52 protein-coding genes and 1 pseudogene (1 of these 53 running past the window's edge) are annotated in these 56,300 nt (G+C 72.5%); 26 read left to right on the top strand and 27 right to left on the bottom strand.

Annotated features, from left to right (window positions below; all coding sequences use genetic code 11):
* From ABZW10_RS25935 to ABZW10_RS25925, 3 genes are all read right to left on the bottom strand, one after another.
* Positions 1-245, bottom strand: partial view of a DUF4190 domain-containing protein gene (locus tag ABZW10_RS25935; protein ID WP_355369976.1) — the 5' portion only. The gene continues 1,243 nt to the left of window position 1, outside the view; 245 of the gene's 1,488 nt are visible here — the first part of the coding sequence; the start codon lies at positions 243-245; its stop codon lies beyond the left edge, outside the window.
* 189 nt (positions 246-434) lie between these two features.
* A complete protein-coding gene (locus ABZW10_RS25930; RefSeq protein ID WP_355369974.1) occupies positions 435-1,250 on the bottom strand; it encodes a methyltransferase domain-containing protein in 816 nt (271 codons plus the stop codon).
* A gap of 171 nt (positions 1,251-1,421) precedes the next feature.
* Complete coding sequence (locus tag ABZW10_RS25925) at positions 1,422-2,750, bottom strand: hypothetical protein (protein WP_355370032.1); 1,329 nt, start codon at positions 2,748-2,750, stop codon at positions 1,422-1,424.
* A 225-nt stretch (positions 2,751-2,975) separates the two neighbouring features.
* On the opposite strand from ABZW10_RS25925, the pseudogene ABZW10_RS25920 reads away from it, so the two are divergent.
* Positions 2,976-4,117, top strand: a pseudogene (locus ABZW10_RS25920) (dihydrofolate reductase family protein).
* Between the two features lie 99 nt (positions 4,118-4,216).
* Entirely contained in the window at positions 4,217-4,873 is a 657-nt protein-coding gene (locus ABZW10_RS25915) for an HAD-IA family hydrolase (RefSeq protein ID WP_355369972.1), read from the top strand.
* Positions 4,874-5,013: 140 nt separating this feature from the next.
* On the opposite strand, the gene ABZW10_RS25910 is transcribed toward ABZW10_RS25915, so the two are convergent.
* The 3 genes from ABZW10_RS25910 to ychF form a co-directional block, all read right to left on the bottom strand.
* Positions 5,014-5,268 (bottom strand): Txe/YoeB family addiction module toxin, encoded by a 255-nt coding sequence (locus ABZW10_RS25910; protein WP_355369970.1) that lies wholly within the window; start codon positions 5,266-5,268, stop codon positions 5,014-5,016.
* Complete coding sequence (locus ABZW10_RS25905) at positions 5,265-5,546, bottom strand: type II toxin-antitoxin system prevent-host-death family antitoxin (RefSeq protein ID WP_344325967.1); 282 nt, start codon at positions 5,544-5,546, stop codon at positions 5,265-5,267. Before ABZW10_RS25905 ends, ABZW10_RS25910 begins: the two co-directional genes overlap by 4 nt.
* Positions 5,547-5,723: 177 nt before the next feature.
* Positions 5,724-6,797 (bottom strand): redox-regulated ATPase YchF, encoded by a 1,074-nt coding sequence (gene ychF / locus ABZW10_RS25900; RefSeq protein ID WP_355369968.1) that lies wholly within the window; start codon positions 6,795-6,797, stop codon positions 5,724-5,726.
* A gap of 443 nt (positions 6,798-7,240) precedes the next feature.
* On the opposite strand from ychF, the gene ABZW10_RS25895 reads away from it, so the two are divergent.
* A complete protein-coding gene (locus ABZW10_RS25895; RefSeq protein WP_355369966.1) occupies positions 7,241-7,681 on the top strand; it encodes a DUF6542 domain-containing protein in 441 nt (146 codons plus the stop codon).
* A 51-nt stretch (positions 7,682-7,732) separates the two neighbouring features.
* Here ABZW10_RS25895 and ppgK read toward each other — a convergent pair whose 3' ends face one another.
* Positions 7,733-8,479: a polyphosphate--glucose phosphotransferase gene (ppgK, locus tag ABZW10_RS25890; protein ID WP_355369964.1), complete on the bottom strand. Its 747-nt coding sequence runs from the start codon at positions 8,477-8,479 to the stop codon at positions 7,733-7,735.
* Positions 8,480-8,630: 151 nt separating this feature from the next.
* Entirely contained in the window at positions 8,631-9,608 is a 978-nt protein-coding gene (locus ABZW10_RS25885; protein WP_355369962.1) for a 4-hydroxy-3-methylbut-2-enyl diphosphate reductase, read from the bottom strand.
* Positions 9,609-9,695: 87 nt separating this feature from the next.
* Between ABZW10_RS25885 and ABZW10_RS25880 the strand changes: the two genes are divergently transcribed.
* From ABZW10_RS25880 to ABZW10_RS25865, 4 genes are all read left to right on the top strand, one after another.
* Positions 9,696-11,066 carry an APC family permease gene (locus tag ABZW10_RS25880; protein ID WP_355369960.1) on the top strand — a complete coding sequence of 457 codons (1,371 nt, stop codon included), beginning with the start codon at positions 9,696-9,698 and terminating at the stop codon, positions 11,064-11,066.
* A 10-nt stretch (positions 11,067-11,076) separates the two neighbouring features.
* On the top strand, positions 11,077-12,288 hold the full coding sequence (xseA, locus tag ABZW10_RS25875) for an exodeoxyribonuclease VII large subunit (RefSeq protein WP_355369958.1): 1,212 nt from the start codon (positions 11,077-11,079) through the stop codon (positions 12,286-12,288).
* Between the two features lie 57 nt (positions 12,289-12,345).
* A complete protein-coding gene (locus tag ABZW10_RS25870) occupies positions 12,346-12,609 on the top strand; it encodes an exodeoxyribonuclease VII small subunit (RefSeq protein ID WP_355369956.1) in 264 nt (87 codons plus the stop codon).
* Between the two features lie 136 nt (positions 12,610-12,745).
* Positions 12,746-13,345, top strand: a complete 600-nt coding sequence (locus ABZW10_RS25865; protein WP_355369954.1) for a malonic semialdehyde reductase — start codon at positions 12,746-12,748, stop codon at positions 13,343-13,345.
* A 69-nt stretch (positions 13,346-13,414) separates the two neighbouring features.
* Here ABZW10_RS25865 and ABZW10_RS25860 read toward each other — a convergent pair whose 3' ends face one another.
* Positions 13,415-13,951 carry a DUF4245 domain-containing protein gene (locus ABZW10_RS25860; protein ID WP_355369952.1) on the bottom strand — a complete coding sequence of 179 codons (537 nt, stop codon included), beginning with the start codon at positions 13,949-13,951 and terminating at the stop codon, positions 13,415-13,417.
* Positions 13,952-14,165: 214 nt separating this feature from the next.
* Between ABZW10_RS25860 and glpX the strand changes: the two genes are divergently transcribed.
* Complete coding sequence (gene glpX / locus ABZW10_RS25855) at positions 14,166-15,206, top strand: class II fructose-bisphosphatase (RefSeq protein WP_355369950.1); 1,041 nt, start codon at positions 14,166-14,168, stop codon at positions 15,204-15,206.
* Positions 15,207-15,314: 108 nt separating this feature from the next.
* On the opposite strand, the gene ABZW10_RS25850 is transcribed toward glpX, so the two are convergent.
* Together ABZW10_RS25850 and ABZW10_RS25845 are read right to left on the bottom strand one after the other, a co-directional pair.
* Positions 15,315-15,671 (bottom strand): WhiB family transcriptional regulator, encoded by a 357-nt coding sequence (locus ABZW10_RS25850; protein ID WP_355370030.1) that lies wholly within the window; start codon positions 15,669-15,671, stop codon positions 15,315-15,317.
* Between the two features lie 363 nt (positions 15,672-16,034).
* Complete coding sequence (locus ABZW10_RS25845; protein WP_355370028.1) at positions 16,035-16,736, bottom strand: DUF1707 domain-containing protein; 702 nt, start codon at positions 16,734-16,736, stop codon at positions 16,035-16,037.
* Positions 16,737-16,978: 242 nt separating this feature from the next.
* Here ABZW10_RS25845 and ABZW10_RS25840 point away from each other — a divergent pair, with 242 nt between their 5' ends.
* The gene (locus ABZW10_RS25840) at positions 16,979-18,670 is read left to right on the top strand and encodes a fumarate hydratase (RefSeq protein ID WP_355369948.1); all 1,692 of its coding nucleotides are present in this window, start codon (positions 16,979-16,981) and stop codon (positions 18,668-18,670) included.
* Between the two features lie 152 nt (positions 18,671-18,822).
* Here the strand turns inward: ABZW10_RS25840 and ABZW10_RS25835 are convergent, their stop codons facing one another.
* Positions 18,823-19,584: a GntR family transcriptional regulator gene (locus tag ABZW10_RS25835; RefSeq protein WP_355369946.1), complete on the bottom strand. Its 762-nt coding sequence runs from the start codon at positions 19,582-19,584 to the stop codon at positions 18,823-18,825.
* 218 nt (positions 19,585-19,802) lie between these two features.
* Here ABZW10_RS25835 and ABZW10_RS25830 point away from each other — a divergent pair, with 218 nt between their 5' ends.
* Positions 19,803-20,087, top strand: a complete 285-nt coding sequence (locus tag ABZW10_RS25830; protein ID WP_355369944.1) for a hypothetical protein — start codon at positions 19,803-19,805, stop codon at positions 20,085-20,087.
* A 567-nt stretch (positions 20,088-20,654) separates the two neighbouring features.
* Here the strand turns inward: ABZW10_RS25830 and ABZW10_RS25825 are convergent.
* The gene (locus ABZW10_RS25825) at positions 20,655-20,897 is read right to left on the bottom strand and encodes a hypothetical protein (protein ID WP_355369943.1); all 243 of its coding nucleotides are present in this window, start codon (positions 20,895-20,897) and stop codon (positions 20,655-20,657) included.
* A 233-nt stretch (positions 20,898-21,130) separates the two neighbouring features.
* Here ABZW10_RS25825 and ABZW10_RS25820 point away from each other — a divergent pair, with 233 nt between their 5' ends.
* From ABZW10_RS25820 to ABZW10_RS25810, 3 genes are all read left to right on the top strand, one after another.
* Positions 21,131-24,094, top strand: coding sequence for a BTAD domain-containing putative transcriptional regulator (locus ABZW10_RS25820; protein ID WP_355369941.1), 2,964 nt, complete (start codon positions 21,131-21,133; stop codon positions 24,092-24,094).
* Positions 24,095-24,781: 687 nt separating this feature from the next.
* Entirely contained in the window at positions 24,782-25,477 is a 696-nt protein-coding gene (locus ABZW10_RS25815; RefSeq protein ID WP_355370026.1) for a class I SAM-dependent methyltransferase, read from the top strand.
* A 100-nt stretch (positions 25,478-25,577) separates the two neighbouring features.
* Positions 25,578-27,389, top strand: a complete 1,812-nt coding sequence (locus ABZW10_RS25810; RefSeq protein WP_355369939.1) for a SpoIIE family protein phosphatase — start codon at positions 25,578-25,580, stop codon at positions 27,387-27,389.
* Between the two features lie 54 nt (positions 27,390-27,443).
* Here the strand turns inward: ABZW10_RS25810 and ABZW10_RS25805 are convergent, their stop codons facing one another.
* Complete coding sequence (locus ABZW10_RS25805) at positions 27,444-29,642, bottom strand: MMPL family transporter (RefSeq protein WP_355369937.1); 2,199 nt, start codon at positions 29,640-29,642, stop codon at positions 27,444-27,446.
* Positions 29,643-29,793: 151 nt separating this feature from the next.
* Here ABZW10_RS25805 and ABZW10_RS25800 point away from each other — a divergent pair, with 151 nt between their 5' ends.
* The gene (locus ABZW10_RS25800; RefSeq protein ID WP_355369935.1) at positions 29,794-30,417 is read left to right on the top strand and encodes a TetR family transcriptional regulator; all 624 of its coding nucleotides are present in this window, start codon (positions 29,794-29,796) and stop codon (positions 30,415-30,417) included.
* 9 nt (positions 30,418-30,426) lie between these two features.
* Here ABZW10_RS25800 and ABZW10_RS25795 read toward each other — a convergent pair whose 3' ends face one another.
* A complete protein-coding gene (locus ABZW10_RS25795) occupies positions 30,427-31,380 on the bottom strand; it encodes a LysR substrate-binding domain-containing protein (protein ID WP_355369933.1) in 954 nt (317 codons plus the stop codon).
* Positions 31,381-31,568: 188 nt separating this feature from the next.
* On the opposite strand from ABZW10_RS25795, the gene ABZW10_RS25790 reads away from it, so the two are divergent.
* The 3 genes from ABZW10_RS25790 (at position 31,569) to ABZW10_RS25780 (ending at position 33,343) form a co-directional block, all read left to right on the top strand.
* Positions 31,569-32,120, top strand: coding sequence for a peroxiredoxin (locus tag ABZW10_RS25790; protein WP_355369931.1), 552 nt, complete (start codon positions 31,569-31,571; stop codon positions 32,118-32,120).
* Positions 32,121-32,123: 3 nt separating this feature from the next.
* Positions 32,124-32,666 carry an alkyl hydroperoxide reductase gene (locus ABZW10_RS25785; protein WP_355369929.1) on the top strand — a complete coding sequence of 181 codons (543 nt, stop codon included), beginning with the start codon at positions 32,124-32,126 and terminating at the stop codon, positions 32,664-32,666.
* Positions 32,667-33,055: 389 nt separating this feature from the next.
* Positions 33,056-33,343 (top strand): hypothetical protein, encoded by a 288-nt coding sequence (locus ABZW10_RS25780; RefSeq protein WP_355369927.1) that lies wholly within the window; start codon positions 33,056-33,058, stop codon positions 33,341-33,343.
* A gap of 46 nt (positions 33,344-33,389) precedes the next feature.
* On the opposite strand, the gene ABZW10_RS25775 is transcribed toward ABZW10_RS25780, so the two are convergent.
* The 4 genes from ABZW10_RS25775 to ABZW10_RS25760 all read right to left on the bottom strand — a co-directional run bounded on the left by ABZW10_RS25775 (position 33,390) and on the right by ABZW10_RS25760 (position 38,855).
* Positions 33,390-34,793 carry an AI-2E family transporter gene (locus ABZW10_RS25775; protein ID WP_355369925.1) on the bottom strand — a complete coding sequence of 468 codons (1,404 nt, stop codon included), beginning with the start codon at positions 34,791-34,793 and terminating at the stop codon, positions 33,390-33,392.
* A 456-nt stretch (positions 34,794-35,249) separates the two neighbouring features.
* Complete coding sequence (locus ABZW10_RS25770) at positions 35,250-36,023, bottom strand: lytic transglycosylase domain-containing protein (protein ID WP_355369923.1); 774 nt, start codon at positions 36,021-36,023, stop codon at positions 35,250-35,252.
* A gap of 455 nt (positions 36,024-36,478) precedes the next feature.
* Positions 36,479-37,813, bottom strand: coding sequence for a PhoH family protein (locus tag ABZW10_RS25765; RefSeq protein WP_355369921.1), 1,335 nt, complete (start codon positions 37,811-37,813; stop codon positions 36,479-36,481).
* A 247-nt stretch (positions 37,814-38,060) separates the two neighbouring features.
* Positions 38,061-38,855, bottom strand: coding sequence for an isoprenyl transferase (locus tag ABZW10_RS25760; protein WP_355369919.1), 795 nt, complete (start codon positions 38,853-38,855; stop codon positions 38,061-38,063).
* Positions 38,856-39,278: 423 nt separating this feature from the next.
* Here ABZW10_RS25760 and ABZW10_RS25755 point away from each other — a divergent pair, with 423 nt between their 5' ends.
* On the top strand, positions 39,279-40,898 hold the full coding sequence (locus ABZW10_RS25755) for a glycosyl hydrolase family 18 protein (protein ID WP_355369917.1): 1,620 nt from the start codon (positions 39,279-39,281) through the stop codon (positions 40,896-40,898).
* 123 nt (positions 40,899-41,021) lie between these two features.
* Here the strand turns inward: ABZW10_RS25755 and ABZW10_RS25750 are convergent, their stop codons facing one another.
* Entirely contained in the window at positions 41,022-41,738 is a 717-nt protein-coding gene (locus tag ABZW10_RS25750; RefSeq protein ID WP_355369915.1) for a prepilin peptidase, read from the bottom strand.
* Between the two features lie 156 nt (positions 41,739-41,894).
* Between ABZW10_RS25750 and ABZW10_RS25745 the strand changes: the two genes are divergently transcribed.
* Both ABZW10_RS25745 and ABZW10_RS25740 read left to right on the top strand, forming a co-directional pair.
* Complete coding sequence (locus ABZW10_RS25745; protein ID WP_355369913.1) at positions 41,895-42,671, top strand: hypothetical protein; 777 nt, start codon at positions 41,895-41,897, stop codon at positions 42,669-42,671.
* Between the two features lie 111 nt (positions 42,672-42,782).
* Complete coding sequence (locus ABZW10_RS25740) at positions 42,783-43,997, top strand: pyridoxal phosphate-dependent aminotransferase (protein WP_355369911.1); 1,215 nt, start codon at positions 42,783-42,785, stop codon at positions 43,995-43,997.
* A gap of 154 nt (positions 43,998-44,151) precedes the next feature.
* On the opposite strand, the gene ABZW10_RS25735 is transcribed toward ABZW10_RS25740, so the two are convergent.
* Positions 44,152-45,993, bottom strand: coding sequence for a phosphoenolpyruvate carboxykinase (GTP) (locus tag ABZW10_RS25735; RefSeq protein WP_355369909.1), 1,842 nt, complete (start codon positions 45,991-45,993; stop codon positions 44,152-44,154).
* 275 nt (positions 45,994-46,268) lie between these two features.
* On the opposite strand from ABZW10_RS25735, the gene ABZW10_RS25730 reads away from it, so the two are divergent.
* Positions 46,269-46,952 carry a hemolysin III family protein gene (locus tag ABZW10_RS25730; protein WP_355369907.1) on the top strand — a complete coding sequence of 228 codons (684 nt, stop codon included), beginning with the start codon at positions 46,269-46,271 and terminating at the stop codon, positions 46,950-46,952.
* Here ABZW10_RS25730 and ABZW10_RS25725 read toward each other — a convergent pair.
* Complete coding sequence (locus tag ABZW10_RS25725; protein WP_355369905.1) at positions 46,923-47,450, bottom strand: hypothetical protein; 528 nt, start codon at positions 47,448-47,450, stop codon at positions 46,923-46,925. The genes ABZW10_RS25730 and ABZW10_RS25725 overlap by 30 nt on opposite strands.
* Before the next feature lie 308 nt (positions 47,451-47,758).
* Between ABZW10_RS25725 and ABZW10_RS25720 the strand changes: the two genes are divergently transcribed.
* Together ABZW10_RS25720 and ABZW10_RS25715 are read left to right on the top strand one after the other, a co-directional pair.
* Positions 47,759-49,360, top strand: a complete 1,602-nt coding sequence (locus ABZW10_RS25720) for an MFS transporter (RefSeq protein ID WP_355369903.1) — start codon at positions 47,759-47,761, stop codon at positions 49,358-49,360.
* A gap of 8 nt (positions 49,361-49,368) precedes the next feature.
* Entirely contained in the window at positions 49,369-50,025 is a 657-nt protein-coding gene (locus tag ABZW10_RS25715; protein ID WP_355369901.1) for a TetR family transcriptional regulator, read from the top strand.
* A gap of 91 nt (positions 50,026-50,116) precedes the next feature.
* Here ABZW10_RS25715 and ABZW10_RS25710 read toward each other — a convergent pair whose 3' ends face one another.
* The 3 genes from ABZW10_RS25710 to ABZW10_RS25700 form a co-directional block, all read right to left on the bottom strand.
* Complete coding sequence (locus ABZW10_RS25710; protein WP_355369899.1) at positions 50,117-50,986, bottom strand: hypothetical protein; 870 nt, start codon at positions 50,984-50,986, stop codon at positions 50,117-50,119.
* Positions 50,987-51,455: 469 nt separating this feature from the next.
* Complete coding sequence (locus tag ABZW10_RS25705) at positions 51,456-51,665, bottom strand: DUF397 domain-containing protein (protein ID WP_355369897.1); 210 nt, start codon at positions 51,663-51,665, stop codon at positions 51,456-51,458.
* Positions 51,662-52,486, bottom strand: coding sequence for a helix-turn-helix transcriptional regulator (locus tag ABZW10_RS25700; RefSeq protein ID WP_355369895.1), 825 nt, complete (start codon positions 52,484-52,486; stop codon positions 51,662-51,664). Before ABZW10_RS25700 ends, ABZW10_RS25705 begins: the two co-directional genes overlap by 4 nt.
* A gap of 108 nt (positions 52,487-52,594) precedes the next feature.
* Here ABZW10_RS25700 and ABZW10_RS25695 point away from each other — a divergent pair, with 108 nt between their 5' ends.
* From ABZW10_RS25695 to ABZW10_RS25685, 3 genes are all read left to right on the top strand, one after another.
* The gene (locus tag ABZW10_RS25695) at positions 52,595-52,828 is read left to right on the top strand and encodes a hypothetical protein (protein WP_355369893.1); all 234 of its coding nucleotides are present in this window, start codon (positions 52,595-52,597) and stop codon (positions 52,826-52,828) included.
* 385 nt (positions 52,829-53,213) lie between these two features.
* On the top strand, positions 53,214-53,729 hold the full coding sequence (locus tag ABZW10_RS25690; RefSeq protein ID WP_355369891.1) for an NUDIX hydrolase: 516 nt from the start codon (positions 53,214-53,216) through the stop codon (positions 53,727-53,729).
* A 224-nt stretch (positions 53,730-53,953) separates the two neighbouring features.
* Positions 53,954-54,877 (top strand): TauD/TfdA family dioxygenase, encoded by a 924-nt coding sequence (locus ABZW10_RS25685; RefSeq protein ID WP_355369889.1) that lies wholly within the window; start codon positions 53,954-53,956, stop codon positions 54,875-54,877.
* A gap of 18 nt (positions 54,878-54,895) precedes the next feature.
* On the opposite strand, the gene ABZW10_RS25680 is transcribed toward ABZW10_RS25685, so the two are convergent.
* A complete protein-coding gene (locus ABZW10_RS25680) occupies positions 54,896-55,669 on the bottom strand; it encodes a glycosyltransferase family 2 protein (RefSeq protein WP_355369887.1) in 774 nt (257 codons plus the stop codon).
* A 215-nt stretch (positions 55,670-55,884) separates the two neighbouring features.
* Positions 55,885-56,151: a winged helix-turn-helix domain-containing protein gene (locus tag ABZW10_RS25675; protein ID WP_355369885.1), complete on the bottom strand. Its 267-nt coding sequence runs from the start codon at positions 56,149-56,151 to the stop codon at positions 55,885-55,887.
* Positions 56,152-56,300: the final 149 nt, after the last annotated feature.

Raw genomic sequence — 56,300 nt, 5'->3', positions numbered from 1 at the left:
GGCGCGGGGGCGACGGGGGCGGCGTCGGCGGGCGCGGGCGACGCGGCCTCAGGAGTGGCCTCAGGAGTGGCCTCGGGGGCGGGCCGGGGCGCGGCCTCGGGGGCGGGCGGCGCGGTGGGCTCCGCGGTGGGCTCCGCGGGGGCGGCCTCCGCGACGGCCTCGGGTTCGGCCGCCGGCTTGGTCAGCTCGACCCGCTCGACCGGCTCGGGCGCGGAGGCGGCGGCGTCGGACTCGGGCTTGGACACGTACGATCTCCCCCGGCCCGCGGGAGGCGGGCGACAGCTCGGCAGGACGACCCGCGGAGCCCGCGGGCGGATCGCGGCGGGCCGTCGGGCATGGGAACAGGCGCGCGACTCTACCGGATCTTGTGAAACATCCGCGCACCTTTTCCCCGCCGCACGAACCATCCCCTCACCGCACGGCCACGCCCGTGTTCAGCGGCGCGCCAGCACCTCCCCGTGCACCATCGCGAACCACCCGTCCCCGGCCGCCGCCCACTCCCGCCAGCCGGCCGCGATCCGGGCCAGTTCGGCCTCGTCGGCGTCCCCCCGCGCCACCGCCGTCCGCGCGATGGCGGAGCCCGTGATCCGGTCCGCCCACAGCCCGCCCCACCACGCGCGCTGATCGGGCGTCGCGTACGTCCAGGTGCTCGACGTGGCGGTGATGTCGGTGAAGCCGGCCGCCCGGGCCCAGGACAGCAGCCGCCGCCCGGCGTCCGGCTCGCCGCCGTTGCACCGGGCGATCCGCCGGTACAGCTCCAGCCAGCGGTCCAGTTCGGGCACCTCGGGGTACCAGGCCATGGTCGCGTGGTCGACGTCCCGGACGGCCACCACGCCGCCCTCGGCGGTGACCCGGCGCAGTTCGCGCAGCGCGCCGACCGGGTCGGCCACGTGCTGCAGCACCTGGTGGGCGTGCACCACGTCGAACTCCCCGTCCGCGTACGGCAGCCGGTGCACATCGGCGACCTCGAACGCGACGTTGGACAGGCCGCGCCCGGCGACGTGCGCGGCGGCCTCCTCCAGCACCTCCGCCGAGGCGTCGGCGGCCACCACCCGGCCCGTGGGCCCGACCAGTTCGGCCAGGTCGGCGGTGATCGTGCCCGGCCCGCAGCCGATGTCCAGCACGGCCTGCCCGGGCCGCAGCCGGTCGCGCAGGTACGCGGCGGAGTTCTCGACGGTCCGGGAGCGGTGCGAGCGCAGCACGGACTCCTGGTGGCCATGGGTGTAGACGGCGGGCTTCGCTGCGGTCATGGTGACGTCCCCCTCGGGATCGGCCGGTTCCTCGACGCCTCCGACGCTACTCGCCGTCCCGCATTTCAAGAAGATTCGTCTCACATACCGACCGCATTACCGCCGGGAGCGCAGCGGCCCCCACCCGGACGGCGAAGGTCCGGACGGGGGCCGACCGCCCTGCGGCAGTGCCTAGTTGAGGGTGAACCAGGTGGTCCGCGACTTCTTGAACTCCGGCTGGGTGAGGTCCTTCGCCGCGACGCCGTCGTTGTAGAGCACGGCCGAGCCGTCGTCGGTGATCAGCTGCACCCGGGCGCCGGGGGCGGTGAGGTCCGGGATGTCCGCCACGGCCTCCCAGCCGCCCGCGTCGGAGGTCGGCAGGTCGAGCACCTTCACCGGCTGCGAACCGGGCTGGCCGTCCCAGCGGTAGAGCGCGTACGGGTCGGAGTTGTCGTCCGCCGCCCAGGAGCCGGCCACGATCAGGTACTGGCCGAGCGCGTTGCGGCGCAGGTCGCGCACCGAGAGGCCGCCCAGGTTCAGCTCGATCGGCTCGCCGAAGGTGGCGTGCGAACCGCCGAGCAGCGACGGGAAGTTGGTGACCGGCACGATCAGCGCCCGGCCGCCGGTGACCGCCGGGGTGAGCGGCGCGCGGAAGCCCACGTACGCGGTGGTGGTGCTGCCCGGCGCGAACTCCAGGCCCTCCACGTTGAAGCCGTCGATCTGCTTGGGCGCCTGCCCGTCCGCCGCGCCGGCCGCGAAGCCGTAACGGTTGCCGTGCGCGCGGTCCCAGGCGATCAGGTCGTCACGCAGCCCCCGGTACGAACCGGACAGCGACAGCTGGGTGGTGGCGCCCGAGCCGGTGACGGTGGTGGCGAACACGGTCTGCCGGTCCGGCTTGACCACGCCGTCCTTGTTGTTGCCCAGCGAGCCGGTCCAGTAGATCGTATTGCCGACCCGGGTGGCGGCCTCGATGTCGATCTCCTTGGAGACGCCGAGCGCGGCGGAGAAGTCCCAGGTGCGGACGGGCGCGCCGGAGGCGTTGCGGTCGTACAGCCGCAGCACGTTGGACTCGTCGTCGGCCACCACGATGTACCCGTTGCCCGCGTCCACCGCCGCCGAGGCGTCGCTGGAGCCGGTCAGGTAGCGGCTGTCCGCCGAGAACTGCACCGCCGGCGAGGCCGCGTAGTGCAGCGTCTTCGACGCCGTCCGGCCGCCGAGCCCGGTGACCTTGACGGTGAGGTCGGTGTAGCCGACGCCCTGCGCGGCGACCGCCAGGGTGCGCGCGGAGCCGGTGCCGGCGACGGTGACGTCGGTGGTCCGGGCCACGGCGGTGCGGGTGCTGGCGGTGGCGGCCACGGCGAGGTCGGAGGCCGCCGCGCCGCTCTGCGCCACCGTGACGGTGACCGTCGGGTCGCCGGTGGCCCCGACGGCCCCGGACAGGTAGGCGGCGGAGAACGTGATCGTCGGGGTGCCGTAGGTCACGGCGGCGGCGGGACCGACCGGCAGCGCCAGCAGCGGCAGGGCGGCGGTGGCGACGGCCAGCGGCAGCAGGCGGCGGGAGGGACGGGACACGGTGACAGCCCTTCGACGTGGGGGCGGTGCGAGGTCCGGACCAGGGTGGGGCCCGTCGGCGAACGCCACCCCGACGGCAGCGGGCCGTCCGGCGAACACCGGCCCTCGCGCGGACTGCGCATCCGCCGGCGCCGTACCGTGGACGGGCAGCCGCCTCACAGAACGGTCCCCGCCATGCCCGCGCCGCGCCCCTTCGTCCTGCTGAGCGCCGCCATGTCGCTCGACGGGCACCTCGACGACGCCTCCCCCGAGCGGCTGCTGCTCTCCGGCCCGGTCGACTTCGACCGGGTGGACGCCGAGCGGGCGGCGAGCGACGCGATCCTGGTCGGCGGCAACACCCTGCGCGCGGACAACCCCCGGCTGCTGGTCAACGACCCGGCCCGGCGGGCCGCCCGGCGCGCGGCGGGCCGGCCGGAGTACCCGCTGAAGGTGACGCTCAGCGCGAGCGGCCGGCTGGACCGCTCGCTGCGGTTCTGGCACACCGGCGGCGAGCGGCTCGCCTACACCACGGACGGCGGGGCCGCCGTGCTGCGCCCGGAACTGGACGGGCTGGCCGAGGTGGTGGCGCTGGGACCGACGGTGGAGCTGGGCGCGGTGCTGGACGACCTCGGCGCGCGCGGGGTACGGCGGCTGATGGTCGAGGGCGGCAGCGGGGTGCACACCCAGTTCCTGGCCCAGGGCCTGGCGGACGAGCTCCAACTGGTGGTGGCCCCGCTGCTGGTCGGACAGGCGCGGGCGCCGCGGTTCGTCGGCCCGGCGGACTTCCCCGGCGGCCCTGCCCGGCGGATGCGGCTGCTGGAGGCCCGTACGGTGGGCGATGTCGTCCTGCTCAGGTACGCCCCGAAGGAGCCCGCCCCGTGACCGACCCGCACCCCGCCGACCTGGCCCTCCTCCGCCGGGCCGTCGAGCTCTCCCGCCGCTGCCCGCCCTCGGAGACCGCCTTCTCGGTCGGCGCCGTGGTCGTCGCCGCCGACGGCACGGTGCTGGCCGAGGGGTACAGCCGCGAGACGGACGGCCACGACCACGCCGAGGAGGCGGCGCTCGGCAAGCTCCCGGCCGGCGACCCGCGGCTGCGCGGCGCGACGGTCTACAGCTCGCTGGAACCCTGCGGGCAGCGCGCCTCCCGTCCGGTGCCGTGCGCCGAACTGCTGATCGCGGCCGGCGTCCCCCGGGTGGTGGTGGCCTGGCGCGAACCGTCCACCTTCGTCGCCGAGACCAGCGGCGCCGCACGGCTGGAGGCGGCCGGCGTCGAACTGGTGGAACTGCCCGAGCTGGCCGAGGAGGCCCGCGCGGTCAACGCGCACCTGCTGGGGTGACACCGCTCGAAGCGCGGGGCATCTTTTGTATCCTTATTGAACAATCCACTTCACCGCATGCGGCACGCCCGCTCGCCCCGCGCCCCCTGGAGCCGCCCGATGCCCGCGACGACCTTCACCCCCCGCGCCCTCCTGCTCGACATGGACGGCACCCTGGTCAACTCCGATGCCGTGGTCGAACGCTGCTGGCGCCGCTGGGCCGAGGAGCACGGCCTCGACCCGGCCGAGGTGCTGCGCGTCGCCCACGGCCGCCAGGGCCACACCACCATGGCCGTCCTGCTCCCCGACCGCCCGACCGAGGTCAACCTCGCCGAGAACCGGCAGATGCTCGCCACCGAGAAAGCCGACACCGACGGCGTCGTCCCGGTCCCCGGCGCCCCCGCCTTCCTCGCCGCCCTGGCCGGCCTCCCGCACGCCCTGGTCACCTCCGCCGACGCACCGCTCGCCCGGGTCCGGATGGCCGCCGCCGGCCTCCCCCTGCCGCCGGTCCTGGTCACCGCCGAATCCGTCGGCGCCGGCAAGCCCGACCCCGAGGGCTTCCTCAAGGGCGCCGCCGCCCTCGGCTTCGCCCCCGCCGACTGCCTCGCCTTCGAGGACTCCGAGGCCGGCATCGCCGCCGCCCACGCCGCCGGCGTCCCGGTCATCGGCGTCGGCCCCCGCGCCGCCGCCCACCACCCCACCGCCCACGCCCCCACCCTCGAATCCCTCGCCATCACCCGGGGCCCCGCCCCCACCTTCACCGTCACCCTCGCCTGACCCCCGACGACAACGCCCCGCCACCGGCGAGCGAGCCGGGCGGCGGGGCGCAGCGGGCGACAGCGCGAGCGGGCCGGACTCCGGAGAGTCCGGCCCGCTCGGCACGCGGTGGTGGCCGGGTCGGACGAACTCGCCGGCCATCAGTAGTGGTAACGGGCGGCCAGAACGATGATCTCCCGGTCCGTCACCAAGTAGACGAGGCGGTGCTCATCGTCGATCCGCCGGGACCAGGCCCCGGGCAAGTGGTACTTCAGCGGCTCGGGCTTGCCGATGCCGGTGAACGGGTCGCGCAACACGTCCTCGACGAGCCTGTTGATCCGGGCGAGCATCTTGCGGTCGCTCTTGAGCCAGGAGGTGTAGTCCTCCCAGCCGGTCTCCTCGAAGACGAGCCTCACGCGGCACCCTTCTCGCCATCCGCCGCGTCAGGGTCGATGAGCTCCCGCTCGGAAAGCCCTATGCCACCAAGGGCGTTCTCGTACGCCTTGAGCAAGCGGCGGGCGTTCACCGGCGAGCGCAACAGGTAGGAGCCTTCACGCAGGGCGGCGTAGTCCTCGGCCGAGACGAGTACGGCGTTCCCGTGCTTGGAGACGATCTCAATGGCCTCGTGATCGTCGTTGACCTTCTTGATCAACGGGAAGAGAGCCTTGCGCGCCTCGCTGGCAGTGATCGACATCGACTGAACTCCCTCCACGGCTGGTACCACATAACGTACCACTCAAGTGGATGCGACGAGCCGAAGAAGTCAGCACCAAGTCAGCACGGAAAAGAGATCGGGGCCCGCCTCATGGGAGGCGAGCCCCGTCCGACCTGCGCATTCGACAGATCGATCTACCTCAAAGTCATGAAGCGATCACACGTTGAAGCGGAACTCCACGACGTCGCCGTCCTGCATGATGTACTCCTTGCCCTCGATGCGGGCCTTGCCCTTGGCGCGGGCCTCGGGGAGGGAGCCGGTCTCGACGAGGTCGGCGAAGGAGATGACCTCGGCCTTGATGAAGCCCTTCTGGAAGTCGGTGTGGATCACACCGGCGGCCTCGGGGGCGGTGGCGCCCTTCTTGATGGTCCAGGCGCGGGCTTCCTTGGGACCGGCGGTGAGGTAGGTCTGCAGGCCGAGGGTGTCGAAGCCGACGCGGGCGAGGGTGGCGAGGCCGGGCTCGTCCTGGCCCATCGACTGGAGGAGCTCCAGGGCCTCGGCGTCGTCCAGCTCGATCAGCTCGGACTCGATCTTGGCGTTGAGGAAGATCGCCTCGGCGGGGGCGACCAGCGCGCGCTGGGCCTGCTTGAAGTCCTCGTCGGACAGCTCGTCCTCGTCGACGTTGAAGACGTAGAGGAAGGGCTTGGCGGTCAGCAGGTGCAGCTCGCGGATCGGGGCGGTGTCGAAGCCGGCCTCGAAGAGGGTCTTGCCGGTCTCCAGGATCGCCTGGGCGGCCTCGGCGGCGGCCAGGACGGGGGCGGTGTCCTTCTTGAGGCGCGCCTCCTTCTGGAGCCGGGGCAGCACCTTCTCGATGGTCTGGAGGTCGGCCAGGATCAGCTCGGTGTGGATGGTCTCGATGTCGTCCTTGGGCGACACCTTGCCGTCCACGTGGACCACGTCGGGGTCGGTGAAGGCGCGCACGACCTGGCAGATGGCGTCCGACTCGCGGATGTTGGCGAGGAACTTGTTGCCCAGGCCCTCGCCCTCGCTGGCGCCGCGGACGATGCCCGCGATGTCGACGAAGTCGACGGTGGCCGGGAGGATGCGCTGCGAGCCGAAGATCTCGGCGAGCTTGTTCAGCCGCTCGTCCGGGACGCCGACGACGCCGACGTTGGGCTCGATGGTGGCGAACGGGTAGTTGGCCGCCAGCACGTCGTTCTTGGTCAGGGCGTTGAACAGGGTCGACTTGCCGACGTTCGGCAGGCCGACGATTCCGATCGTGAGCGACATGAAGCGCAGTCCCGTGGGCTTGGAGGAGTTGGGCCGGCCCGGACGCCGGACCGATCCCCCAGTCTACGGGCAGCGGGTCCGCCGTCGGCCGCCCCGGCGGCGGCGGTGCAGTTGAGCGGCGGTCACACCAATACGCCGTCCGGGGACACGGACCAAGCCCCGACAGCCCATTACACAGTGTGGCGATGATCGGACCGTACGTTGGGTGGGTGGAGCAGAGCATCCGTACCCAGCCGCCAGGGCCCAGACGCCGACCGCCGAACGGCGCGGCCGGGGCCGCCGTCCCCGGGCCGGGCCGGGCCCGCGAGAGTGCGGGGGAATCGGCCGTTCCCGCCCTCAGGGCCAGGGGGAGAACCCCCGGGAAGGCCGCGGGCAACCCCCCCGGCAAGGCCTCGGCCAAGACCGCCGCACGGGGCGGCGGCTCCGGGTCCCGGCTGCGCGCCGTGTCCGGCCCCCCTGAGCGGCCCCGGATCACCGGGCGGCTCTACGGGCGGCGGCGCAGCGGCCGGCCGGCCCGGCTGACCGCGGTCGGCACCGGGGTGGTCGCGCTGACCGCGACGGTGGCGGTGGCCGGCCTGGACCGGCTGGCCTTCGGCGGGCTCGGGGTCCTGTTCGGCATCGGCTACCTGCTGATCTGCTTCCAGCTGGCGGTCCGGGTCCGGTACGCCGACCTGCTGGCCGCGCCGATCAGCGGGCCGATCGCCTTCGCCGTGGCGCTGCTGGCGTTCGGGCCGGTCACCTCCACCGGGATGACGGCGCAGGTGGTGGCGCTGGCGACCAACCTGGCCGGCCGGGCCGGCTGGCTGTTCTCCGGCACCGGCCTGGCCGCCGTGATCGTGCTGGCCCGGTTCGTGGCCCAGCGCCGGATCCACCGCGCGCGCTGAGGACGCGCTCGGGGAGCCGGCCAAGGGACCGACGGCAGGCCCCCGGGGGGTTCAGGCGGTGGCGCGGGCCGCCGCCATGGCCGCGCCGACGATGCCGGCGTCGTTGCGCAGCTCCGCCGGGACGAGCCGCGCCCGGCGCTCGCGCAGCAGCGGCAGGAACTTCTCGTGCTTGCGGCTCACCCCGCCGCCGATCACCACCAGTTGCGGCGAGAACAGCATCTCCACCAGGTCCAGGTACTCGTCCACCCGCTCGGCCCACTGCGCCCAGCTCAGCCCGTGCCGCTCCTTGGCCGCCGAGGAGGCCCGCCGTTCAGCGTCCTTGCCGCGCAGCTCCAGGTGGCCGAGCTCGGTGTTGGGCACCAGCACGCCGTCCACGAACAGGGCGCTGCCGATGCCGGTGCCGAAGGTGAGGACCAGGACCACCCCCGCCTGCCCGCGGCCGGCGCCGTGCGCGGTCTCGGCGAGGCCGGCCGCGTCGGCGTCGTTGAGCACCACCGCCGGCAGGTCGAGCGCCTCGCGGAACAGGCCGGCCGCGTCCAGACCGACCCAGCCCTTGTCGACGTTGGCGGCGGTCCTGGTCTGCCCGTCGACGACCACGCCGGGGAAGGTCAGTCCGACCGGGCCCCGGTGGCCGAAGTGGCGGACCACCTCGCAGACGGCGTCGACCACGGCCCGGGGGTCGGAGGGCTGCGGGGTGAGGACCTTGTGCCGCTCCTGCGCGAGCGCGCCCCGGGTGAGGTCGACGGGGGCTCCCTTGATGCCCGACCCGCCGATGTCCACACCGAATACCGCCGTCATGACGACCGCCCTCCGCCGAAGGTTCTCCACAGGCCTGTGCACGACCACGGGCCCTGTGCACAGAACCTACGAGAACCCGCCTGCCCCCGCACAGCGGAGGACCCGGCACCCGAACGGGCCACCGGGTCCTCCGCCGGAACGCGGGACGGTCCTACAGCTTGCCGGCGGCCTCGGCGCGCAGGTCGCGGCGGAGCTCCTTGGGCAGCGAGAAGATCAGGTGCTCCTCGGCCGTCTTCACGATCGAGACCTCGCCGTAGCCGCGCGCGGCCAGCCACTCCAGCACGCCCTCGACCAGGACCTCCGGCACCGAGGCGCCGCTGGTCAGGCCGACCGTGCTGACGCCCTCCAGCCACTCCTCCCGGATCTCCTCGGCGAAGTCGACCAGGTGGGCGGCCTTGGCGCCGTACTCCAGGCCGACCTCGACGAGCCGCACCGAGTTGGAGGAGTTCTTCGAGCCGACCACGATCAGCAGGTCGGCCTCCGGGGCCAGCTGCTTGACGGCGACCTGGCGGTTCTGGGTGGCGTAGCAGATGTCGTCGCTGGGGGGGCTGACCAGCAGCGGGAAGCGCTTCTTCAGCTCGCCGACGGTGGCCATCGTCTCGTCCACCGAGAGCGTGGTCTGGGACAGCCAGACGACCTTGGACTCGTCGCGCACCTGCACCCCGGCGACGTCCTCGGCACCGTCCACCAGGTGGATCCGGTCCGGGGCCTCGCCCATCGTGCCGATGACCTCCTCGTGGCCCTCGTGGCCGACCAGCAGGATGTCGTAGCCCTCGTCGGCGAAGCGCACGGCCTCCTTGTGCACCTTGGTCACCAGCGGGCAGGTGGCGTCGACGGTGGCGAGCTTGCCGATCCGGGCCTCGTCGTGCACCGAGGGCGCGACACCGTGGGCCGAGAAGACCACGATCGAGCCCTCGGGCACCTCCTCCGTCTCGTCGACGAAGATCGCGCCCTTCTTCTCCAGGGTCTGCACCACGTACTTGTTGTGGACGATCTGCTTGCGCACGTAGATGGGGGCCCCATACTGCTCCAGGGCCTTCTCCACGGCGATCACGGCGCGGTCGACGCCCGCGCAGTAGCCCCGGGGGGCGGCGAGCAGGACACGGCGCTGCGCGGTGTTGGAGGACATGGCTCCATCGTACGGGCGGAGCGCAGCCGCGCCGACGCGAGCGGCGTTCCCGTCGGAACCGGTCACGGGTGCTCAAATGTGGAAGCTATGAGCGAGCGAGTCGAGCGGGACGAGCCGGGCGGCCGGGACGGACGGGGCGGGCTGCGGCGCAGCCTGGGCGTGCGCGATCTGGTGGTGTACGGACTGCTGTTCATCGCCCCGATGGCCCCGGTGGGCGTGTTCGGGGTGCTCGACGCCAAGAGCCACGGGGCGGTCGCCGCGGTCTACCTGGTGGCCACCGTGGCGATGGGGTTCACCGCCGTCTCGTACGCCCGGATGGTGCGGGCGGTGCCGCAGACCGGTTCGGTGTACGCCTACGCGCGGGCCGGGCTGGGCGACGCGGCCGGGTTCATCGCCGGCTGGATGGCGATGCTCGACTACCTGCTGATCCCGGCGGTCGCCTACCTGTTCTCCGGCATCGCGCTCAACTCGCTGGTGCCGGACGTCTCCCGGTGGGTGTGGACGGCGCTCGCCGTGCTGCTGACCACCGGGCTCAACCTGGCCGGGGTGCGGACGGCGGCGGCGGTGGGCCTCGCGGTGCTGGCGATGGAGCTGGTGGTGCTGGCGGTGTTCGTGGTCGCGGCCGTGGTGGTGCTGGCCAGGGACGGCGCGCAGCGCGACTGGGCGAGCCCGTTCACGGCGGTCGGCGGCTTCTCGACGGCCGCCGTGCTCTCGGCGGTCTCCGTGGCCGTGCTGTCCTACCTGGGCTTCGACGCCATCGCGACCTTCGTGGAGGAGGCGGTCGGCGCCTCGGCGGCGGTGGCCAGGGCGGTGCTCTGGTGCCTGGTGCTGTCCGGCGCGCTGTTCGTGGCGCAGACCTATCTGGCGGCGCTGCTGGAGCCGCTCGCCCCGCAGCAGCTGGCGGCGGACCCGGCGGCGCAGGGATCGGCGTTCTACGACACGGTGGAGGGCGCGGTCGGGCACTGGCTGCACGTGCTGGTCGCGGCGAGCAAGGCGATCGGCGCGGCCTTCGCGGCGCTGGCCGGGCAGGCGGCGGCCGGGCGGCTGCTGTTCGCGATGGGCCGGGACGGACGGCTGCCGCGCTTCCTGGGCGCGGTCGACCCGGGCTCGGCGGTGCCGCGCCGGGCGCTGCTGGTGTCGGCGGCGATCACCATGGCGGCGGCGGTCTGGGCGGCCAACCGGGACGACGGGCTGGACCGGCTGACCTCGGTGGTGAACATCGGCGCGCTCACCGCCTTCACCCTGCTGCACGCCTCGGTGGTGGGCTGGTACGCGGTGAAGCACCGGTCCCGCAGTCCGCTGACGGACGTGGTGGTGCCGGTGCTGGGCGTGGCGGTGATCGGCGCGGTGGTGGCCGAGGCCTCGGGCACCGCGCAGGTGGTGGGGTTGGTCTGGCTGGCCGTCGGGCTGCTGGTGCTCCTCGGCCGGCGGGCTTCCGCTGTCGGCGGACGCCGATAGCCTCGTAGGCATGGCCAACCCCAGTTCCCCCGAAGCGCCGCTCCCGGTCGGCAAGGTCTCCGCGCTGATCGGGGGCTGGGTCGACCGGCTCGGCGCGGTCTGGGTGGAGGGGCAGATCACCCAGCTCAGCCGACGGCCGGGGGCGGGCGTGGTGTTCCTGACGCTGCGCGACCCGCAGGCCGACGTCTCACTGACCGTGACGTGCTTCCGCTCCGTCTTCGACCAGGTCGCGGACGCGGTGCAGGAGGGCTCGCGGGTCGTCGTGCACGCCAAGCCGGAGTGGTACGCGGCGCGCGGCCAGCTGTCGCTGCGGGCCGCCGAGATCCGGCTGGTCGGGCTGGGCGAGCTGCTGGCCAGGCTGGAGCAGCTGAAGCGGCGGCTGGCCGGCGAGGGCCTGTTCGCCGCGGACCGCAAGAAGCCGCTGCCGTTCCTGCCGCAGTGCGTCGGGCTGGTCACCGGCCGGGACTCGGCGGCGGAGCGGGACGTCCTGGAGAACGCCCGGCGGCGCTGGCCGGCGGTCCGCTTCGAGATCCGCAACGTGCCGGTGCAGGGCGTCAGCGCGGTGGAGCGGGTGAGCGCGGCCGTCCGGGAGCTGGACGAGCACCCCGAGGTGGACGTGATCGTCGTGGCCCGGGGCGGCGGCAGCGTCGAGGACCTGCTGCCGTTCTCGGACGAGGGCCTGGTGCGGCTGGTCGCGGCCGCCCGGACGCCGGTGGTCAGCGCGATCGGCCACGAGCCGGACCAGCCGCTGCTGGACTTCGTCGCCGACCTGCGCGCCTCCACGCCCACCGACGCCGCCAAACGGGTGGTTCCGGACGTCGGCGAGGAGCTGGCCAAGGTCCGCCAGCTGCGCGACCGGGCCCGGCGGCACGTGCTGGCCCGGGTGGAGCGCGAGCAGCACGGGCTGGACGGCGTGCGCAGCCGACCGGTGCTGGCCGCGCCGCAGCGGATGCTGGACGGGCGCGGGCAGGAGGTGGACGGCCTGCTGGAGCGGGCCCGGCGCACGCTGCGCCACCGGCTGGACCACGCGCAGAGCGACCTCGGGCACACCCTGGCCCGGGTGGTGGCGCTCTCCCCGGCGGCCACCCTGGAACGCGGCTACGCGGTGCTGCAGCGGGGCGACGGCACGGTGGTGACCGATCCGGCACAGGCCCCGGCGGGCGAGGGACTGCACGCCCGGGTGGCGGGCGGCGGCTTCGACGTCACGGTGGCCGGCGGCTGAGCGGGCGGGTCCGCGGGGCGGTTCGCGCTGTCGGTGCGGGCCCCTACGCTGGCTGCCATGGCAGATCAGGAACAGGACGCGACGGCGGCCCCCGTGCAGACCCCGACCCCGGACGACGCGCTCGGCTACGAGCACGCCCGGGACGCGCTGCTGGAGGTGGTCCGGCAGCTGGAGAACGGCGGCACCTCGCTGGAGGAGTCGCTGGCGCTGTGGGAGCGCGGCGAGCAGCTGGCGAAGGTCTGCCAGCGCTGGCTGGACGGCGCGCGGGCCCGGCTGGACGCCGCGCTGGCCGCCGAGGAGGGAGCCCCGCCGCAGGGGTGACGCACGAGGGGTGAGACAGGTCACAACGAGTAGGGGAACAGTTGAATGTTCATCTATGTTGGGAGTCAGTGATCGGCCCCGGCCGCTCACCGACAGACGGACCCCACCGTTCCTTCCTCCCCCGAGGTGCACAGACATGACCACCGACGCCCTGGTTCTCGACGCCGCCGCCCAGGACCTGCTGTTCCGCGAGGCCCGCACCGCCAACACCTTCACCGACGAGCCGGTCTCCGACGAGCAGGTCCAGGCCATCTACGAGCTCGTGAAGTTCGGCCCGACGGCGATGAACCAGCAGCCGCTGCGGGTCGTCCTGGTCCGCTCGGCCGAGGCCCGCGAGCGCCTGGTCCAGCACCTCGGCGACGGCAACAAGGCCAAGACCGCCTCCGCCCCGCTGACCGCCATCCTCGCCGTGGACAACGAGTTCCACGAGGAGCTGCCGACCGTCTTCCCGCACTTCCCCGGTGCCAAGGACTTCTTCTCCGAGCGCCCGGTCCGCGAGTCCTCGGCCGCGATGAACGGCGCCCTGCAGGCGGGCTACTTCATCATCGGCGTGCGCGCCGCCGGCCTGGCCGCCGGCCCGATGACCGGCTACGACGCCGAGGGCATCAACAAGGAGTTCTTCGCCGACGGCGAGCACTCGGTGCTGGCCGTCGTGAACATCGGCAAGCCGGGCGAGGGCGCCTGGTACCCGCGCTCCCCGCGCCTGGCCTTCGACGAGGTCGTCACCACCGTCTGAGCCCGAGCGCCCCGGACACCGCGAAAGGGCCCCGCACGCAGCGCGTGCGGGGCCCTTCCGCGTTCCGGACTACTTCAGCGCCTGCGCCAGCTCGGCCAGCTCCTCGTAGGAGGCGGTGCCGGTCAGCAGGGTCGTCGCCCCGCCGGACTGCACGGTGAGCGCCCGCGCCTTGGGACCCTGCACCTTCTCCCAGGTCTGCCCGGCGACGTCCACGGTGCCGTCCGGCTTGGCGTCGGAGACCGCCGACTTGAGCATGTCCTCCGGCTTGGCGTCGCTCTGCTCCACGGCCGCGTACTGGCCGGAGGGGGTGACGAAGCCAAGGTGCCAGGCGTTGCCCCGGCCGCCGCCCAGCTCCGCCGGGTTGTACGTCACCGAGGTGGCCCGCCACTGCGCGGGCAGGCCCTCCGGGGCGAGCAGCGGGTACGGGGCGGCCCGCTTGGCGGAGGCCGCGGCCACCTTGTACTCGACCGTGCGGACCCCGTCGCCGTCCGCGTCGTGCGGCAGGAACAGGTACCCGACCCAGACCACGACGCCGACCGCCAGCATCGACAGGATCATGTCCCGTACCGTCTGCCGGCCCCTCATGCCCTTGCTCTCTCCAGCCACCCCCACATGGTGACTCATGCCGACGCGCGCCCGCTCACCCGGGGTGTCCACGTCCGGGTGAAGGCGCCGGAACCTGCCGCTCCCGTCCCCGCGGGGGGACCGCGCCACAGACACCCGTCCCGGGGGCAGATACGATCGCAACACCCTCACCACGGCGTTCGACCAGGCAGTAGTCGGGCGCTCACTGGCCGTCGCGTACAGAGAGGTAACGACGATGACCACGCAGTACCCGCATCACCTGCCCAGCGCCCTGGAGGTCGCGCCGGAGGCTCCTGACCGGAACCTCGCGCTCGAGCTCGTCCGGGTCACCGAGGCCGCGGCGCTCGCAGCCGGCCGCTGGGTCGGCCGGGGCGACAAGAACGGCGCCGACGGCGCGGCCGTCCGGGCCATGCGCACCCTCGTCTCCACCGTCTCGATGAACGGCATCGTCGTCATCGGCGAGGGCGAGAAGGACGAGGCGCCCATGCTCTACAACGGCGAGCGGGTCGGCGACGGCACCGGCGCCGAGTGCGACGTCGCGGTGGACCCGGTCGACGGGACCACCCTCACCGCCAAGGGCATGAACAACGCGGTCGCCGTCCTGGCAGTCGCCGACCGCGGCACCATGTTCGACCCGAGCGCGGTCTTCTACATGGACAAGCTGGTCGCCGGCCCGGAGGCCGCCGACTTCGTCGACATCACCGCCCCGCCGGCCGTCAACATCCGCCGGGTCGCCAAGGCCAAGGGCATCGCCGTCGAGGACGTCACCGTGGTCGTCCTCGACCGCCCGCGCCACGAGGGCCTGGTCCGGGAGATCCGCGAGGCGGGCGCCCGGATCAAGTACATCTCCGACGGCGACGTCGCCGGCGCCATCATGGCCGCCCGCGAGGGCACCGGCGTGGACCTGCTGATGGGCATCGGCGGCACCCCCGAGGGCATCATCGCGGCCTGCGCGATGAAGTGCATGGGCGGTGTGATCCAGGGCAAGCTCTGGCCCAAGGACGAGGCCGAGCGCCAGAAGGCCCTGGACGCCGGGCACGACCTCGACCGGGTGCTCTCCACCGACGACCTGGTCAGCGGCGAGAACGTGTTCTTCGTCGCCACCGGCATCACCGACGGCGAGCTGCTGCGCGGCGTGCACTACCGCCAGGAGACCGCCACCACCAGCTCGCTGGTGATGCGTTCCAAGAGCGGCACCATCCGGCAGATCGACTCCACCCACAAGCTGTCCAAGCTGCGGGCCTACAGCGCGATCGACTTCGACCGCGCCAACTGACCCACCTCCGGGCCGCGGGGCCCGAAGGCACGACTCGGCCCGCGGTCTCGGCGAAATCCCCCTTCGCCGAGACCGCGGGCGGTCTCCTCGCCACCGGCCCGCGCCGGATCAGCCCGCGATCCGGCCGCGCGACGCCGGCACCCTGGCCGCCTCGCGCAGCTCGGCGTCCCGGCGGCGGCGGCGGGCCAGCACCACCCGGCGCTCGGCCGCCGTCAGCCCGCCCCAGACCCCGTACGGCTCGGGCTGCGCCAGCGCGTGCTCCCGGCAGTCCAGCAGCACCGGGCACCGGGCACACACCTGCTTCGCCTGCTCCTCGCGCGACAGCCGGGCCGCGGTCGGCTCCTTGGACGGCGCGAAGAACAGACCCACCTCGTCCCGCCGACAGGCCGCGGCGGTGTGCCACGGATTGTCCTCACCCGCCGGCTGCGGGGCCGGGCGCCGCTCCAGCAACTGGGCCGCGACCACCGGCGAGGCGGCGGCGGACGGCCGCGCGACCGGAGACGGGGCGGCCGGCGCGGGGACGGCGGACGAGGTGGTGCGGGACTCGATCGGATGCAGCACGGCCGTACTCCTGACGAGGCTCTCGGACACGGGGAAGCTCGCTCCCCTGCCCAGCTGCGGGCCCCCGTTCACACCCCCGGGCCGGCCTCAGGCCGCCTCCGGTACGCAGCCGTACAAGAAGCGATGTGCCAGAGGAACTACCCCACGCCCGAGCAATTCATGCACACTGCACGCAACCGACTACAGCGTGCACTCGACGCAAGGACGAGTGCCCGGCCCGGAAGTCGCCTCCCGGGCCGGGCAGCGGGCCGGTCTTCCGTGCGCGGCTCAGTCGGCGCCGAGCTGCTTGCGCACCCACTCCTTGAGCTTCTTGCCCCGGCGCGGCTTGGCCTCGCACCCGCCGAACACCGCGGTGCCCTTCACCCGCACCACCGGCGCGTACGGGTCGGCCGCGGTCTGCTCCTTGACGTCGAAGCCGCCGAAGATGCCGACGCCGCCGCCGTGCAGGCTGACGTTCTCCGGCACCTTGATCTCCACCCCGCCGAAGATCGCCACCACGTCGATCACCACCTCGGGCGACTCGAACACGGCGTCGGTCAGATCGATCTCGACCCCGCCGAAGATCGCCACGGCCCGCAGGTGGGAGCCCACCCGCCAGCGGCCCTTGCGGGACGAGCCGCCGAAGACCGCCAGCATGGTCGGCGCCTCGTTGCGGGCCGGCAGCCGCACCGGGCCCTCCGGCCGCGGGCCGGCCGCCGGCTCCGGGGCGCCCAGCGGCGGCTTCTCGAAGGAGATCTCGCGGTGCACCGGGAGGTCCCGGGTCAGCGGCACGAGCTCGCCCAGGGTCTTGGCCGCGTAGGCCGCCTCGATCCGCTCGGCGTGCTCCTCGACGTCCAGCCGCCCCTCGGCGTAGGCATCGCGCAGCAGCTCCGCGACCCGTTCGCGGTCGGCGTCCGAGGCCCGCATCTCGGCCTGCGCCACCGGGGCGTGCGCGGGCGGTGCGGGCGGCGCCGCCGCGGGCTTGGTCATCGGTACGGGCCGCTGCCCCTGATCGTCCATCCGCTGGTCCTGCGGGTCCTTCGACGGCGAGTTGTCCACGAGGGCAAGCCTAGTCACCAGGGCAAGCCCCGGGTGACCCTGGTCACGCAGGCGGACCTTCCCGCGTGCGGGAAATCGCCGGGTCCTACCCTTGAGGGTGCTTCCGCCCCTCCAGGGTGCTTCGCCGACGCAGCCGGAACACCGGCACAACTGGACACCTAAGGACCGCCCCCATGGCTCCCACGCCGGACTTCGAGTACAGCGACCTGCTCCCCCTGGGCGCTGACCCGACCCCCTACCGCAAGCTCACCTCCGAAGGCGTCTCCACCTTCGAGGCCGGCGGACGCACGTTCCTGCAGGTCGAGCCCGAGGCCCTGCGGCTGCTCACCGCCGAGGCGATGCACGACATCTCGCACTACCTGCGCCCGGCCCACCTCGCCCAGCTGCGCCGCATCCTGGACGACCCCGAGGCCAGCCCGAACGACCGCTTCGTCGCGCTGGACCTGCTGAAGAACGTCAACATCTCGGCCGGCGGCATCCTGCCGATGTGCCAGGACACCGGCACCGCCATCGTCATGGGCAAGCGCGGCCAGAACGTGCTCACCGAGGGCGGCGACGAGGCCGCCATCGCGCGCGGCGTCTACGACGCGTACACCAAGCTGAACCTGCGCTACTCCCAGATGGCCCCGGTGACCATGTGGGACGAGAAGAACACCGGCAACAACCTGCCGGCGCAGATCGAGCTGTACGCGACCGACGGCGACGCCTACAAGTTCCTCTTCATGGCCAAGGGCGGCGGCTCGGCCAACAAGTCGTACCTGTACCAGGAGACCAAGGCGATCCTGAACGAGGCCAGCATGCTCTCGTTCCTGGAGCAGAAGATCCGCTCGCTGGGCACCGCGGCCTGCCCGCCGTACCACCTGGCGATCGTGATCGGCGGCACCAGCGCCGAGTTCGCGCTGAAGACCGCCAAGTACGCCTCCGCGCACTACCTGGACAACCTGCCGACCTCCGGCGACGCGAAGACCGGCCACGGCTTCCGCGACCTGGAGCTGGAGGCCAAGGTCACCGAGCTGACCCAGAAGATCGGCATCGGCGCCCAGTTCGGCGGCAAGTACTTCTGCCACGACGTGCGCGTGGTCCGCCTCCCGCGCCACGGCGCCTCGCTGCCGGTCGCGATGGCCGTCTCCTGCTCGGCCGACCGCCAGGCGCTCGGCAAGATCACCGCCGAGGGCGTCTTCCTGGAGCAGCTGGAGACCGACCCGGCGAAGTACCTGCCGGACACCACCGACGAGGCCCTGCTGGTCAGCGGCTCCGCCGGGGGCGACGACGGCGTGGTGCGCATCGACCTCGACCAGCCGATGTCCGCGATCCGCGCCGAGCTCTCCAAGTACCCGGTGAAGACCCGCCTCTCGCTCACCGGCACCCTGGTCGTCGCCCGCGACATCGCGCACGCCAAGATCAAGGAGCGCCTGGACGCCGGCGAGGGCATGCCCAAGTACCTCCAGGACCACCCGGTCTACTACGCCGGCCCGGCCAAGACCCCCGAGGGCTTCGCCTCCGGCTCCTTCGGCCCCACCACGGCCGGCCGGATGGACTCCTACGTCGACCAGTTCCAGGCCGCCGGCGGCTCGATGGTCATGCTCGCCAAGGGCAACCGCTCCAAGCAGGTCACCGACGCCTGCGCCCAGCACGGCGGCTTCTACCTCGGCTCCATCGGCGGCCCGGCCGCCCGCCTCGCCCAGGACTGCATCAAGAAGGTCGAGGTCCTGGAGTACGCCGAGCTCGGCATGGAGGCCGTCTGGCGCATCGAGGTCGAGGACTTCCCGGCCTTCATCGTCGTCGACGACAAGGGCAACGACTTCTTCCGCGAGACCACCGAGGGCCCGCTCATCACCAGCCTGCGCGTCCGCTCCAAGGAGTAGTCCGCCCCGCCCCATCCCGGCACCACCCCCGCCCCGGCCGCACCGCCGCGCCCGGGGCGGGCCCGTTCGGCGGGGTGGGTGAAGGTCCTCGGGGCCCCGCCGCCACGACGGGTGACGCGGGCGGCCGGTCGGACGCTCAGGCGCTCAGGCGCTCAGGCGTCGAAGTCGTACTCAAGGACGTAGGAGGCGGCGTCGAGGGTCATCTCGTTCAGCTCGACGACCTGGCCCTCGTCGGCGAAGGCGGTGCGGCAGATGAGGATGACGGGGGTGCCGGCGGAGAGTTCGAGGCGGGTGGCCTCCTCGGCGCTCGGCATCCGGGAGCGGACCTCCTCGCGGAAGTGCACCGGCTTGGCGCCGATCTCGGCGAGGCGGGCGTAGGTGCCGCCGGGGCCGGTGTCCTCACGGGTGATCGCGGTGCCCGAGACCAGGCCCGCCGGGAGGTAGGAGGTCGACAGCAGGACCGGCTTGCCGTCCAGCACGAAGCGCCGGTGGCGCACGCACATCGGCGCGCCCGGGTCGACTCCGAGCACCCGGGCCACGTGCTCCGGCGCGCCCTGCTCGGTGACCGTGACCTGGTCGACGACGAGGCTGCGGCGGTCGATGTCGGCCGACCATATCGAGCGGCCCGAGCCCCACTGCCCCTGGGCGAGCCGCTGGATCCCGCGCCGGCGCAGCGGCCGGAAGTCGCGGACGAAGACGCCCGCCCCGCGGCGGGCCTCGGCGATGCCCTCGCTCTGCAGCACCCCGAGCGCCTGGCGGGCGGTCATCCGGGCCACGCCGTAGGTGTCCATCAGGTCGTTCTCGCCGGGGAGCCGGTCGCCCGGGCGGTACTCGCCGGCGTCGATGGCCGCCTTCAGCGTGTCGGCGATCCGTTGGTACTTGGGCTGCTTCTCGCCGCTACTGCTGCCGACCATCGCCGTCTCCCTCGTCCCTCGCCGGAAATCGTAGGCGCGCCTTCGGTCTGCGGTAAGCCGATAGGACCGGTTCGACCGTTGACATCTCTAGAGATATTAGCTTCTCTAGAGATGCTGGGTAGTCGCCGAGCAGAGCCGAACCAAGCCAAGCCACGACAGCGACCAGGGCCGGCCACCACCGTCGCCGCGCCCGCACCGGAGCAGCAAGGAGCAGCGCGGTGAGCATCCGAAAGCGCGCCGCCGCGGCCTACCGGCCGCGCGTGGGGGAACCGGTCCTCGACAGCAGGACCGGGCGTACCGGCATCTACATGGACACCATCGGTGGGGAGCACTACCTCCGCCCGCCCGAGGGCGGCTGCGAGTGGACCGCCCGCCCCGAGCACATCGCCCCCGCGGCCCCGGCCGGCGGCGGGGCGGCCCGCGAGAGCGCCGCCGCGGCCGAGCCGGCGGGACGGACCGGGCCCGCCCGCCGGGCCGGACCCTCCGCCGTCCACGCGGCCTGATGCCCGCTCCGGCGGGCAAGCGCACCGGCGAGTTCCGGCCACCGGACGCGCACCGGGCCGCCCACCGTGTCGGCGGGCGGCCCGGCGGATACCAACCGCTGCCCGTCAGGGGCAGTTGGTGACGTTCCCGGCGAAGGCGCCTGCGGCGGTGGCCACGTACGCGGCCGAGACGACCACCGTCGAAGCGGCGACCACGGCAAGACGGCGAAGCGTGCTCATGAGCGATTCCCCCTGGTGTCGGGGCCGCCCCCCTGGCGGCCCGAGTGCTGAAAAGTACAGCCGCCACGGCCCCTCGATCAACATCGGCACACGATCCGGAATCCCGAATACCCGTATGTCACACCGAATCCCCCACCCCCACGACGTTTGCCCCGCACCACCGGGACGGCGGGGTGCGGGGCACACGGGTGCTGTGTGGGGCTACGGGTGACCGGCGATCACTCCGGCGAAGGCGCCGGTGGCCGTCACGAGGTAGCCGGTGGTCACCACGATCGTCGAGACGGCGACGACCGAGAGGCGACGGATCGTGTTCAAGCGTTCCCCCCTGGAACCGCTGGTACGACGTGCTTACGGGTGGCTGGCGATGACACCCTGCGGCTCGCGCTCGGCGCTCGCCCCGCCGTCGGCCGGCACCTCGGTCTCCACCACGTACTGGGCCTCGTCGCCGAAGAGGTCGTCCTCCAGGTCGGCCTTGCGGTCGGCGGAGGGCTCGGTGTAGCCGGCCGCGTCGGAGGTCGCGGTGACCGCGCCCTCGACGGCCTCGTCGGCCTGTACGCTCGCCGCGGGGGACTCACTCTGGTCGTTGGCCATGCGTGGGCCGCCTTTCGGTCATCAAACGGTGTTCCGCCCCACCGGATTGGCGCGGGCTCGGGCTCAGTATCGTAGGGTTGACTAAATGTCCGATAAACAACGTGCGGCTGACCGTGCCGTCCGGCAGAGTCGGGCCCCCGCCTAAGCTGAGGCCACCACAAGGGCGGAACCGCCGAGCGCCCTACCGGGAAATCGACACCAGGCCATCGGGGGACCACATGGAGTTGCGGGAGATGCCGCCCGCACCGGCGCTGCGCTTCCAGGTACTCGGTCCGGTCCGGGCCTGGCTCGACGACAGGCCGCTCGCCCTCGGTTCACCGCAGCAGCAGGCCGTCCTGACCATGCTCCTGCTGCACGCCGGACGCCCGGTCACCACCCAGGACCTCGTCGACGGCCTCTGGGGCGAGCGCCCGCCCACCCAGGCCGTCGCGGCGCTGCGCACCTACGTCTCCCGGCTGCGCACGGTCATCGAACCGCGCCGCGAGGTGCGGCGGCCCGCCGAGTTCCTGGTCTCGGTCGCCGACGGCTACGCCCTGCACATCCCGGGCGAGGCCCTGGACGTGACGGTCTTCGAGCAGCTCGCCGCCGAGGCCGCGACCGCCCGCAACGCCGGGAACCTCGACAACGCCCACCACCTGCTGCTCCGCTCGCTCGCCCTGTTCGCCGGCCGCCCGCTCACCGGCGTCCCCGGCCCGTACGCGGACGCCCAGCGGCTGCGGCTCGCCGAGCGGCAGGTCGCGGTCGCCGAGGAGCGGTGCGCGCTGGCCCTCGACATCGGCCTGCACGCCGACGTGGTGGGCGAGTTGAACTCGCTCACCGCCGAGCACCCGCTGCGCGAGCGGCTGCGCGAACTGCTGATGCTCGCGCTGTACCGCTGCGGCCGGCAGGCGGAGGCGCTGGGCGTCTACACCGACACCCGCAAGCTGCTGATCGACGAGCTGGGCGTCGAACCGGGCGCCGGACTCTCCACCATGCACTCCCGGATCCTCGCCGCCGACCCGGCACTGGCCCTGCCCACCGTGCCCGCGCCGCCCGCCGTCGCCCGCGAGGAGGGGCCGGCCGCGCCGCCCGCTCCGGCCCAACTGCCCGCCGACGTCTCGGACTTCAGCGGCCGAACGGAGATGGTCGCCGACCTCTCGGCCGTCCTGATGAACGCCACCGGCCAGGCCGTGGTCGTCACCTCGCTGGCCGGCATCGGCGGCGTCGGGAAGACCACGCTCGCCGTGCACGTCGCCCACCGGGTGCGCGCGGAGTTCCCGGACGGCCAGCTCTACGTGGACCTGCGCGGCGCCGGCGCCTCGCCCGCCGACCCGGCGGTGGTGCTCGGTGACTTCCTGCACTCCCTGGGCGTCACCGACAACCCGGACTCGCTGGAGCAGCGCGCCGCGCTCTACCGCTCGCTGCTCGCCAGCCGGCGGATGCTGATCCTGCTCGACAACGCCCAGGACGCCGAGCAGATCCGGCCGCTGATCCCCGGGGTCTCCAGCTGCGCGGTGCTCGCCACCAGCCGCTCCCGGCTGGCCGGCATCCCCGGCGCGCACCTGGTGGACGTCGAGGAGCTGACCGAGGAGGAGGCGCTGGCGCTGTTCTCCGCGATCGTCGGCGAGCAGCGCGTCGCCGCCGAACCGGAGGCGGCCATGGCGGTGGTGACCGCCTGCGGCTTCCTGCCGCTCGCCGTCCGGATCGCCGCGGCCCGGCTCGCCAGCCGTCCGCGCTGGAGCGTCTCGGACCTCGCCCGCCGCTTAGCCGACCAGCGCCGGCGCCTGGACGAGCTCCAGCTCGGCAACCTCGCCGTGGAGACCACCATCGGGCTCGGCTACGGACAGCTGTCCCCCGCCGAGGCCCGGGCCTTCCGCCTGCTCTCGGTGGTGGACTCGCCGGACCTGCCGCTGCCGGCCGTGTCGGCGCTGCTCGGGGTGAGCGAGACCGAGGCCGAGAACCTCGCCGAGGCGCTCGTCGAGGCCAACATGCTGGAAACCTTCTCGGCGGGCCGCTACCGGTACCACGACCTGCTCCGGCTCTACGCGCAGCGGCAGAACGAGCGGGTGGGGGACGTCGAGGAGCAGCAGGCCGCCGTTCTGCGGCTGCTCGACCTGCTGCTCGCCACGGTCCGCAACGCCGCCCAGGCCATCGAGCCCGACGACCAGTTGCCAGACCCCCTGGACGCTCCGGGTTCCACCGGCATCCCGCTGATCACCGGCGAATACGCTCAGGAGTGGATCCGGGCCGAGATCGGCCTTCTGCTCAGCTCGGTCGAGGCGGCCGTTCAGGGGCCGAGCGGGCTGCTGCGGCCCGCCGTCGACCTGCTGATCATCCTGGACAGCCTTGTGGAGGACCCGACGCACGGGCCGCGGGTGCGCCGCATGCTGGAGACGGCCGAAAGGAGTGCCGAGACGCACGGGGATGCCGCGGCACTCGCACGGGTGCACTTCGCCTTCGGCACCCTGCAATCCGTCACCGGTGACTTCCAGAGCTCCGAACAGTCGCTGCGCAAGAGCCTGGGTCTGCTGGGCGCCGACGACATGACCGTCATGCGGTCGATGGCGGCCAACACCCTCGGCATCATCCTCAGCCTCGGCAACCGCCCGGCCGAGGCGGCACCGTTCTTCGAGCAGGCCCTGACCATCAGCCGCGTCGTAGGCGCACCGATCGGTGAGGCGCGGCTGCTCGCCAACCTCGCCCGGGCCCAACTCGGGCTCGGACTGGTCGAACAGGCCGTCCGCTCCGTCACCGAGGCGGTGGCCACCGCGCGCGCCTCCAAGAACGGTCCCTGCCTGGCCGACACCCTGTACCAGCTCGGCGTCGTCCTCTCCTCCGCCGACGATCCCGCGACCGCCGCCGAGCACCTGCGCGAGTCCCACCGGCTCTACCGGTCGCAGCAGAACCGGCTGCGCGAGGGCTACACCCTGGCCCGGCTCTCCTCCGCGCTGCTCGTCGCCGGCCAGCAGGCCGAGGCCGCCGAGGCCGCCGAGGAGTCGCTGGCGATCGGGCTGGAGATGGACTCCGCCTACTGCCAGGGCCTGGCCGACGCCGCGCTGGGCGAGGCGCTGCTCGCCCTCGCCCAGCCCGCGCGCGGCCTGGCGTGCCTGCGCGAGGCGCACGCCATCTTCATCCGGCTCGGTGTGCCCGAGGCCTCCCCCGTGGCGAACCTCATCTCCCAGCAGCACACCGAGCCCCTCTCTCCCCCCGCGCCGTGAGGCCTCCGCTCCCCCGTGTCCCCCGTGGAGGCCTTCCCCCGTGAGCGTTCGGCGCTCCCGCAGCCCCCCGGCTGCGGGAACGCCTTCAACGCTTCCCCGGCGCTGGACACCACTGTGCACCGGCCCGATTGACGTTCAATAAACGCCCGCCAGGCGGCTCCCGGGACCGGTGGAACCGCAGGTCGGGGCCGTTCGGCGGCCGGCCGCACGGCGTGCGGAGCCCGGCCGCACCACCCCGGCCCGCGCCCCGTGCTTCCGGACGGGGGTGCGGCACCGGCCAACCGCCACGAGTTGGCCGGAAACGGACCCCATGGCGGAGTGATCACGCATATTCTCGGAGGCCAGTACACACACGAGTGCACTTCTCCGGTGGAGCAATCCGGAAAAGGCAGCGCGGCGGCGCTCCCGCAGTGCAGAGTGTCTCTGTGCAAAGAGTCTGTGCAAAGTGTCAGCGTGCAGTCAGCGTGGCAATGCAGTCATTGTGACGCGGGGAGCGTGACGTACCGCCACCGGCAGCGGGCCGGCGGGGCAGCGCGGGCGCCGGGAGGAGACGGCGGTCCGGCCTCGCGTCTCGTCCGGCCGACCGGAGGCCCGGCCGAAAGGTGCCTCTCAATCGTGACGACCGGACAGATATCGGATCCGTTCCCCGTCGACGAGGACGCGGGTGGCGACGACGGGTCCGACGTCCTGCGCCGCCGGGCCGAACGCGCCCTCCAGGCGGTCGCCTTCGACACCATCGGCACCGGCTACGCGGAGGCGTTCCCCTCGAAGGACGGCCAGCTGGCCTGCGGGCGCCGGCTGCTGGCCGGGCTGGAGCCCGGCGCCGCGGTGCTGGACGTCGGCTGCGGCAACGGCGAGCCGACCGTCCGCCAGCTGACCGAGGCCGGGATGCGGGTCACCGGGATCGACCTCTCCGACGTCATGCTGACCCTGGCCCGGCAGGCCCGTCACCCGGGGCCGCACCCGCCCGCCCTGCACCGCATCGACATGTACGACCTCGCCACCGAGCGCGCCGCCTCCGCCTGGAACCTGCCGCGGCTCGGCCCCGCCGGGCGGGGCACCTTCGACGCGGTCACCGCCTTCTTCTCGCTGATCCTGCTCCCCCAGGACGAGATCCCCACCGTGCTGGGCCGGTTGCACACCCTGCTGCGGCCCGGCGGGCTGCTGGCGCTCGGTATGGTCGAGGCGGACCTCGATCACGTTCCCCTGCCGTTCCTCGGCCGGGAGCTGCGGATCAGCGGGTACCTGCGCGAGGATCTCGAACGGGTCCTGCTGGCCGCCGGGTTCGTGGTCGAGGAGCAGGAGGGCCGCCCGTACGCGCCCGCCAGCACCTCGTTGCCGCCGGAGGAGCAGCTCTTCCTCCGCTGCCGGCGGACCGGCTGACGGGCCGGACCGCAGGCCCAGGCAGTTCCAGGCAGGCCCAGGCAGTTCCCGGCAGTCCCCCGACAGACCACAGACCGTACCGATCCCAGGACAGGCACCCGTGCGCGACCAGCTCAAACCCGAGGCCGGACAGCCGCCTGCCCTGCCGACCCCGCGCCGCCCGTCGTCACCCCCGGAGCACGTCCCCGAACGCCTGGCCTACCTCGACTCCGCGACCCGGCGGATCAACAGCGCGCTCGACCTGGCCGCCACCCTGCGCAACGCCGGCCGGGTGCTCGTCCCCGCCCTCGCCGACGCCGCCGTCGTCCACCTGCGCGACCCGCTGCCCAACGTCGAGCGCGAGCCCGGCTTCCCCGAGCAGCTGCGGATCCACCACAGCCAGGGCACCCGGCTGGGCCGGCGCGGCCGCCCGGCCGGCGACGACCGCCGCGACCGCTACGGCAGCCGGTACGGCGCCCGCTCCACCGCCGACCCCGGCCCCGCCACCCCGGTCACCCGCGGCGGCGCGCTCGCCCACACCCTGCTCAGCCGCCGCCCCGCCGAACCGGTCGTGCTCGGCGCCGCCGAGGACAGCGGCAGCGCCCGCACCACCGAGCTGCTGCGCGAGCTGTACGGTGCCCGCGGCCTGGCCCGGCTCAGCCCCGGGACCTCCGTGCTCGCCCTGCCGCTGCGCGGGCGCAAGACCGTGCTCGGACTGCTGGTGCTGATCCGGCGCCCGTCCGCCAAGAGCGGCCGGCCCGGCTTCGACGCCACCGACACCGCCACCGCCACCCACCTCGCCACCCAGGCCGGGCTGGCCGTCGACACCGCGCTGCGCTACGCCCGCGAATGGGAGATAGCCAACGAGCTCCAGCGCAGCATGCTGCCGCTGCGCCTGCCCCAGCCGCACGGCGTCCGGCTCGCCCAGCGCTACCTGCCCGGCGAGCGCGGCGCCCAGGTCGGCGGCGACTGGTACGACGCCGTGCCGCTGCCTGGCAACCGGGTGGCACTGATCGTCGGCGACGTGATGGGCCACTCGCTGACCTCGGCAGCCATCATGGGCCAGCTGCGCACCAGCGCGCAGACCCTGGCCGCGCTCGACCTGCCGCCGCACGAGGTGCTCTACCACCTGGACGAGCAGGCCCAGCGGCTCGGCCGCGAGCAGCACCTGGCGACCTGCGTCTACGCCGTCTACGACCCGATCGCCAACCGGGTGGTGCTCGCCAACGCCGGGCACGTGCCGCCGGTGCTCGTCCGGCCGGACGGCGCGGCCGAGCTGCTCGACCTGGAGGCCGGCGCGCCGATCGGCGTCGGCGGGGTGGACTTCTCCTCCGTCGAACTGCCCGCCCCGCCCGGTTCGGCCCTGCTGCTGTTCACCGACGGTCTGGTGGAGACCCGCAACCGGCCGCTCAGCGACGGCCTCGAACTGCTCCGCGCCCGGCTCGCCGGCGCCCAGCGGCACGCACCCGAGCACCTCTGCCAGGAGGCGCTGAGGATCCTGCCGCCCGGCGACCGCGGCGACGACATCGCGCTGCTGGCCGCCTGCTTCGACGGCATCCCGGCCGGGGACGTCGCGCACTGGTACCTCCAGCCGCGCAACGAGACGCCCGGGCGGGCGCGCCGGCTGGCCGCGCACACCCTGCGCCGCTGGGGGCTGGAGGAGCTGACCGAGGCGACCGAGCTGATGGTCAGCGAGCTGGTCACCAACGCCGTCCAGCACGCCACCCGCCCGGTGACCCTGAGCCTGGTCCGCACCACCCGGCTGCGCTGCGAGGTCGGCGACGACAGCCCGCTGCTGCCCCGGCCGCGGCGGACCGGGCCGGAGGACGAGCGCGGGCGGGGCCTGCAGATAGTGGCCCGGTGCGCCGAGCGCTGGGGCGCGACCCGGCTGGGCACGGGCAAGGTGGTCTGGTTCGAACAGCGCCTGCCGTGACGTGCGAAGGGGCCGCCCCGGCGCGGTTCGCCGGGGCGGCCCCTCGCGGTGGCGTCAGACCCGCTCGGGCTCCTTCACGTCCCGGGCGGCGCCGCTCCCGGTGGACTCCAGCCGGGCCATCAGCTGCTCGCCCTCCATGTCGACCCGCGGCACCACCCGGTCCAGGCTCCTCGGGAACCACCAGGCGGCCCGGCCGAACAGCGTCATCGCGGCCGGCACCAGGGCCATCCGCACCACGAAGGCGTCCACCAGCACGCCCACCGCGAGCGCGAAGCCGATCGGCTGGACGATCGGGTCGTGGCCGAAGACGAACGAGCCGAAGACCGCGATCATGATCAGGGCGGCCGCGGTGACCACCCGGGCGCCGTTCTTCACCCCGGCCACCACCGCCTCGCGCGGTGCCGCGCCGTGCACGTACTGCTCCTTCATCCCGGAGACCAGGAACAGCTCGTAGTCCATCGCCAGCCCGAACAGCACGCCGATCAGCAGGATCGGCACGAAGCTGACCACCGGGCCGACCTTCGGCACGTCGATCAGGCCGTCCAGCCAGCCCCACTGGTAGACCGCGACGACGGCGCCGAGCGAGGCCGTGATGGAGAGCAGGAAGCCCGCGACCGCCTTCAGCGGCACCAGGATCGAGCGGAAGGCCAGCGCCAGCAGCACCAGCGCGATGCCCGCGATCACCGCGACGAACGGCGGCAGCGCGTCGGAGAGCTTGGCGGAGACGTCGATGTTGGCGGCGGTGGTGCCGGTGACGTCGATCCGCGCGCCGGTCCCGGCCTGGATCGCGTCCCGCTGCTCGCGGATGTCGGTGACCAGCTGCCGGGTGTCGGCGTGGTCCGGGCCGGTCTTCGGGATCACCGGGACGAGCGCGGTGCGGCTCGGCTGGTCGAGCTGCGGCGGGAGCAGTGTCTGCACGCCGGGCAGGGCGGCGAGCCGGCCCGCCACACCCTGCACCGCCTGCTCCGGCTGCGCGGCGTCCGCGGCGTCGACCACGACCACCAGCGGGGCGTTGAAGCCGGGGCCGAAGCTGCGGTCGACCAGGTCGTACGCGGTGCGGGCGTCGGTGCCCTTGGCCTGCGAGCCGCCGCCGGGCAGGCCGAGGGTGAGGCTCGCGGCGGGCACGGCGAGCGCGACCAGCGCGGCCAGGCCGGCCAGCAGGACGGCGAGCGGGCGGCGCACCACGAAGCCCGCCCAGCGCTCGCCCAGCGTCGTGCGCCCGGCGCTCCGCAGCGCGCCCCGCCAGACCGGCAGCCGGTCGATGCCGCGGCCGGCGAAGCCGAGCAGGGCGGGCAGCAGGGTGATCGCGACGAGCACCGCGATGACGACCGCGCCGGAGGCGGCCAGGCCCATCACGGTCAGGAAGGGCACCCCGGCGACGGCCAGGCCGGCCAGGGCGACCACGACGGTGAGCCCGGCGAAGACCACGGCGCTGCCGGCGGTCGCGTTGGCGCGGGCGGCGGCCTCCTCCGGCTCCAGCCCCTCGGCGAGGTGGCGGCGGTGCCGGGAGAGGATGAACAGGGCGTAGTCGATGCCGACCGCGAGGCCCACCATCAGCGCCAGCACCGGCGCGGTGGAGATGATCTCGAACGAGCCCGCCACCGTGAACACGCCGGCCATCGCGACGCCGACCCCGATCAGGGCGGTGGCCAACGGGAGCCCGGCCGCGACCAGCGAGCCCAGGGTGATCACCAGGACCAGCCCGGCCACCACGAGTCCGATCGCCTCGCCGCCGTCGACCTGGGCCATCTTGTTGTAGGCGTCGCCGCCGAAGGCGACCGTGACCCCGGCCGCGCGGGCCGGGTCGGCCGCCGCCCGGACGGCGTCGCGCTGCTGGTCGGTGATGTCGCCGAGCTTGCCGTCGAAGGAGACCAGGCCCAGCGCCACCTTGCCGTCCGGGGACAGCGCGCCGGTGGCGTACGGGTCGGGGACGCCCGCGACGCCCGGGACGGCGGCGATCCGGGTGACCGCCTCGCCCACCGCCCTGGCGGTCTCGGGGGCGGCGATGCCGCCGGGCGCCTCGGTGGCGAAGACCACCTGGGCGGAGCCGTGGCCCTGCTCGGGGAAGGTGCCCTTGATCCGGTCCAGGGTCGCCTGGGCCTCGGTGCCGGGGACCTTGAACTCCTCGGAGGTCGAGCCGCCGAAGGCCGCCGCCGCGCCGCCGACGGCGATCAGCAGGGCCAGCCAGACGGCGAGCACGGTACGCCTGCGGCGGAAGCAGCGGCGGCCCAGGCGGTACAGGTAGGTGGCCATGCGTCACCTTCGGGTCGGGTCGTTCCGGGCTCGTCGCCCAGTCGTCCGCACCACCGTACGCGCAACTTAGTCATGTGACAAAGTCAATCGACGAGAGCGTGTGACGCAATCGATCGATCTGGTTGCGCGAACATGGCGATACCCTGGCCCAATGGCTCATGTCCCGGCCGCCGAACGGCGCCCCCAACTCATCCAGGCCGCCATCGACCTGATGGCCCGCGAGGGCGTGGCCGCCGGCAGCACCCGCGCCATCGCGGCCGAGCTGGGCGTGGCGCAGGCGACGGTGCACTACACCTTCGGCACCAAGAAGGACCTCTACCGGGCCGTCGTCGAGCAGCTGACCGCCGACTTCATCGGCCAGGTGCGGGCGTCCGCGCCGGACGAGGGCCCGTTCGGCGAGCAGGTCCGCACGATGGTCCACGCCCTGTGGGACAGCGCCGTCGGCGAGCGCGGCAGGTGTGCGCTGATCACCGAATTCTCCGCGATGGCGCTGCGCGACCTGGACCTGCAGGAGATCATGCGGGCGGTCCAGCACGAGATCGAGGCCACCGCCGCCGAGCTCCTCACCGGGCTCGCCGCCGCCCACGAGCAGCCGCTGACGCTGCCCGCGCAGGAGATCGCGGTGTACTTCCTGGCCGGCTTCAACGGACTGACCGACCGCTACCTGGTCCTCAAGGCCGCCGGCGAGGACCCCGAGGAGGAGTCCCGCCGGGCGCTCGACCTGCTGGTCGCCACCACGGTCGGCCTCTGCCTCGGCGCCCCCGCCGGGGTCTGAGGACGCGCCCTACGGCTCGACGATCCGGACCGGCAGCTCGGCCAGCACCTCGCGCAGCGTGACGGCGAAGCGGTCGTACTCGGCGCTGCGGGCCGAGCCCGGCCGGGTGGCGAGGCCGATCCGGCGGCCCGGGGCGGGCGCGGCGAAGCGGACGGCGGCCAGCCGGTCGGCGCGGCCCGCCTCCACGTCCAGCGCCGTGGCGGGCAGCAGGGTCACCCCCAGACCGCCGGCCACCAGCTGCACCAGGGTCGACAGGCCGGCCGCCCGGGTGGTGGAGCCGGCCTGGTCGGCGCCGACCTCGCGGCAGATGTCGAGGGCCTGGTCGCGCAGGCAGTGGCCCTCCTCCAGCAGCAGCACGTCCAGGTCGAGCAGCACGTCGCGCGGCACGTCGGCCCGGCCGGCCAGCTCGTGGTCGGGCGGCGTGACCAGGACGAAGTCCTCGTCGAACAGCGGGATGTCCCGGGTCGGCGCGCTCCCGCCGGCCGGCAGCGCCAGCAGCAGCACGTCCAGCCGCCCGGCGGCCAGCCCCTCCAGCAGCGAGGGCGTCCGCTCCTCGTGGACGTGCAGCTCCAGCTCCGGGTAGCGGTCGCGGACCAGCCGCAGCACGGTCGGCAGCAGATAGGGCGCGACGGTCGGGATCACGCCCAGGTGCAGCGGCCCGGTGAACGGACGGCGGGCGGCCTCCACCTCCTCGGTCAGCGCCTGCAGGGAGGCGAGCACCCGGCGCGAGTGCTCCAGTACGCGCTCCCCCAGTGGAGTGATCATCACCCGTCGCGTCGTACGCTCGACGAGCTGCGCGCCCAGCGACTCCTCCAGCGCCGCGACCGCCCCGGAGAGCGCCGGCTGGCTCGTCCCGGTGGCCGCGGCGGCCTCCCGGAAGTGCCGGTGCTCGGCCACCGCCACGAAGGCCCTGAGCTGGGCGACCGTGGGTGTCCGGGGACTGCGTGGGGTGGCGTTCGCCACAGTCGCCCCGGGTTTGCGGGCGGGAGCCCTGTGACGGGCGGGGCGGGAGGGGGGTACGGGGCCGTTGATAACTCTCTCCGATCAGACACATCGAGTGTAGCTATTTCCCTGATCAGTCCACGATGTGGAATGGTGGAACCCGTTCCGCAAACCGGACAAACTCCCCACCCCTCACAGGAGAAGCTAACGTGCTGACGATCGGTGACCAGTTCCCGGCTTACAACCTCAAGGGCGTGGAAGGCCCGTCCGCCGACAAGCTGGAGTTCAAGGACTACACCTCGGAGGACCAGAAGGGCTGGAAGGTCGTCTTCTTCTGGCCGATGGACTTCACCTTCGTGTGTCCGACCGAGATCGCCGCGTTCGGCAAGCTGAACGAGGAGTTCGCCGACCGCGACGCCCAGATCCTCGGCGTCTCCGGCGACTCGGAGTTCGTGCACCACGCCTGGCGCAAGGACCACAAGGACCTCAACGACCTGCCGTTCCCGATGCTGGCCGACATCAAGCACGACCTGATGCGCGCCTGCGGCATCGAGAACGCGGACGGCACCGCCCAGCGCGCCGTCTTCATCGTCGACCCGAACAACGAGGTCCAGTTCGTCATGGTGACCGCCGGCTCCGTCGGCCGTAACCCGAAGGAGGTCCTGCGGGTGCTGGACGCCCTGCAGACCGACGAGCTGTGCCCGTGCAACTGGAACAAGGGCGAGGACACCCTCGACGCCCAGGCCCTCCTGGCGGGCTGACCCATGGCCCTCGACGACCTGAAGTCCGCCCTCCCGGACTACGCCAAGGACCTCAAGCTCAACCTGGGCTCGGTCATCGGCAACTCCGACCTCCCCGCCCAGCAGCTGTGGGGCACCGTCCTCGCCTGCGCGATGGCCACCCGCAGCCCCGCCGTCCTGCGCGAGCTGGAGCCGGAGGCCAAGGCCAACCTCTCCCCGGAGGCGTACAACGCCGCCAAGGGCGCGGCCGCGGTCATGGGGATGAACAACGTCTACTACCGGACGCTGCACCTGCTCTCCGACAAGGAGTACAGCAGCATGCGGGCCGGTCTGCGGATGAACATCATCGGCACTCCGGGCGTCGAGAAGGTCGACTTCGAGCTCTGGTGCTTCGCGGTCTCCGCGATCAACGGCTGCGGTCAGTGCCTCGACTCCCACGAGGCCGTCCTGCGCAAGGCCGGCGTCGACCGCGAGGTCGTCCAGGCCTCGATGAAGATCGCCGCGGTCCTCCAGGCCGTCGCCGGTGTCCTCGACTCCGAGGCCGCCCTCGCGACCGTCACCGCCTGACCCGCACCACCCCGAACGGGCCCCTCCCCCGGACTCCCCCCGAGTCCCGGCGAGGGGCCCGTTCGCGTACCGGCATTCCCCCACATCCGCCGCCCTCCCCGACTACAGTCCGAACCGGACCGAACACACTTTCCGGAGGAGAGGAAGGACCACATGCCCGGCGCAGGGGGGAACGCAGGGTTCCAGGTACGACCTGAGGAACTACAGGCAGCCGGACGCACAGCAGCCGAGATCGGGGCAGTCGTCAGTGGGCATGCGGACCAGGTGCGGAGGGTGGGCGGTCGGTGAATCGGTCCGATGAGAGGCCCGTTCCGCCTCCGCACCCGGCCCGCCTCGGCGGGCCTCACCGACGGACCGCCCGCGCCGGGAGCGGGTGGGCGAGGCTCGCCGTGGTCTATTGGGTGCTGGTCGGACTCGCCGTGGCCGGGTGGGTCACGATCGCCTCGCTCCTCTCGCTGTTCGGGCTGGACGAGGACTGGAGGTTGGACCGGGCCGCGCGGGTGGTTCTGCTGCCGCTGGTCGGGCCGGCGGCGGGCGGCCTGTTGAGTTGGGTGCTGCTGGCCGTGACGCCGGCCCGGCGGTGGGCGCGGATGACCAAGTCGGCGCTGGTGGCGAACGGCGCGCTGATCGGCTGCATGGGTGCGTTGATCTGGGGTGCGGTACTCGCCGCACGCTGACCGGACGACCGTGGACGGGCCCCGGAGAGGGGCCCGTCCACGCGGGTCAGGGGGTCGGGGGGCGGGTAGCGGCTTCGCGGGCGGCTTCGAGGGCGGTGAAGACGGCCTGGCCGGCCTCGTTGCGGCGGCGGAGGTGGGTGACCACGGTGTTGGTGACGGCGATCAGGGGGACGGCGACGATGGCGCCGCCGATGCCGCCGATGATGGAGCCGGCGGCCACGCCGAGGACGACGCCGAGCGGGTGGACGCGCACGGCGCGGCCGAGGATCAGCGGCTGGAGCACATGGCCCTCGATCTGCTGGACGGCGATCAGGACCACCAGCACCATCAGCGCCGTCCACGGCGTCGTGGTGACCAGCGCGATCAGCACCGCGACCGTCCCGGTGACCAGCGCGCCGACCAGCGGGACGAAGGCGCCCAGGAAGATGATCACGGCGAGCGGCAGCGCCATCGGCACGCCGAGCAGCTGGATACCGGTGCCGATGCAGACCGCGTCGATGAAGGCCACGCAGACGGTGCCGCGGACGTAGGCGGTGAGCGTGGCCCAGGCCTTCGGGCCGGCGCCGGCCATCGCGTAGCGGGAGTGCCGGGGCAGGCCGCGCAGCGCCCAGTTCCAGATCCGCTCGCCGTCGTAGAGCAGGAAGAAGGTGGTGAAGAAGGCGAGCAGGACGGCGGTCAGCACCTCGACGGCGATCTGCGCGCCGGTGATGCTGGCCGAGGTGATCTGCTCGGTGTTGGTGCTGATCGCCTTGGTGATCTGGTTGGCGAAGTCGGTGATCTGCTGCTCGGTCAGGTGCAGCGGCCCGGTGATCAGCCAGTCCCGCAGCTGGTCGACACCGGCCTTGACCTTGCTGGTGACGGTCTCCAGGTTGGTGGTCACCTGCCAGACCACGAACCAGCCGACCAGCCCGATGCCGGCCAGTCCGCTCATGAACACCCCGCCGGCGGCCAGCGAGCGCGGGACGCCGTGGCGGCGCAGCCAGGAGACGGTGGGCTCCAGCAGCGCGGAGATCAGCAGCGAGGCGAGCACCGCGAAGGCGACCAGCCGCAGCATGTCGACGATGTAGAAGACGACGTACAGCGCGGCGCCGAGCAGCAGCAGCCGCCAGGTGGACTCGGCGGCGACCCGCAGGCCCCACGGCACCGCCTCGGCGGGGGTGGCGGGCCGGCCGAAGTGCCCGTGGGAGGAAACCGGAGGGGACGAGGGGGCCGGCGCGGGAGCGGGAGCGGGAGCGGGGACGGCGGGCGCCGCCGGAGCGGCCTCGGTCCGTGGCCCCGGCACCGGGTCGGACGGCAGCGGGTCGGACGGCGGCGGCACCGGGGCGAGCGGCGGTTCGTGGAAGTCGGCCGCCATCGCGGCCCGTCGGCGTCGCTCGATCACGGCCGCCGCGCTCGCCGCCACGGCCATGCCCTTGGCCACGGCCTTGAAGGCCTTTCCGCCCCGCGCCATGCTCGCTACCACTTCTCCCCGCCGGAGCCGCCCGGTGCGGCGGCACGCCGTGGGTCCCGCCACGGCCGTCAGGGAGACGCTACCCGGCCGGGGCGTGGTGAGTCCGCTCCGCGGGTGCGATCCGTGCGGGATCTTCGGGGCCGATTCCGGGGCAAAACAGCATGTCCCGGGTGGTTTCAGGCACCCGGTGGCGGGGAGGAGTCGGTCGGGAACCCAGAGCCAACTGTCGGCGGACCGGCCGGCGCGGGGAGCTACCAGGACCCCTCCCCGTCCCCGCGTCCGCACCCGGGTCCGCACCGCCCGCGGGCGCACTGGTCAGCGCGACACGGGCGGCGCGGCCCGTCGACGGGTCGGAGAGACCGCGGCGGGAGACACCGCGGCAGGGAACGCCGCGGCCCCCGGTCACGGCCGAAGCGTGACCGGGGGCCGCGGCGGCGTTCCCGGTACCGGGTGTTCCTAGTACCAGTGGTGCGACTGCCAGAACGACCAGGCGCCGCAGGGGCTGCCGTAACGGCTGTTCATGTAGCCGAGACCCCACTTGATCTGGGTGCCCGGGTTGGTGCGCCAGTCGGCGCCCGCCGAAGCCATCTTGGAGCCGGGCAGCGCCTGGACCAGGCCGTACGCGCCGGAGCTCTTGTTGGTGGCGGTGTAGTTCCAGCCGCTCTCGCGCTTCACGATCTGGCTGAAGCACTGGAACTGGGCGTCGTTGCCGATGATCTGCTGGGCCAGCTCCTGCACCGAACCGGGGCTGACCGAGACCGCCGGGGCGGACGGCGCGGCGCTGTCGGTGGCGGCCATCGCCGAGCGGGCCTTGGAGCGGTTGGCAGCGGCCTCGTCGGCCTTGCGCTTCTCCTCGGCGGCCTTCGCGGCCTTCTCCGCCTCGGCCTTGGCGGCCGCGTCGGCGGCCTCCTTGGCGGCGGCATCGGCCTTGGCCTGCGCCTCGGCGGCGGCCTGCTGGCGGGCGGCCTCCTCGGCCGCCTTCTGCTCGGCGGCGGCCTTGGCGGCGGCGTCGGCGGCGGCCTGCTGGGCGGATGCCTGCGTGCCGATGTTGTCGCTGATGGTCTGCGCCTGGGCGCCGGAGGGGACTTCGGCAAGCAGCGTCGCGCCGGCGACATCGACCGTCTGCGTCGTCTTGCCCTCGCTGCCCGACGCCATTCCCACCACGGCACCGACAGCGGTGACGGCGGTGGCGGAGGCGACAGCAACTCCCCGGACCGAGATCCGAGTCACATGGATTCCTTCCAGCATCGCCCACGCGTGACCGTACGGGCGCAAGATGCCCCTTGGCGCGGCCCTCCGTACGGTGCTGGTCACGGGAGGGACTGACCCGGCGTCCGGCCGAGGTGAGGCGACCGGGCGTTGCGATCGGGTGGCGTACGGCTCACGGTCTTCAATTGTGCGTCCACCGACCGGAGTTGGTGGACCGTCCGGGCCGGACCCCCGGTCTCCCGGAAGCCCTGCCATGCCGTACGCGGGGCCTGACAGAACCCTCACCATGCCGCACGGGGACCTGTCGACGCAATTCCCCGTTGCGTGGCGGATGTCACAATCGCCGAACCGGCGTTCGTCCAACGCAGGCCACTCGATGTGATGAAAAGGGCGGAGCCCGCTCCCTCAGGAGCGGGCTCCGTGCTAGGAATTGACGCCTTTGTCCACTGATGTCCGGAATGCCGGACATCGGCGGATCACGGGTTGACGTCCTCCAGCATCTCCGTCACCAGCGCCGCGATCGGCGAACGCTCCGAGCGGGTCAGCGTGATGTGCGCGAAGAGCGGATGCCCCTTCAGCTTCTCCACCACCGCCACCACGCCGTCGTACCGGCCGACCCGGAGGTTGTCCCGCTGCGCCACGTCGTGGGTGAGCACCACCCGCGAGCCCTGGCCGATCCGGGACAGCACCGTCAGCAGGACGTTGCGCTCCAGCGACTGCGCCTCGTCCACGATCACGAAGGCGTCGTGCAGGGAACGCCCGCGGATGTGGGTGAGCGGCAGGACCTCCAGCATGCCCCGGGAGATGACCTCCTCGATCACGTCCGGGGTGGTGACCGCCGAGAGGGTGTCGAAGACCGCCTGGGCCCAGGGGCTCATCTTCTCCGTCTCGGTGCCCGGGAGGTAGCCGAGCTCCTGCCCGCCGACCGCGTACAGCGGCCGGAAGACCATCACCTTGCGGTGCTGCTGCCGCTCGAGGACCGCCTCCAGGCCGGCGCACAGCGCCAGCGCGGACTTGCCGGTACCGGCCCGGCCGCCCAGCGAGACGATCCCGACCTCCGGGTCGAGCAGCAGGTCCAGCGCCACCCGCTGCTCGGCGCTGCGCCCGCGCAGGCCGAACGCCTCGCGCTCCCCGCGCACCAGCCGCACCCGGCCGTCCCCGGCCACCCGGCCGAGCGCCCTGCCCCGCTCGGAGGTGAGCACGAGCCCGGTGTGCACCGGCAGCTCGGCGGCGCCCTCGACGTCCACCCCGGCGTCGTGGCCGGCCGCGAACAGCGCGTCCACGTCGTCGGCGGGCACGTGCAGCTCGGACATGCCCGTCCAGCCGGAGGTGATCGCCAGCTCGGCCCGGTACTCCTCGGCGAGCAGGCCGACCGAGGACGCCTTGATCCGCAGCGGGAGGTCCTTGGAGACGACGGTGACGTCGTACCCCTCGGCCTGCAGGTTGCGGGCCACCGCCAGGATCCGGGTGTCGGCCTCGCCGCCACCGGCCCGGTAGCCGGCCGGCAGTATCGACGGGTCGGAGTGGTTGAGCTCCACCCTGATGGTGCCGCCGAGCTCCCCGACCGGGATCGGCTCGTCGAGGCGGCCGAACCGGATCCGGTAGTCGTCGAGCAGTCGCAGCGCCTGCCGGGCGAAGTACCCCAGCTCCGGGTGGTGCCGCTTGGCCTCCAGCTCCGTCACCACGACCACCGGGAGGACGACCTCGTGCTCCTCGAAACGGGTCATGGCGAGCGGGTCCGCCAGGAGCACACTGGTGTCGAGAACGTACGTGCGCCGGTCTGGTGTCCGGCGGCTCTTGGAACTGACCACTAGGCCTCCAGGGCGGATGACCCTGCGTCATCCGCGGCAAGCCGGCCCCCGCTGCCCCGGTGGCCTCGGGGCCGGTCTGATCGGAGTATTCCCAGGCGGGGGGCGGTGCATTCGCGCCGTCGGCGAACTGACGGATCATTGCGGGTGAACGTTTGGCCTCGCCCGGCCGCCGGGTAAGCCAGCCCCTACGGTGGTCAATCCGGCGCGCCGCGCCGGCCCGGTCCCCCGGAACCGCCGTACGCCCCGGTCAGAGGCCCATCCGCCGGTTGCGCTGCTCGAAGGCGCGCAGCGCCCGCAGGAAGTCGACCTTGCGGAAGGCCGGCCAGTACGCCTCGCAGAAGTAGAACTCGCTGTGCGCGCTCTGCCAGAGCAGGAAGCCGGAGAGCCGCTGCTCCCCCGAGGTGCGGATGACCAGGTCGGGGTCGGGCTGGCCCTTGGTGTAGAGGTGCTCGGCGATGTGCTCGACGTCCAGGATCTCGGCCAGTTCCTCGATCGAGGTGCCCCGGCCGGCGTGCTCCTGGAGCAGTGAGCGGACGGCGTCGGCGATCTCGTGCCGGCCGCCGTAGCCGACGGCCACGTTCACGGTGATGCCCTCGATGCCCGCGGTCTCCTCGGCGGCCCGCTTCAGGACGTCCGAGGTGTGCTGCGGCAGCAGGTCCAGGGCGCCGACCGGGTTGATCCGCCAGCGGCGGGCGGCGGCGAGGTTGGTGACGGCGTCCTCGATGATGCCGAGCAGCGGGACCAGCTCGTCGGCCGGGCGGTCGAGGTTGTCGGTGGAGAGCATCCACAGGGTGACGACCTTGACGTGCGTCTCGTCGCACCAGCCGAGGAACTCGCTGATCTTGTCGGCGCCGCGCTGGTGGCCGTAGGCGGTGGAGCCGCCGGTCGCGCGGGCCCAGCGGCGGTTGCCGTCGAGGATCACGCCGATGTGGTGCGGGGTGCGGGCGAGGTGCACCTCCACCCGGCGACCGTAGAGGCCGTACATCCCGTCCAGCAGGACGCGCAGACCCGGCGTGCGTTCGACGACATCGCGCAGACCCATGGTTTTTCGGCCCCTCCGTACTCACTTCACCGGGTGCTTCAGAACCCCCGGCGCAGCCTACTCCCGCGTCGTGGTGGCACGGAAAGCCGCAGGTCGCGGGAGGGTCACGGTCCTGTGCGAAGTCTGTCGCGACGGGCGTGCCGGAGGTGGCCTGAACGCACCGGCACGACGTCCCGGGGACGCTCCGGGGAACGGCCGGCGGCCGGATACGGAACGGTCTCCGATTCCTTAAGGAATCCGTAAGCCGACGGTTCAATGCTTGACGACCCCCAATGGTCTAGTCCAGCTTTTGTTCCCAGGGCGGAACAGAACACCGGACCCGCCCTCGTCAAGGCAGTACTTCGGACGCAATGCCCTCCCCCACACGCGGCCGCCGCGCCCCCCACCGCGGCGGCCGCTCCTCCCCCACAGGAGCGCACCTCCATGGCCCGTACGCTGAACCGGCCCGTGTCGCACAAGCGCCGCCGCGGCCCCGTCCCGGCCCTCGCCGCGGGCGCCACCGCCCTCGCCCTGGCCGGCACCGGCCTCGCCCTCTTCGCCGGCGGCGCCAACGCGGCCGCCGGGAACCTGGTCACCAACGGCGGCTTCGACGGCTCGCTGAGCGGCTGGGTCTGCGCCGGTGCCGCGAGCGCCGTCACCACGCCGGTCCACTCGGGCTCGGGCGCGCTGCAGGCCACCCCGAGCGCCGGGGACACCGCCGAGTGCACCCAGACCATCAGCGTGCTGCCCAACACCAGCTACACCCTGAGCGCCTGGGTCCAGGGCCCGTACGCCTACCTCGGCGCGCGGGGCACCGGCGGCACCGACCCGAGCGTCTGGTCCAACCAGAACAGCTGGAACCAGCTCTCCACCACCTTCACCACCGGTGCGAGCGCCAAGACCGTCACCGTCTACCTGCACGGCTGGTACGGCCAGAGCGCCTTCTACGCCGACGACGTCGTGCTGAGCGGCCCGGGCGGCCCCACCACCCCGAGCCCGACCGCGACGGTCACCCCCACCCCGACCGTCACCCCCACGGTCACGCCGACCGCGACCGCCTCGCCGACGGCCACCGCCACACCGACCCAGACCGTCACGCCGACGCCCACCCAGACGGTCACCCCGACCCCCACGGCGACCAGCACCGGCAACCCGAACACCGGTGTGCCGAAGCACGCGATCACCGGCTACTGGCACAACTTCGACAACAAGGGCAACAACCTCCAGAAGCTGAGCGACGTCCAGAGCGCGTACGACATCATCGCGGTCTCGTTCGCCGACGCCGTCCCCAGCCGCGCGGGCGCCATCACCTTCAAGCTGGACCCGGAGCTCTCCGCCGGCCTCGGCGGCTACACCGACGCCCAGTTCCGCGCCGACGTGAAGGCCAAGCAGGCGGCCGGCAAGAAGGTCATCATCTCGGTCGGCGGCCAGAACGGCGCCATCTCGGTCAACGACGCCACCGCCGCCCAGACCTTCGTCGACACCGCCTACGCCGTCATCAAGGACTACGGCTTCGACGGCATCGACATCGACCTGGAGAACGGGGTCAACCCGACCCACATGGGCAACGCCCTGCACAGCCTCCAGGCCAAGGTCGGTTCCAACTTCGTCCTGACGATGGCCCCCGAGACCATCGGGATGTACTCCACCGCCGGCGCCTACTTCCAGCTGGCGCTGAACACCAAGGACATCCTGACCGTCGTCAACACCCAGTTCTACAACTCGGGCGGCATGAACGGCTGCGACGGCAAGGTCTACACCCAGGGCACCATCGACTTCATCACCTCGCAGATCTGCACCCAGATCCAGGGCGGTCTGCGGCCCGACCAGGTCGGCATCGGCGTCCCCGCCTCCTCCAAGGCGGCCGGCGGCGGCTACGTCGCGCCGAGCGTCGTCAACAACGCGCTGGACTGCCTCGCCACCGGCAAGAACTGCGGCAGCTTCGTCCCGCCGGCCAAGTGGCCGACCATCCGGGGCGCGATGACCTGGTCCACCAACTGGGACTCCGTCAACGGGAACGCCTTCTCCAACACGGTCGGCCCGTTCGTCCACCAGATGCCGTAACTCCCCCCGGCGCGCCGCTCCTTGAGGGTGGGGCCTGCGCGTCGGCGCCGGGCCCGCCGTACCTACCGGTACGGCGGGCCCGTCCGCTTTCCCGGGCGGTGCGCGCCTCGGGCCGGGAGCGCCTCAGGAGTGCCCGAGCACCGCCAGCAGGGTGCCGAGCAGCAGGAACGGGCCCAGCGGCACCTCCCGGCCGCGCACCGGACGGCGGCGCACCAGGGAGGCCAGCAGCACGCCGACCGACCAGAGCCCGGCCAGCAGCACGAAGGCCGCCAGGCCTGCGAACGCGGCGGACCAGCCGTAGCGGCCGAGCAGCGCGCCGAGGCCGAGCGCCAGCACGGTGTCCCCGCCGCCCACCAGCCCCATCTGGACCGGGACTTCGAACAGCACCCCGGCGGCCAGCGCCACCAGCAGGCAGCGCGTCAGCACGCCGGGGGCGCCCTCGGCCAGCTGCACCACCGGCAGCAGCACCGCGAGGCCCGCCGCCAGCGTCCAGGTGAGCGGGTAGGGCAGCCGGTGCACCCGGGCGTCGGTGAAGCCCAGCACCACGCCGGGCCCGGCCAGCCAGAGCAGCAGCAGCGCGTCCGCCGGATGCGCGGCGGCGAGTGCGGCGGCGGCGGCCGCGGCGGTGACCGCCTCCACCAGCCAGGCGCCGGGGCCGAGCCCGGTCCGGCAGCCCGGACACCGGCCGGTGGGCGGCAGGCCGCGCAGCTCCCGTCCGCAGGACGGGCAGGCCAGGCACCACGGTTCGTCCTGCGGCACGGCGTAGCGCACCACCAGGCCGCGCAGGGCCGGCGCCACCAGCAGACCGGCCAGTACCGCTCCCAGCGCGCTCGCGATCACGGCTCTCCCCCTCCTCGCCCCGGTCCGGCCGCCGACCCGCCGCCGACCGGCCCGGACCCTGCCCGGAACCGGCCGGACACCGTCCGCGTCCGACACTCACGGCACCGCACAACCCGGGTGCCGCACCGACCACATCATCCACGGGGGAGACGCACCTTGACGAAGCTTCGGAGCACTCTGCGCGCCGCGGCCCCGGTCGCCGTACTGGCGCTGGCGCTGACCGCCTGCGGCCCGGAGAACGACGACCCGGCGGTCGTCGCCGCCCCGACCGCGGCGCCGACCACGGCACCGCCCGCCGCCGACACCCCGGCCGCCACCCCCACCGGCGCCGCGACGTCCGCCCCGACCTCCGCGCCCGCGTCCGCCCCGACCTCCGCCCCGGCCGGCGGCGCGGGCGGCGCGGCCGGCGGTGCGACGGCCCCCAACCCGCTGCCGACCGCCGCGACCAGCGGCAACCCGATCGGCGGCACGAGCGGCGGAAAGAGCAAGATCACCTTCGAGAGCCCGCTGCCGCTCACCGCCACCGGCAGTTACCTGGGCAGGACCAAGGCCGACGTCACCCCGGTCTCGGTGGTCAAGGGCACCGCCGCCGAGATCGCGCCGTACCGGTTCAAGCCGGCCGACACCGCGGGCATGACCCCGTATTACGTGACGGTCAACTTCACCAACCGGACCGGCACCCCGCTGCAGGACGAGTACTTCATGATGCGGTTCAAGGTGCAGACCGACCCCGCGGGGAGCGGCATCCTGCCCGCCCCGACGATCCTGAAGTCGATCCCGCAGTGCGACACCGGCAAGCAGCCGGGCGTGCTGAACGACGGCCAGAGCCAGCAGCAGTGTGCCGTCTATCTCGTTCCGGACGGCACCCCGCCGCAGTTCCTCGTCTTCGGCAGCGTTCTGGACACCGAGCCGCTGATCTGGAAGGCGAGCTGAGGCCTCCGCCTCCTGATCGAAGGCGGCGCGGAACGACAGCGTCCGGGCGGTCCGACGGGTGTCCCACGACACGCGCCGGACCGCCCGTTCGTACCCCTAAAGTAGGCAGGCATGCAGGTCATCCAGTCCAGCAAACTCGCCAATGTCTGTTACGACATCCGCGGTCCGGTGCTCGACGAGGCGATGCGGCTGGAGGAACAGGGCCACCGCATCCTGAAGCTCAATACCGGCAATCCCGCGCTGTTCGGCTTCGAAGCGCCGCCGGAGATCCTCCAGGACATCCTGCGCAACCTCTCCACCGCGCACGGCTACGGGGACTCCAAGGGACTGCTCTCCGCGCGCCGCGCCGTGGTGATGCACTACGAGGAGCGCGGCCTGGACGGCCTGACGGTCGAGGACGTCTTCCTCGGCAACGGCGTCTCCGAACTGATCCAGCTGGCGATGACCGCGCTGCTGGACGACGGCGACGAGGTGCTCGTCCCGGCCCCGGACTACCCGCTGTGGACGGCCTCCGTCTCGCTGGCCGGCGGCACGGCTGTCCACTACCGCTGTGACGAGCAGTCGGAGTGGTACCCGGACCTCGCCGACATCGAGTCCAAGGTCACCGACCGGACCAGGGCGCTGGTGGTGATCAACCCCAACAACCCGACCGGCGCGGTCTATCCGCGCGAGGTGCTGGAGGGGCTGGCCGCGATCGCCCGCCGCCACCGGCTGGTGATCTACGCGGACGAGATCTACGACAAGATCCTCTACGACGACGCCGAGCACGTCCCGCTGGCCACCCTGGCGCCCGACCTCTTCTGCGTCACCTTCAACGGCCTGTCCAAGGCCTACCGGGTGGCAGGCTTCCGCTCCGGCTGGATGGTGCTCTCCGGTGACCGGAGCCGGGCCCGCAGTTACGTCGAGGGCCTGACCGTGCTCGCCTCGATGCGGCTGTGCGCCAACATGCCGGCCCAGCACGCGGTGGCCGCGGCGCTCGGCGGGCGGCAGTCGATCAAGGACCTGATCCTGCCCGGCGGACGGCTGCTGGAGTCCCGGGACGCCGCGTTCCGGCTGCTCAACGAGATCCCCGGGGTCAGCTGCGTGAAGCCGAAGGGCGCGCTGTACGCCTTCCCCCGGCTGGACCCCAAGGTGTTCAAGATCAAGGACGACGCCCGGATGGTGCTCGACCTGCTGCGGTCCGAGCGGATCCTGCTGGTCCAGGGCACCGGCTTCAACTGGCCCGAGCCGGACCACTTCCGGCTGGTCACGCTGCCGCGCGCGGAGGAGATCACCGACGCGGTCACCCGGATCGGGATGTTCCTGAGCGGCTACACCCAGCCCTGACGGGCGGGTGGAAAAGCTACGGCCGGAGTCCCGGTCGGACGATCTCCTTGGTCGGGGAAAGATCGTCCGTCGGGGCTCCGGCCGTCCTGTCGCCGACCGGTGCGCGGTTCGTGCGGCGCACCGGCCTCTCTACCGCTCCTGCTGAGGCTCAGGCTCAGCCGAGGCGGGCGACCAGGTCTCGGTACTCGTCCCACAGCTCGGTCGGCGTGTGCTCGCCGAAGAGCTCCAGGTGGGCCGGGACGAGCGCGGCCTCCTGACGCCAGATGTCGGCGTCGACGGTGAAGAGCAGGTCGAGGTCCTCCTTCGCCAGCTCCAGGCCGTCCAGGTCGAAGCCCTCGACGGTCGGCAGCACGCCGATCGGGGTCTCGACGCCCTCGCCGGTGCCCTCCAGGCGCTCGACGACCCACTTCAGCACGCGGCTGTTCTCGCCGTAGCCCGGCCAGACGAACTGGCCGTCGGCGTTCTTGCGGAACCAGTTCACGTAGTAGATCTTCGGCAGCTTGGCGGCGTCCGCCTGGGCACCGATCTTCAGCCAGTGGGCGAAGTAGTCACCCATGTTGTAGCCGCAGAACGGCAGCATCGCGAACGGGTCGCGGCGCAGCTCGCCCACGGTGCCCTCGGCGGCAGCGGTCTTCTCGGAGGCGATGTTGGCGCCCAGGAAGACACCGTGCTGCCAGTTGAAGGACTCCGTCACCAGCGGGACGGCGGTGGCGCGACGGCCGCCGAACAGGATCGCCGAGATCGGCACGCCCGCCGGGTCCTCCCACTCGGGGGCGATGGTCGGGCACTGCGCGGCCGGGACGGCGAAGCGGGCGTTCGGGTGGGCGGCCGGGGTCCCGGACTCCGGCGTCCAGTCGTTGCCGCGCCAGTCGGTGAGGTGGGCCGGCTTCTCGTCGGTGAGGCCCTCCCACCAGACGTCACCGTCGTCGGTGAGCGCGACGTTGGTGAAGACGGTGTTGCCCCAGAGGGTCTCGATCGCGTTGGCGTTGGTGTCCACGCCGGTGCCGGGGGCGACACCGAAGAAGCCCGCCTCGGGGTTGATGGCGTACAGGCGGCCGTCGGCGCCGAAGCGCATCCAGGCGATGTCGTCGCCGATCGTCTCGACCTTCCAGCCCGGGACGGTGGGCTGGAGCATCGCCAGGTTGGTCTTGCCGCAGGCGGACGGGAAGGCCGCCGCGACGTACTTGGGCTCCGAGTCGCCCGCGGGGCCCGCCGGCGGGGTGAGCTTCAGGATGAGCATGTGCTCGGCCAGCCAGCCCTCGTCACGGGCCATGGTCGAGGCGATGCGCAGCGCGTAGCACTTCTTGCCGAGCAGGGCGTTGCCGCCGTAGCCGGAGCCGAAGGACCAGATCTCCCGGCTCTCCGGGAAGTGCGAGATGTACTTGGTGGTGCTGCACGGCCACGGCACGTCCGCCTGGCCCTCGGCGAGCGGGGCGCCGACGGTGTGCACGGCCTTGACGAAGTCGCCGTCCTCGCCGAGCTGGTCGAGCACGGCCCGGCCCATGCGGGTCATCACGCGCATCGACACGGCGACGTAGGCGGAGTCGGTGATCTCGACGCCGTAGGCGGCCAGCGGGGAGCCGACCGGGCCCATCGAGAACGGCACGACGTACATGGTGCGGCCCTTCATGGCGCCGCGGAACAGGCCCTGCTCGCCCTGGAAGATCTCGCGCATCTCGGCGGGAGCCTTCCAGTGGTTCGTCGGGCCGGCGTCCTTCTCCTGCTCGGAGCAGATGAAGGTGCGGTCCTCCACGCGCGCCACGTCCGAGGGGTCGGAGGCGGCGTAGTAGGAGTTGGGTCGCTTCTCCTCGTTGAGCTTCTTGAAAGTGCCCTGGGCGACGAGCAGATCCGCGAGGCGCTGGTACTCCTCCTCGGAACCGTCGCACCATTCGACGCGGTCCGGCTGGGTGAGCTCCGCGATCTCGCTCACCCAGGCCAGCAGGCGCTGGTGGCGGGTGGGCGCGGCGCTGAGAGCAGCCGAGTTCTCGTTCGACACGATCGCTCCGTTTCACGCCATCCCGGCGGGGAGACGGCGTAGCGGGGGTTGAGGGTGCTTCGAGCGTAGCTCCGGACCCCCGCCCCCAACGCGGCAGATCGGCAGAGTTGACGCATCTTTTACTACAGTACGGATGATTACCAGCCAGTAGGACAACACCTTCGGCACCTCCGGAGGCCGATCAACCCCCCTTCCAATGCTCCAAAACGTCCAAGTCGTGATGAGCGCCACTTCCTACGGCCGGGTAACCTACGGACCCGTAGGTAGCGGGTAGCATGCCGCTCATGACTGCTGAGCTCCTGGAGAGCACGGGGCGTGCCGAGCACAAGCCGAAGTGGCGCGGCTGGCTGCACGCCGGAATGTTCCCCGCCACGGTGGCCGCCGGGATCGTACTGATCTGCCTGGCCGAACCGGGCCCCGCGAGGATCGCGTGCGCGATCTACTCCGTCAGCGCCTGGCTGCTGTTCGGGGTCAGCGCGGTCTACCACCGCTTCCACTGGGGCCCGCGCGGCGACGCGATCCTGCGCCGGCTGGACCACGCGAACATCTTCCTGATCATCGCGGGCACCTACACCCCGTTCACCATCCTGCTGCTGGACGGCGCCGCCCGGCAGGTGCTGCTCTGGGCGGTCTGGGGCGGCGCGCTGGCGGGGATAGCCTTCCGGGTCTTCTGGGTCGGCGCGCCGCGCTGGCTCTACACGCCGGTGTACCTCGCGCTGGGCTGGGCCGCCGCGTTCTTCCTGCCGGACTTCCTGCACACCGGCGGCGTCGCGGTCCTGGTGCTGATGATCGTCGGCGGCGTGCTCTACAGCATCGGCGGCGTGGTGTACGGGCTCAAGCGGCCGAACCCCTCACCCCGCTGGTTCGGCTTCCACGAGGTGTTCCACGCCTTCACCCTCGGGGCCTTCATCACGCAGTACGTCGGGGTCTCACTGGTGGCCTACAGCGCGGCCGGCTGAGCCCGGCGCCCCGTGACGGGCGGTCGGCCGGTCGTGCGACCGGACGGCCGCCCGTTCCGCCGTCCACTCCCGGACCGGGTGCTCGTGCGCCCGGTCGTGCGGCGTGCGGTCGTACGCGGCCCGCTCGTGGGTCCCGTCGTGCCGGCGCTCGCGCGGCCGGTCGAGGCGCTCGTGGGTGTGCGGGACGTGGACCGGCCGCCCGGCCTGGCGCGCGTCGATCGCCTCCCGGGCCCGGCGGCAGCGCTCGCAGTGCGCCGCGTCCACCCTGCCGGCGGGCGGGCGCTGCCCGCGCGGAGACGACCGGCGGTCCGGCTCGGGCGCCCGATGGAGCAGCTGCCAGCGCCGCCCCACGTAGACCATCAGCAGCAGTACCTCGACCCCGGCGACCACCAGCACCAGTGCGGCACCGTGGATCAGGTAGGCCGCGACCACGGCCAGCGCCGAGCCCACCACCGCCGCAGCGCCCCAGATCTGGGCACCCGACTCCCGAACGGCCATGACGGCTTCTCCTTCCTGCGCCGGGCTCGTGGTCGGCCCCTGCCGCCCCACCCCTTCTCCGCTCTCGGCACGCGCCGATCCGCACTGACCGACGGCCACATCGTATCTACCGACAGTCACTCGCAGCCGCCGGAAAGCGGCGAACGACAGATCAACGTTGCGTCAATTCCCCGTGCGGAACGAGCACTTCCAGGACACATCACGGAGCGTGACCGAAGCTGACGCCTTCCGGACATTGACGGCGGCCATCTTTTGAGAGTTACTGTCATTTGACAGAGACTCCCTTTGCCGGCCCCGGAGGTTTTCCCGTGCCAACTCCGCCCGTCGAGCCCACCGCGTCCCCGGCGTCCGCCGAGGACCGGGCGGCCCCGCCCGGCCCGGACCCACGGCGCTGGCTCGCGCTCGTCGCGGTCGCGCTGAGCGTCCTGGTGATCAGCCTCGACATGACGGTGCTGAACGTCGCCCTGCCCACGCTGGCCTCGCAGCTCGGGGCCACCACCGGGCAGCAGCAGTGGATCGTCGACTCCTACACCGTGGTCTTCGCCGCCGTGATGCTCCCCGCCGGGCTGATCGGCGACCGCTTCGGCCGCCGCTTCACGCTCACCCTGGGCCTCGCCCTGTTCGGCCTGGCCTCGGCGGTCGGCATGCTGGCCGACAGCCCGGCCACGCTGATCGCCGCCCGCGCCGCGATGGGCCTGGCCGGCGCGCTGGTGATGCCGATGTCGATGGCGGTGATCCCCGGCCTCTTCCCGCCCGGCGAGCAGCGGCGCGCCACCGCGATCCTGGCCGCCTCGCTGGCCGTCGGCACCCCGCTCGGCCCGCTGATCGGCGGTTTCATCCTCCAGCACTACTGGTGGGGCGCGATCTTCGTGATCAACCTGCCGCTGGTGGCCATCGGCATCGCCGCCTGCGTCCTCCTGCTGCCGGAGACCCGCAACCCCATCGCGCCCCCGATCGACGTGCCCGCCACCCTGCTCGGCGCCGGCGGACTGGCCGCGCTCACCTACGGCATCATCGAGAGCCCCGAGCGCGGCTGGGCGGACCCGCTGGTGCTCGGCACCGTCGGCGGCGCGCTGGTCGCGCTCACCCTGCTGGTCCTGCGCAGCCGGCGCCAGTCGGCGCCGATGCTCGATCTCTCGCTGCTCGCCGACGCCGCCTTCCGCTGGTCGACGGTGGCCGCGACGCTGGTCTCGCTGGTCCTGTTCGGCGCCTTCTTCGTGCTCCCGCTGTACTTCCAGAGCGTGCTCGGCGCGGACGCCTTCGGCACCGGACTGCGGCTGATGCCGATGATGCTCGGCCTGATGGTGGCCGCCCGGCTCAGCGACAAGCTGGTCGCCCGCAGCAGCCCCCGGACGGTGATCGTGCTGGGGCTGGCCCTGCTGGCCGCGGCCCTGCTCATCGGCAGCCGGACGGAGGTCTCCGACGGCTACGCCCTCGCCGCCGGCTGGCTCACCCTGCTCGGGGTCGGCATGGGCCTGTCCCTGATCACCGCGCAGGCCACCGCGCTGCTCACGCTGCCGCCCGCCCGGGCCGGGGTCGGCTCCGGGCTGCTGCAGACCTTCCGCCAGGTCGGCGGGGCGATCGGGGTGGCCGTCTTCGGCAGCCTGCTCGCCAACGTCTACCGGGGCGCGCTGGACACCGGCGGGCTGGCGGCTGGCGCGGCCGACCAGGCCGGCCGGTCGGTGGTCGCGGCCGACGCGGTCGCCGCCGCGGCCGGCGACCCGGCGCTCGCCGCCTCCGCGCACGGCGCCTATGTGCACGGGATGACGGTGGTGCTGCTGGTCTCCGGGGCGATCGCGGTGCTGTCGGCGGTGCTGGTCGCGGTGCGGATGCCCGCCGTCGAACCGGCCGGGCCCGCCGGGCCTCCTGTCCCGGAGACCGGCCCGGTGCCCGCGACCGATCACGGATAATCGAAGACATGAACGCAACGCGGCCGGCGACGGCACCTCCGGCGGCACCGGGCAACCCGATCCAGGTGATGCTGGAGGCGCCGCTGTCGCTGCGCGAGCGGAAGAAGCTGAAGACCCGCCAGACCATCCGCCGCGAGGCGTACCGGCTGATCGCCGAACAGGGGTACGAGAACACCACGGTGGACCAGATCGCGGCCGCCGCCGAGATCTCCCCGTCCACCTTCTTCCGGTACTTCGCCACCAAGGAGGACCTCGTCCTCACCGACGAGTACGACCCGGCGATGATCGAGGCGCTGCTCGCCCGACCTTCCGACGAACCGTTTCTGCGTTCCTGCCGGGAGGCCGTCATCGGCATGATCCGGCACCTGCTGGAGCACGAGCGCGAGGAACTGCTCGTCCGGATGCGGCTGGTCAGGGACGTCCCGGCGCTGCGCGCCCGGATGATGGACAGCGCCAACGACCCGCGACAGCTCTACCTCACCGTCCTGACCCGGCGGGCCGGCGTCCCGGAGCCGACCTTCACGATGCGGATCGCCGCCACCGCGCTCGCCGCGGCCACGACGGAGACGGTGCTGCAGTGGGCCGAGTCCGAGGGCGCCGAGGACATCGCCGACCTGGTCGACCGCACCTTCGCCGTCCTGGAGAACGGCTTCGCCGGCCTGTAGGGCGCGGCGGACGGCGGGGCCCGGGGCCCCGCCGTCCGCCGCGCGTTCTCCGTCGTCCGCGCTCCGACGTCCGCGCTCCGACGTCCGCGGGCTACCCGTTCCGCAGGGCCGTCCGCCGACGCAGGGCCACGCCCGCGCCCGCGAGCGCGGTGGCGCCCAGGGCCGCGGCCGCCGTCACGGCCGGCAGCGCCGTACCGCCCGCCGTCCGCTCGGCGGCGGGCTCGTAGCCGCCGCCCCGGCCCGCCCGGTCGTACGCCGAGCCGGGCAGCTTGTCGCCGTACCGCTGCCGGACCAGACCCTGGTACGCGGCCAGGCTCACCCCGGCCTCGCCCACCGAACGGCGCGCCTCGTCGTCCAGCGGCAGCACCCGGCCGTCGCGCAGCACATACCAGGCGTTGATCTGCGGCTCGCGGAACGCCGTTCCGCCGCCGCCCTCCGCCGCCCGCTGCGCGTAGTCGCCCTCGTCGCCGCCGGTGGCGATGTTGACGACCCGCCAGCCGCCGCCCTGCTTCACCGTCCAGACCGAGGCGACCCGGCCGTCGGCGGCCACCACCCGGCTCGCGGTGAACTCGGCCCGGGCCACCGGGGCGCCCGGCGTGCCGGACACGAAGGCGGCGTCCAGCGTGTACACCGGCACGGTGTCCCCGGCCAGCCGGGGTGCGGTGGCGGCGGGCGCCGCCTCCTCGGCCGCCCCCGGGGCGAGCCTGCCGGTCGGCGGGAGGCCCTCGCGGGCGAAGAAGCGGCCCACCTGGTCGAGCACGGCCGGGTTCTGCACCGCGCCGCGGGCCTCGGCCAGCTCCGCGGCCGGCACCGGCTCGGGCACCCCGGCGCCACCGGACCCGCCGACCGCACCGGCCGGCCCTGCGGCGGACGCGGCCGGCGCGAGCGCCAGACCCAGACCGGCGGCGAGCAGGACGGCCGCCGCGCCGCGGACCAGCGCGGCCCTCTGCATGCTGCTCATGTCGCCCCTCACGCGCCGATCCGGTACAGGGAGTGGGTCCAGGAGAACGTGCCGTTCGACACGTAGTAGGTGTAGTCCGCGCAATGGTTGCGCGGATGTAGGTTCGGTAACTCTTTGCCTGCTGACCGTGCAACCTGCGGGTTCGTCGAGGTGCGGGCCGGTCCGGCTCGTGGCCTGGCCCGACCGCCGGCCGGGCGGGCACACGAGGTGGCGGGAAGCTTTGGGCGGGGTCCTGCCGGTGGTGGGGTCGGGCATGGCCGGGGGGCCGTAAGCTGTTGCGACTCGGTCAGGGCTCTTTGGGCCTGACCGCAATTTGGCCGAGTGGCCCCCCGGGTTTGCCCGACGCGGGTCCCGCCAGCGGTGGGTGCGTAAAGCTTCCCGCCACCGGCCCACGCCAATGCGCGGCAGCCCGAAACCCGAACGACCCCGTCGCGCTGGGGGCACGACGGGGCCTAGGAGCGGCGCGGGCTCAGGCTGGGTCGAACACGCCAGCCCGCACGGCGTCAACGAACGCCGCGAAGCTCTCCGCCGGAAAGATCAGCGCGGGCCCCTGAGGGTCCTTGGAGTCACGGACGGGCACGACGCCGGGGTAGTTGGGTGCTACCTCAATGCAAGTGCCACCGTTCTGGCTGTAGCTCGACTTGAACCACGCGGCCTTGGATAGGTCATGTTCGGTCACGTCAGTTCCCTTCGCGTGTCGCGGATCAGATCCAGAGTCGCCGTCATGGACAGCGCCTCTACCTGGAGACGATCGTAGGCCCTCTCCCAACTGGCCACAGTCTCAGAGTCGTGGATCACGAAGCCTCGGTCTGCGGACTCCGTGTAGCCCGCAACCGTCCGATCCGAAAATGTGAGGAGCGTGACAACGCCGCTGAACGGCAAAGGGTCGGCGAGAGAAAACGGAGCGACCTGGAGCAGTATGTGAGGCCGCTTGGCCAGGGCAGTTAGATGATCGAGCTGTTCTCTCATGACCTCGGCTCCGCCGGTCCGCCGCCGGATACCGCTCTCGTCGATCACCGCATGGACCATCGGCGGCGTCTTCCGCTGATGGAGCTTCTGACGAGAGGCAAGGAAGATCAGCCGCTCATCGGCCTGGGCCTGCGTGATGTTTCCGCGACGGACACTTGCCGAGGCATGCGCAGCAGCGTAAGCGGGGGTCTGTAGCAGGCCGGGGATGATGCTCGGTTCGAAGACGCGGATCTCGGCGGATCGCGCCTCCTGGGCGGCGTGCTCCGGGAATCCCGGTAGGGCTGAACGCTTCACGCCCCACCACATCAGCTCAAGCGTTTGGCCGGTGCCGAGGGCCTTGTCGGCTGCCTTGGCGAACTTGAGCGAGGGAGACTTGCGACCAACTTCCACTGCCGAGATGTACGTCCCGGAGTACCCCATCACCTCGCCGAGTTCATCCTGCGTCAGGTTAGCCGCGTCACGTGAGCTGCGAAGCTGTGCTCCGAAGGCCGCGCCTGCGGACTCCGCTGGGTCGAGCTTCTTGCGGTTCAACTCCCCTCCTCTACTTGCACTTTGGCGCCAGACAGGTTGAACGGTTCCCGAGCATAGGCCACATTGAAGGCTCCCGGTAGCGAAGCGACTACGGAAGGGAGCGGCGTTATGTCGGGAAAGAACTCGGGTTCGGCCAGGCTGGACTACCGGCCGGAACTCGGGGAACTCGTCCGGGACTTGGCTCACCGTGGTGCCGTCGGCGCCTACATGGGTACCGTGGGAGGCCAGATCTACCTGCGGCGGCCGGACGGCGGGATCGAGTGGACTACCTATCCCAGCGAGATCGAGCCGGCGGCCTCGGCTGACGGCCCGCCCACGGTGACGGTGACCGGCGCGGCCTGACGGGCAAACCGCGCGAAAGCTCCCGCTTCGGCGGCTCGGCGTCGGGAATCAACGAGCCGCTGGGGCGGGGTCCGACCCTGGGACGCGCTTCGTGGGAGCAGCGTATCCCTGGGTGGGCGTTCTGGTCCTCGTACGGCCTACGAGCGCCCAGCCTCTCGCGGCCCGGTGGACGCGTGAGGCGGCCGGTCCTGAGCGACCCCCCGCGCGCTCGGGACCGGCAAATCAATGCCGCGCCTACCTGGGGCTGTCCGGGCAGATGCGGTGAACGGTCTCGCTCACGGTCGCATCCCCCGATCGCCGTGGGCGAGACCCCCAAGACGGGCCCCTCCCGCACGGGGGTGTGGGAGGGGTCTCCAACCCCGAGTTGAACCCCCATGGAGCCCAAGTGGCCAACACGACGAGTACGCCCATGGCGAGGATCGAACCTCGTCGACGGGTGGGTGCCCTGGTTCTCATCCGGACCCAACAGGACGATGTGCTGTTGCTGAAACCCGCCTACCGGCCGGACTGGTTGCTTCCCGGAGGAGGGGCGCACCCCGGCGAACCGATCGCCTACGCTGCCGCCCGCGAGTTGGCCGAGGAACTCGGCCTTCGCCGAAGGATCACCCATGCGCTGGCGATCGACCACGTTGCCGCCAACCCCGACACGCGGCACTCCGAGGGCCTGAACGTCGTCTGTGACGGTGGCCTGCTGTCCAACGCAGAGGCGGCTGCGCTCTCCGTGCCGCTGCGGGCGGCCAGTGAGATCGAGGCACTGGCCTGGGTATCTCCGAACAAGCTGTCGGACTACGTGGCGCCGTTCATGGAGTACCGCATCCGTGCCGCGTTCGCCGCCGCTGCTAGCGGCTTCCGGCTCCCGTTGCTCTACAACGGCGAACCGGCGGACTGCGCGGCCGGATAGTTCCCCTCAAAGCCCCGTGTGCACTGGGGGTGCACACGGTTGGGCCCCGCTCGTTGCTCAGACCTCCGTCCGTGCCGGGCGGGGCCCCTTGCACCGCCAGCGGACCGCTATCCCCCAAACCGGCGGCCGGCTCTGCGGAAGGAACACCCCAACCCTGGCGCGCCGACGGGATGCCCCTATATGGGGGCGCACTATTTCAACCAACCACAGAGAGAGGAAAGGAAATGTCAACGAACGGTACCGGCAATAACAGATTCATCGACCTGCCGAGCAGGTTGGAGGACGCCCTCATCAAGACCGCGAAGACACTCCCGGAATGGGAAATGGCGGGTACGTTCCTGGCGCCCTCCGCGATCGCGCAGTACCGGGCCGAGTTGGCCTCTGTCCCGCAGTTCGGCGAAACCGTCGAATCCCTGCGCGCCAAGCTGCGCACCGTCGACACCGGATACACCGTCGTGCGCCTGGGGAACATCGCCCAGGAGCTGGGGTTCGGTGAAGCGTTTCTACGCCTGGCCACCGCAATTCTCGCCGAGGTCGCGATCCCGTTCCAGCCCTTCCTGCGGTGGCCGCTGTGGAAGGAGATTGGCACCAACCTGGCGGCCAGCCCGGGAATGTCCACTGGCATCGGCTACAACGCCTTTCACATGGACCTGGTCAACGCGACCATGCCGCCGGACTACTCGGTGCTCCTGTGCGTCCGGCCTGACCCGCTTGGCGCCGGCGCGAGCATTCTGTCCGACGCCAGAGCCGCCACGGCGCGTCTCACGCCGTCAAGCCGGGCCCTTCTCGCCGACGTGGTGTACCGCTACGGCTCGTTCTTCGAGCTGTCGGATGTCGGCGAGGAGTACCGCCCGTTCCCCGTCTTGGACGGCGAACCCGATGCACGTGGGTTCATCCGGTTCACCGCCAAGATGCTCACAGGTGAGATCGACCTGACCGCAGACCACATCCGAGCAGCGAAGGACCTGGCGGACCAGCTGATCGCCGGACAGCTCTCCTTCATCCTCCAACGGGGGGACTTCCTGATCGTGAACCAGCACAAGTGGCTCCACGGCCGCGAACCGCTCGCCAGCGGCCAGCACGACGTAGCACCCGAGGAACGGCGCTTGCTCCTCCAACTGTTCATGCGTGACGCAAGCGCCGTCTGAACGGATGTCCCGAATGGGCTAGATTCGAGCCTTGCGCAGTGAGTGCCATGTGGCTCCGGCCAGGGCTTGCGTCGACCGCGCAAGCGACAGCCCTTCGCGTGCGCGGTACAACTCCCAGTTGTACGGAACGAGAGACAGTTTGTTCGAGGACAGCGACCCTGCGCGGTGGGACCTGTACACCGCAAGTGGCTCGGGCAGGCCCCGAGCCACGGTACCGTCACGCATGATGGACAACCACAGGGCGTAGTCCTGTCGCTTGCGCATCTCCGGCATCAGCCTCGTGCCGAGGACGTTGCGGTCGTACATTGCAGTGAGGGCGCCGATGTGATCTTGAATCAGCATCGCGCGGTAGTCCACGCGCTCGCGCGCCTGGACGACTCGCCCATTCGGGATGAAGTCGGCGCCCTCGCCCTCATACTCGGCGTCCATCTTGTAATATGAGGTGAATGTCAGAGGCGCGGCAGCGGTCACCGCAAATTCGATTTGTCGCTCAGTCTTGGTCGGAAGCCATAGATCATCGCTGTCCAAGAATGCGACATATTCGCCGCCGGCCCGCGCGATGGAGAGATTGCGCGCCCGGGCGGCACCTCCTCGTTCGGGCGCCGATTGCGGCAACACGCGGTCGTCCTGTCGGGCGAATTCCATGATCAGGTCCATCGAACCATCGGAAGACCCGTCGTCAGTGATCAGCAATTCCAGATCTGCATGGGTCTGCATGAGTACTGACCGAATAGCAGCGCCGAGGGTAGTCGCCGAGTTAAATACGGGCATCACCACAGACACCAACGGCACAGCAGCTCTCCTCGATAGGCCATGGGCAGGGCCGTCCAAGCCCTAGAATTCTAGTGCCTGATTGGGGCCGGCGCGCACGCTGTTGACACTGGCAAGGGCCGGCGAGGTTTCAGCTCACCGTCCGTGCGGGCAACGCGGGCGTCTGCTCACAAGAATCGAATGCCCGTCCGCGCCTCGCGCCGCGTCGCCCTGCTGGCGATCCGGCAGGGCGAGGCCTACTGCTCTCCGTCAGGGGCTTCCGCAGAAGTCGTCACATAGGTGCCTCGGCTCGGGACTGTGTGGACCAAGCCCTCCTCGCGGAGCACGCGCAACGCCGACCGAACCGTGTCCCGAGCCACGCCGAACCGGTCTGACAGCGCCTTCTCAGACGGGACAGCGCTTCCCGGAGCCAGCGCGCCAGTCTTGATCTCGGCAGCCAGGATCGCCGCTACCTGCCGAAATGGGGGCTTGGCGCCCCGGGGGTCGATTTCGCGTGCCGCCATGCGGAGCAGCCTAGACAGTTTGGCCGACCTATACCGAGCCCTACAGGGCTAGACCCAATGCCAGTGACTTTGTCCTTCGATCCTCGTTGGTTGTGGTGTGGCGAGGGTGGGGCAGGTCAAGTCGCCTGCGGGTGAGCGGTTGTCGGACC

Origin of the sequence: Kitasatospora sp. NPDC004723, assembly GCF_040609255.1 — a bacterium.
Taxonomy (GTDB): domain Bacteria; phylum Actinomycetota; class Actinomycetes; order Streptomycetales; family Streptomycetaceae; genus Kitasatospora.
Note: the sequence above shows the minus strand (reverse complement) of the source record. Positions and strands in the feature narration are given on the sequence as shown.

What these genes read in the sequence shown, in the direction of transcription:
- ABZW10_RS25930 (WP_355369974.1), bottom strand. Translation starts at nt 1,250, where the DNA reads ATGACCGCAGCGAAGCCCGCCGTCTACACCCATGGCCACCAGGAGTCC.
- ABZW10_RS25915 (WP_355369972.1), top strand. Translation starts at nt 4,217, where the DNA reads ATGCCCGCGACGACCTTCACCCCCCGCGCCCTCCTGCTCGACATGGAC.
- ABZW10_RS25905 (WP_344325967.1), bottom strand. Translation starts at nt 5,546, where the DNA reads ATGTCGATCACTGCCAGCGAGGCGCGCAAGGCTCTCTTCCCGTTGATC.
- ychF (WP_355369968.1), bottom strand. Translation starts at nt 6,797, where the DNA reads ATGTCGCTCACGATCGGAATCGTCGGCCTGCCGAACGTCGGCAAGTCG.
- ppgK (WP_355369964.1), bottom strand. Translation starts at nt 8,479, where the DNA reads ATGACGGCGGTATTCGGTGTGGACATCGGCGGGTCGGGCATCAAGGGA.
- ABZW10_RS25885 (WP_355369962.1), bottom strand. Translation starts at nt 9,608, where the DNA reads ATGTCCTCCAACACCGCGCAGCGCCGTGTCCTGCTCGCCGCCCCCCGG.
- ABZW10_RS25880 (WP_355369960.1), top strand. Translation starts at nt 9,696, where the DNA reads ATGAGCGAGCGAGTCGAGCGGGACGAGCCGGGCGGCCGGGACGGACGG.
- xseA (WP_355369958.1), top strand. Translation starts at nt 11,077, where the DNA reads ATGGCCAACCCCAGTTCCCCCGAAGCGCCGCTCCCGGTCGGCAAGGTC.
- ABZW10_RS25870 (WP_355369956.1), top strand. Translation starts at nt 12,346, where the DNA reads ATGGCAGATCAGGAACAGGACGCGACGGCGGCCCCCGTGCAGACCCCG.
- ABZW10_RS25865 (WP_355369954.1), top strand. Translation starts at nt 12,746, where the DNA reads ATGACCACCGACGCCCTGGTTCTCGACGCCGCCGCCCAGGACCTGCTG.
- glpX (WP_355369950.1), top strand. Translation starts at nt 14,166, where the DNA reads ATGACCACGCAGTACCCGCATCACCTGCCCAGCGCCCTGGAGGTCGCG.
- ABZW10_RS25845 (WP_355370028.1), bottom strand. Translation starts at nt 16,736, where the DNA reads ATGACCAAGCCCGCGGCGGCGCCGCCCGCACCGCCCGCGCACGCCCCG.
- ABZW10_RS25840 (WP_355369948.1), top strand. Translation starts at nt 16,979, where the DNA reads ATGGCTCCCACGCCGGACTTCGAGTACAGCGACCTGCTCCCCCTGGGC.
- ABZW10_RS25835 (WP_355369946.1), bottom strand. Translation starts at nt 19,584, where the DNA reads ATGGTCGGCAGCAGTAGCGGCGAGAAGCAGCCCAAGTACCAACGGATC.
- ABZW10_RS25825 (WP_355369943.1), bottom strand. Translation starts at nt 20,897, where the DNA reads ATGGCCAACGACCAGAGTGAGTCCCCCGCGGCGAGCGTACAGGCCGAC.
- ABZW10_RS25820 (WP_355369941.1), top strand. Translation starts at nt 21,131, where the DNA reads ATGCCGCCCGCACCGGCGCTGCGCTTCCAGGTACTCGGTCCGGTCCGG.
- ABZW10_RS25805 (WP_355369937.1), bottom strand. Translation starts at nt 29,642, where the DNA reads ATGGCCACCTACCTGTACCGCCTGGGCCGCCGCTGCTTCCGCCGCAGG.
- ABZW10_RS25800 (WP_355369935.1), top strand. Translation starts at nt 29,794, where the DNA reads ATGGCTCATGTCCCGGCCGCCGAACGGCGCCCCCAACTCATCCAGGCC.
- ABZW10_RS25785 (WP_355369929.1), top strand. Translation starts at nt 32,124, where the DNA reads ATGGCCCTCGACGACCTGAAGTCCGCCCTCCCGGACTACGCCAAGGAC.
- ABZW10_RS25775 (WP_355369925.1), bottom strand. Translation starts at nt 34,793, where the DNA reads ATGGCGCGGGGCGGAAAGGCCTTCAAGGCCGTGGCCAAGGGCATGGCC.
- ABZW10_RS25760 (WP_355369919.1), bottom strand. Translation starts at nt 38,855, where the DNA reads ATGGGTCTGCGCGATGTCGTCGAACGCACGCCGGGTCTGCGCGTCCTG.
- ABZW10_RS25755 (WP_355369917.1), top strand. Translation starts at nt 39,279, where the DNA reads ATGGCCCGTACGCTGAACCGGCCCGTGTCGCACAAGCGCCGCCGCGGC.
- ABZW10_RS25740 (WP_355369911.1), top strand. Translation starts at nt 42,783, where the DNA reads ATGCAGGTCATCCAGTCCAGCAAACTCGCCAATGTCTGTTACGACATC.
- ABZW10_RS25730 (WP_355369907.1), top strand. Translation starts at nt 46,269, where the DNA reads ATGCCGCTCATGACTGCTGAGCTCCTGGAGAGCACGGGGCGTGCCGAG.
- ABZW10_RS25725 (WP_355369905.1), bottom strand. Translation starts at nt 47,450, where the DNA reads ATGGCCGTTCGGGAGTCGGGTGCCCAGATCTGGGGCGCTGCGGCGGTG.
- ABZW10_RS25715 (WP_355369901.1), top strand. Translation starts at nt 49,369, where the DNA reads ATGAACGCAACGCGGCCGGCGACGGCACCTCCGGCGGCACCGGGCAAC.
- ABZW10_RS25710 (WP_355369899.1), bottom strand. Translation starts at nt 50,986, where the DNA reads ATGAGCAGCATGCAGAGGGCCGCGCTGGTCCGCGGCGCGGCGGCCGTC.
- ABZW10_RS25695 (WP_355369893.1), top strand. Translation starts at nt 52,595, where the DNA reads ATGTCGGGAAAGAACTCGGGTTCGGCCAGGCTGGACTACCGGCCGGAA.
- ABZW10_RS25685 (WP_355369889.1), top strand. Translation starts at nt 53,954, where the DNA reads ATGTCAACGAACGGTACCGGCAATAACAGATTCATCGACCTGCCGAGC.
- ABZW10_RS25675 (WP_355369885.1), bottom strand. Translation starts at nt 56,151, where the DNA reads ATGGCGGCACGCGAAATCGACCCCCGGGGCGCCAAGCCCCCATTTCGG.